This window comes from Labrys sp. WJW, from assembly GCF_001676615.1.
GTDB classification, from domain to species: Bacteria; Pseudomonadota; Alphaproteobacteria; order Rhizobiales; family Labraceae; genus Labrys; species Labrys sedimenti.
This window is the reverse complement of sequence record NZ_LYXZ01000031.1, coordinates 1-57,671: the sequence shown is the minus strand read 5'-3', so window position 1 is coordinate 57,671 and position 57,671 is coordinate 1. Positions and strand designations below refer to the sequence as shown.

Below are 57,671 nucleotides of genomic sequence, written 5' to 3'. Positions count from 1 at the left end.
CCTGTGCGATACCATGGGCGTTAGGGAACTCTACGTGCTGGCCACGGCGGCGGCGCGCGATGCCGAGGACGGCGAGGAATTCATCGCCCGTGCCACGGCGATCTGCCGGACCGAGATCGAGGTCCTGTCGGGCAAGCGCGAGGCGCGCCTTTCGGCCTATGGCGTGATCTCCGGTTTCCACATGCCGGACGGCGTGGTCGGCGACATGGGCGGTGGTTCGCTCGAACTCATCGAGGTGCACGGCCATCGCGCCGGTTCGGGCATGACGACGCCGCTCGGCGGCCTGGCGCTGCAGGACACCTCCGGCCAGTCGGTGCGCAAGGCGGCCAAGATCGCCCAGGACAAGCTTTCCAAGGCGGACCCGCTGAAACATTTGAAGGATCGCACCTTCTATGCGGTCGGTGGCACCTGGCGATCGCTCGCCAAGCTGCACATGATGCAGCTCGGCTATCCCCTGCACATCATGCATGGCTATAGCGTGCCGGCACGGGAGATGCTCGATTTCTGCAAGCTGATCATGCGGGTCGACAACACCACCTTGATCGGCAAGGACACCGTTTCGACAGGACGCCTTCCGCTGCTCGCCTATGGCGCGGCGGTGATGAGCGAGGTCATCAAGGCTGGCAAGCCGCGCGATGTGGTGATCTCGGCCCAGGGCGTGCGCGAAGGCCTGCTCTATTCGCTGCTCGACGAGGAGAGCCGCAAGCTCGATCCCCTGATCACGGCAGCGAGCGAGCTCAACATCCTGCGTTCGCGCTCGCCGCGGCATGGCGAGGAATTGGTGCGTTGGAGCGACCGCTTCACGGCATCGACGCACCTCGACGAAACTGCCGACGAAAAACGCCAGCGCCATGCGGCCTGCCTGGTGGCCGATATCGGCTGGCGTGCCCACCCCGATTATCGCGGCGAACAGAGTCTCAACATCATCGCCCACGCCGCCTTTGTCGGCGTCGATCATCGTGGGCGTGCCTATATGGCGGTGGCAAACTATTTCCGCCATGTCGGCCTGAACGAGGAGGAACTCTCTCCGCGTATCCGCGAGATTGCCACTGCGCGTATTCTCGACCGGGCGCGCATTCTCGGGGGGCTGATGCGGGTGGGCTACATCCTGTCCGCCTCGATGCCGGGCGTGCTGCCGCGCGCGCCGCTCTATGTCAGCCATGGCAAGTTGTTGCTCGATGTGCCCCGCGATCTGGAGGGACTGGTGGGCGAGCGGCTCAACGCCCGCATGAAGGCGCTCGGGCGCCTGATCGGCCGCGAGGCCCTGATCCGCATCCTCGATCCGCAGGAGACCGTGACGGTGGCGGCTGAATAGAGTGAGACGGGCTGGCAGCAGCCTTCAATCCCCGCTGCCTGCCGCCAGCGGGGTGTGGCCCTTGCGAGGATGAAGGACCGGAGCGTTCAGGCTCCGTAGCGGTTCAATCCGAGGTCCGAAACGTCGATCTCCGGCTTCTTGCCGCTGACGATATCGGCCATCACCCGGCCGGAGCCGCAGGCCATGGTCCAGCCCAGCGTGCCGTGGCCGGTGTTGAGCAGGAGGTTCTTGTAGCGGGTTCGTCCTATCACCGGCGTGCCGTCAGGCGTCATCGGGCGCAGGCCCGACCAGAAGCTCGCGGCCGCGAGATCGCCCGAACCGCCGAAGAGATCGCTGACCGACTGGGCCAGCGTGTCACGGCGAGCCGGCGGCAGGTCCTTGCTGAAGCCTGAAATCTCGGCCATGCCGCCGACGCGGATGCGATCACCGAGCCGGGTGATCGCGATCTTGTAGGTCTCGTCCATGATGGTGGAGACAGGCGCGCGGCTCTCGTCGACAATCGGAATGGTGAGTGAATAGCCTTTGACCGGGTAGACCGGCACCTTGAGGCCGAGCGGCGCGACGAAACCGGGCGTATAGCTGCCGAAAGCCGCGATATAGGCATCGGCCTTCTCCACGCCCGTGCTCGTCTCGACGCCCTCGATCCTGTCTCCGGCGAAGACAAGCTGCTTGACCTCGACACCGTAGCGGAAGCGCACGCCGAGCGTTTCGGCCAGGCTCGCCAGCGCGCCGGTGAATTTGTAGCAGTCGCCGGTCTCGTCATTCGGCAGGCGCAGGCCGCCGCGGATCAGGGAACGGACATGGGCAAGAGCCGGTTCGGCACCGATACAGCCATCCGCGTCGAGGACCTCGAAGGGAACGCCATCGCGCTTGAGCACCTCGACATCCTTGCCGATGCCGTCGAGCTGCTTCTGGGTGCGGAAGAGCTGCAGCGTACCCTGCATGCGTTCGTCATAGCGGATGCCGGTGGCGGCCCTGAGTTCGATCAGCTTGTCTCGGCTATATTCGGCCAGGCGAACCATGCGGCTCTTGTTGATGGCATAGCGCTCGGAGGTGCAGTTGAGGAGCATGCGCCAGACCCAGGCGACCATCGCCGGATCGGGGCGGGGGCGCAGGATCAGCGGGGCATGCTTCATCAACAGCCACTTGATCGCCTTTTGCGGGATGCCGGGGGCAGCCCAGGGCGAGGCATAGCCGGGCGAAACCTCGCCGGCATTGGCGAAGCTGGTCTCGAGAGCCGGGCCGGGCTGGCGGTCCAGCACGACGACTTCATGTCCGGCCTTCGCCAGATAATAGGCGGAGGTCACTCCGATCACGCCGCTGCCGAGAACCGCGACCTTCATTTTATGCTCATACTCCTGCCTACGATGCGCCAAAAGGGCCGGCGAATCGAACGATTCGCCCAGCCTTCACCCGGCTCATAGCGCAAGTCAATTACAGCCAGCTATCGGCTAATTGCCGCGACCTTGCCGCGTTCGATCGCCAGAGCCAGCTTGCCGTGCTTGAGGGCGAGCGCCTTCTCGCCGAACAGTTCCCGGCGCCAGCCATGCAGGGCAGGGACATCTGCGGTATCGCTGTCGGCGATCATGTCGAGATCGTCGGTAGTGGCGATCACCTTGGCGGCGACGCCCTGGCTTTCAGCCACCATCTTCAGCAATACCTTGAGCAGTTCCACCGTCGCGCCGGCGCCATTGCTGGCGATCCGCGGCGGCGCCTGGCGTGGCAGGCTCGCGGGGTCTCGAGCCAGACCGGCCTTCACCGCTTCGATCAGGTCGAGGCCAGGGCGGGAGCGTTCCCATCCCTTCGGAATCATGCGGATACCGGCCAGCTTCTCCGGCGTGTCCGGGGCCTGCAGAGCGACTTCGGTGATGGCGTCATCCTTGAGCACACGCGAACGCGGCACGTTCTTCGACTGAGCCTCGCGCTCGCGCCAGGCCGCTACCTCGACCAGCACGGCAAGATCGCGCGGCTTGCGCACGCGTCCGCTCACCCGCCGCCAGGCATCCTCCGGGGCCTGCCGATAGGTATCCGGCGAAGTCAGAACAGACATTTCGTCGCCGACCCAATGGCTCCTCTTTCTTTTCTCGAGCGACGCCGCAAGCTTGAGATAGACGTCGCGCAAATGGGTGACGTCCGAGACGGCGTAGTTGATCTGGGCCTGGGTGAGGGGGCGCTTCGACCAGTCCGTGAAACGGGACGACTTGTCGATATGAGCGTTGGTGATGCGCTGGACCAATTGGTCATAGGCAATGGAGTCGCCATAGCCCAGCACCATGGCGGCGACCTGCGTGTCGAACAGCGGCGCGGGAATGAAGCCGGCGAGGTGCCAGACGATCTCGATATCCTGCCGGGCGGCGTGGAAGACCTTCAGCACCTTCTCGTTGCGCAACAGCTCGAACAGGGGGGCTAGATCGAGGCCCTCGGCCAAGGCATCGATGACCACGGCTTCTTCGGGGCTGGCGACCTGCACCACGCAGAGCTTGGGCCAGAAGGTGGTTTCACGCAGGAACTCCGTGTCGACGGTTACGAAGGCATGAGCGGCGAGACGGGCGCAGGCGGCTTCGAGGTCCTGGGTTGTGGTGATGATGGCGACTGGGGAACTGGAGGATTGTGGCATGAATATGCTTATCGGGCACGCGGCGTCACATGGCAAGGTTTTCGGCCTTGAATGCATGTCTGGGCGCGTTCGACACCGAACAAGACAAGCTCAACCTTGACGACGGCGGTGGCGTTGGGGTCTATGACCTCAAACTCCAGAGCAAAGCGCGTTTTGGCGAAAACGCATTTATACTCTGGCACCATCATTTGACGCCGTCTTTGCGATTCTCGGTGATACCGTCCGATCGCAAAACGCTTTGTCCGGAAAGACACGCCTATGCACCGTTATCGCTCTCACACCTGCGCCGATCTTCGCCTCGACCATGTCGGGCAGGACGTGCGGCTTTCCGGCTGGTGCCACCGCATCCGCGACCATGGTGGCCTGCTGTTCATCGACCTGCGCGACCATTACGGCCTGACCCAGTGCGTGGTCGATCCGGATTCGCCGGCCTTCAAGGTGGCCGAGACCCTGCGCTCGGAATGGGTCGTGCGCGTGGACGGCAAGCTGCGCAAGCGCCCCGAGGGTACCGAGAACCACGAGATGCCGACGGGCCTGGTGGAAATCTACGTCACCGAGATCGAGGTGCTCGGCCAGGCTGCCGAACTGCCACTGCCCGTGTTCGGTGACCAGGACTATCCGGAAGAGACGCGCCTGAAATACCGCTTCCTCGATCTCAGGCGTGAGCGCATCCACAACAACATCATGCTGCGTGGCAAGGTGGTGGACGGCATGCGCACGCGCATGAAGGCCGCAGGCTTCAACGAATTCCAGACGCCGATCCTGACGGCCTCTTCGCCGGAAGGTGCGCGCGACTTCCTGGTGCCCTCGCGCATCCATCCCGGCAAGTTCTACGCTTTGCCGCAGGCGCCGCAGCAATATAAGCAGCTGTTGATGATGGCGGGTTTCGACCGCTACTTCCAGATCGCGCCCTGCTTCCGCGACGAGGATCCGCGCGCCGACCGCCTGCCGGGCGAGTTCTATCAGCTCGATCTCGAAATGAGCTTCGTCACCCAGGAAGACGTCTTCGCTGCCGTCGAGCCGGTGATCACCGGCATTTTCGAGGAGTTCGGCAAGGGCAAGAGCGTCACCAAGGGCTGGCCGCGCATTCCCTATGCGGAGGCGCTGCGCAAATATGGCTCGGACAAGCCGGACCTGCGCAACCCGCTGATCATGCAGGAGGTCTCCGAGCATTTCCGCGGCTCGAACTTCAAGGTCTTCGCGCGCATGCTCGAAGATCCCGCCAACCAGGTCTGGGCCATTCCCGGACCGGGTGGTGGCCAGCGCACTTTTGCCGACCGCATGAACTCCTGGGCGCAGAGCGAGGGACAGCCGGGCCTGGGCTACATCCTGTTCTTCGACAAGGCGACCGACGAGACGACGAAGCAGGCCGATCCCAATGCCGAAGGCATCGGCGCGCGCGGACCGATCGCCAACAATATCGGCCCGGAAAGGGCCGAGGCGATCCGGTTGCAGCTCGGCCTGAAGGCTGGCGATGCCGCCTTCTTCGTCGCAGGCGATCCGAACAAGTTCTACAAATTTGCCGGCGCGGCTCGTACCAAGGTCGGCACGGACCTCAAGCTGGTGGACGAGAGCCGTTTCGAGCTCGCCTGGATCGTCGACTTCCCGATGTTCGAGTGGAACGAGGACGAGAAGAAGGTCGATTTCTCGCACAACCCCTTCTCCATGCCGCAGGGCGGCCTCGATGCGCTCAACAGCCAGGATCCGCTGACGCTGAAGGCCTATCAGTACGATATTGCCTGCAACGGTTTCGAGATCGCCTCCGGTGGCATCCGCAACCACAAGCCGGAAGCGATGGTGAAGGCCTTCGAGATTGCCGGTTATGGCGAGGAGACGGTGATCGAGCGTTTCGGCGGCATGTATCGGGCTTTCCAGTATGGTGCTCCGCCGCATGGCGGCATGGCGGCCGGCGTCGATCGCATCGTCATGCTGCTGGCGGGTGAACAGAACCTGCGCGAAATCTCGCTATTCCCCATGAACCAGCGCGCCGAAGACATCCTGATGGGTGCCCCCTCGGAGGCGACGCCCAAGCAGCTGCGCGAACTTCATATTCGTCTGAACGTCCAGGAAAAATAACAGTCTCGGGGCTGGCGGCCGTAATGGCATGCGCTAAAACGAAGAAAGCCGGGGCCGCGCAAGGCCTCGGACTAGAGCGTTTTACGATTTGAGGGGACTACCGAGAATCGCAATGACGCATTGAAACAAAGCGTTAGAGCAAAGCGGCCTTCGACGATTGCGCTTTGCCCTAGCCAACAGGACGGGAAACGCAATGTCAGATGTCCAGGCCGGCTCGGCAGCCCCCACGAATTCCTCGACCATGTCCGAGGATCTGCGGACCGGGGCACTGATCTACCACCGCTATCCCAAGCCGGGAAAACTGGAGATCCAGGCGACCAAGCCGCTCGGCAACCAGCGTGACCTCGCCCTGGCCTATTCGCCCGGCGTGGCGGCGGCCTGCGAGGCAATCCATGCCGATCCGCTCGAGGCGGCCAATCTGACGGCCCGCTCCAATCTCGTCGCCGTCGTCTCCAACGGCACCGCGGTGCTCGGCCTCGGTGATATCGGCCCGCTCGCCTCCAAGCCGGTAATGGAAGGCAAGGCCGTCCTGTTCAAGAAGTTCGCCGGCATCGACGTCTTCGACATCGAGATCGCCTCCAGGTCGATCGAGGAGATCGTCACCGTGGTCGCGGCGCTTGAGCCGACTTTCGGCGGCATCAACCTGGAAGACATCAAGGCGCCCGAGTGCTTCGAGGTCGAGCGCCTCCTGCGCGAGCGCATGGAGATCCCGGTCTTCCACGACGATCAGCATGGCACGGCCATCATCGTCGGCGCCGCCGTCCGCAACGGCCTGGAACTCGCGGGCAAGGCGATCAGCGAGGTCAAGATCGTGGCTTCGGGCGCCGGCGCGGCGGCGCTCGCCTGCCTCAACCTTCTGGTCTCGCTTGGCGCCAAGCGCGAGAACATCTTCATCTCCGACATCAAGGGCGTGGTCTATAAGGGCCGCACCGAGCTGATGGATCCCTGGAAAGATGTCTATGCGCAGGAGACCGAAGCGCGTACCCTCAACGACATCATCGAGGGGGCCGATATCTTCCTTGGCCTCTCCGCCGGCGGCGTGCTCAAGCCCGAGATGATCGCGCGCATGGCGCATAATCCGCTGATCATGGCGCTTGCCAATCCATTCCCGGAGATCATGCCGGAACTCGCCAAGGCGACCCGTCCGGATGCCATGATCTGCACCGGCCGTTCGGACTTCCCGAACCAGGTCAACAACGTCCTGTGCTTTCCCTACATCTTCCGCGGCGCGCTGGATTGCGGTGCCACCACCATCAATGAGGAGATGAAGCACGCGGCCGTCGAGGCGATCGCGGCTCTCGCCCGCGAGACGCCCTCGGATGTGGTCGCCCGTGCCTATGGTGGCGAAAGCCGTCGCTTCGGCGCCGATTCTCTCATCCCGTCGCCCTTCGATCCGCGCCTGATCCTGCGCATCGCTCCTGCCGTGGCGCGGGCCGCCCAGGAAACCGGTGTCGCGACCCGCCCGATCACCGACCTGGAAGCCTATGCCGAAAGCCTGACGCGTTTTGTCTTCCGCTCCGGCTTCGTGATGAAGCCGCTCTTCGCCGCCGCCAAGGCCGATCCTAAGCGCGTGGTCTATGCCGAAGGCGAGGACGAGCGCGTCCTGCGCGCCGCCCAGGTGGTGCTGGAAGAAGGGCTGGCCCGCCCGATCCTGATCGGGCGTCCCTCCGTGATCGAGACCCGCATCCAGCGCTTCGGCCTGACGATCAAGCCAGGGCATGATTTCGAGGTGATCGATCCGGCCGACGATCCCCGCTACAAGGACTATTGGTCGCTCTATCATCACCTGGCCGGGCGCGGCGGCGTCACCCAGGACACGGCACGCACCATCGTGCGTTCGAATACCTCGGTGATCGCCGCCCTGGCCCTGCATCGCGGCGATGCCGATGCGATGATCTGCGGCCTGGAAGGGGCCTATATGCGCCATCTGCGCTATGTCCGGCAGATCATCGGCCTGGCGCCGGGGGTGCGCGATTATTCGGCTCTGTCCCTGGTCCTGACCGCGAAGGGCGCCTTCTTCATCTGCGATACCCAGGTCAAGCCCGACCCTTGCGCGGAAGAGATCGCCGAAATGGCGATCCTGGCGGCCGAGCATGTCCGTCGCTTCGGTATCGACCCGAAGATCGCCCTGCTGTCGCATTCCGATTTCGGTTCCTACGACACCGATGCGGCTCGCAAGATGCGCAGGGCCCTGGAACTCCTGGTCGAGCAGCGTCCCGATCTGGAGGCTGATGGTGAGATGCAGGCGGATACCGCCCTGTCCGAAAGCCTGCGCGACCTCAAGCTGAGTTCCTCGCGGCTGCGGGGCGAGGCGAATGTGCTGGTGATGCCGAACCTCGATGCGGCCAACATCGCCTTCCAGCTCACGCGCATGCTGGCAGATGCCTTGCCCGTCGGCCCGATCCTGATCGGTGCCGCCAAGCCGGCCCACATCCTCAACCGGGCCGTGACCGTGCGCGGCGTGGTCAACATGACGGCGGTGGCCGTGGCTGAGGCGCAAGCAGCACAGGGTTGAGAAAACCGGAGAGCCGGGAGCGTGATGGCTCCCGGCGTCCCGCGTCAGGCCAGCATCTGGCCGAGGCCGCGTATGGTGTTCCAGTTACGCGCGGTGCCGACGCCGAGCCGCCTGGTGGAAAGGGCGCCGACAAGGCGGCTTTCGCTCGGGCGCCCAGCGAAGGCAATCCACAGATCCCCGCCGACCAGGGCAAGGCGCTCACCCCTATCGCAATAACGCTCCAGCTTGAGCAGGGTGTCGTCGCTGAGCGGGACCCGCATCAGGCGGGCGATGACGAGGCCGCCGTCACGTTCGGCCTCGGCCGGGAACGGATTGCGGGCGACTGTGCTGCGCCAGTCCTCCGCGCTCCGCACGATGATGTCGACATGTTTGCCGTAATGGTTCAGGAAGCCGGCTTCCAGCCGGGTTTCGAGCGCGGCGATGTCCTGTTCGGGCGTCTCGAAGACGAGGTTGCCGGTCGAGGCCAGAGTGCGGGGACGGTCACAGCCGCATGCGGTTGCGATCGCGCGCAGTTCGTCCATCACGACCCGCCGCTGCGGCGTCAGCACGATGCTGTAGAGGAGGGCGACATAGCCGGCCATGGCGAAGGGCTCGTCGGGGTAGTCCGATGCGGGCCACGACGGGCCCGCCGGCTCATAGGGCTCTAGGAAGCGGCGACGGGCTGGAACCGCGTTTCGATGGATTCCACATCCGCCCGGGTCGGCAGCTTGGCTTCGTTGCCGAGGAACTGGATCGCGTGGGTGGAGGCGCCGCGCGCGAAGCGGAAATGCTCCTCCCAGCGTGACAGCGGGCGGCTGAGATAGGAGTACATGTAGGCGCCGTGGAAGATGTCGCCGGCGCCGTTGGTATCGACCACTGCAGCCTTGGGCACGTTGAGGGCCGGCAGGCGCTGGACCTTGCCGCTCTCGTCATACCACAGCATGCCGCGCTCGCCGGCGGTCACGCCGGCGATCTTGCAGCCCTTGCCCTTGAGATAATCAAGCATCTCGGTCTCGGTCAGGTTCATCTGCTCGCACAGGCGCTCCGCCACCACCGCGACATCGACATAATTGAGCAATTCGTCGGTGTTGGAGCGCAGGCCGCCGCCGTCGAGCGAAACCAGGCGCCCGAGCTTGCGGAATTCCTTGGCATAATAGAGCGCGGCATCGGCCAGATGCCCGTCGAGGTGCAAAGCGCGGCAATTGCCGAGGTTGAGATGCGGATAGGGATGCAGATAGTCGTCGTCACGGGCGCGAACGATGGCGCGCTTGCCGTCCTTGGGCATGATGAAGGAGAGCGAGGAGCGCTTGACCTTGCGGGGGTGGACGGAGATGCCGTATTTCGCCGCCATGTCCATGAACATGCGGCCGAGCCAGTCGTTCGAATTGGTGGTGATCAGGTCGGGGATCACGCCTAGCTTGGCGCAGCAGAAAGCGGCCGTCGTGGCGTTGCCGCCGAACGCGACGGCATAGTCCTTGGCAACCGACTTTTCATCGCCGCGCGGCATGTCATCCGCAACGAAGGTCACGTCGATATAGGCATGGCCGATGAAGAGCGCTTCCATCGCTTGTCGCTCCAAACTATCTAGATTTCCGGACATTCCCGCTTAATCGTCATGAAGCGCTGGTGCAAGCGGCCTTTTCGCAGCTGCGAGAGAAGTGTCGTTCGAGGGGGCTTTCCGGCCCCTCGAAAGGCACCGGTACACGAAGGGGAACTTGTCTTCGCCGTAGAAGTTAGTATGTCGGTGACATGCGTCATTTCGGTTGAGTCGGTAGTGATATTCTCCGGCTCTGGCAGAAAGCGATGGCATCTGAAGCACGAGCTATCCTTACCTAGTCATTCATCTCCGGTTCATGGTGTGCATGATGTAAGAATCGGGCTTTGCTCTCGGTTGTATCTGTATATGATCGATACGGATCGGCATCCACGGAGGATCTCCCATGAAGAAGATTTTGATCGTAGCAGCTGCAGGGCTTTTGCTCGCAGGCTGCTCGGAATATTCGCGCGGTGACCGCGCGCTCGGTGGCGCTGCCATCGGTGCTGGCGGCGGCGCGCTGATCGGCGGCCTTGCCACGCGTTCGGCCGGCGGCGCCATCGTCGGCGGCGTGCTCGGCGGCGCAGCCGGTGCCATCGTGGGTGCCGAAACCACGCCGCGCGCCTGCACCCGCCGTTACTACGATTACTACGGCAACGTGCGGTACCGCCGCGTGCAGTGCCCGTAAGGGGTGAGATCCCTTAGAGGAAGCGCGTTTTTACGAAGACGTACTTTGCTCTAGTTCCTCGTTTGGACGCGTCTTTGCGATGCTTGACGATTTCGTCAGATCGAAGAACGCTTTGAGGATCGCCATCTGACGCAAGTCACACCCACGCAGCCCGCTGCGTGGGTTTTTTCATGGAAAGGCCCGCCTTGTCGTTGTCCGATCTGACCTTGCCGGGTTTGAGCGTGTTGGCGTGGGCCTATTTCTATTCCGAATGGGCGGTTCGCCTCGTCATGATCGTGGTGGTGCCCTTCCGGCGCAATTCGGATGCGGCGCGAAGCTGGCTGCTGCTCGTGATGTTCCTGCCATGGCCGGCCCTGGTGCTTTACCTTCTGATCGGGCGGGCCACCTATCCGCGCTGGCGGCGCAAGCGTTTCGAACGCCTTCCCGACATTCTGAGCTTGTCCGCCGACAAGGTCCGCGAGTTGACCGAGGTCACGCGCGAACGGCTGCCCCGGCGCTTCACGCGTGCTGCGGTGCTGATCGAAAGAGTGGGCAAGCTGCCGGTCGTCGATGGGGCGAGGGTGGACTTCCTCGGCGACTATTCGCGGATGATCGATCGCCTGGTTTCCGATATCGATGCCGCCCGGCATCATGTCCATCTGCTGTTCTACATCTTCTCCGACGACGAAGTGGGGCAGAAGGTGATGCAAGCCCTCTGCCGGGCGCAGACGCGCGGCGTAAAATGCCGGGTGCTCATCGATGCGATCGGCTCTCGGCAATGGGCACGCAGCGTGCTGACGACGCTGGCCGACTATGGCGTCGAGGCCCATCCCATCCTTCCGGTCACCTTCTTCCGGCGCAAGTCGGCGCGGGCGGACCTGCGCAATCACCGCAAGATTGCGGTGATGGACGGGCAGGTGGGTTATGCCGGCTCTCAGAACATCATAGCGGCCCGCACGGTGCTCGACATCTCGAACCAGGAACTGATGCTGCGCCTGGAAGGGCCGGTGGTGCTGGAATTGCAGGCCGTCTTCATCGCCGACTGGTTCCTGGAGACGGAGGAAGCGCTGCCGCTCGACAGCGTGATGTCGCCGACGCCGGCCTGTGGCACCCTGGCGATGCAGGTCCTGCCGAGCGGGCCGGATTATCGGGTCGGGGGGATCGAGAGCTTGATCGTCACGGCCATCCATTCGGCCTTGCAGCGCGTGGTGATCGTCACGCCCTATTTCATTCCCAGCGAGGCCGTTCACAAGGCGATGCAGATTGCCGTGCTGCGCGGCGTCGCCGTGCATCTGGTCGTCCCCAAGGTTTCGGACCACCGCCTCGTACGTTTCGCCCAGCAGTCCTATTATGGCGGATTGCTGGCTGCCGGGGTGAGCATCCACCTCTTCCGCGACAAGTTCCTGCACGCCAAGAACGTCTCGGTAGATACCGACGTCGCCTTGATCGGCTCGAGCAACATGGATATGCGCTCCTTCGTGCTGAACTCGGAGGTCACGGTCGTCATCTATGACCGCGAGGTCACGCTGCAATTGCGACGCATGCAGGATGACTACATCGCCAACAGCGATCGGATGGACCTGGACAGATGGCGCCGGCGCCCCTGGATCCGCAAGGTCGCCGAGAATCTGGCGCGGCTGGTCAGCCCGCTTCTATAGCCGGGCTCCCGGAGTTGCCGCGGGGAGCGCAGACGGGCGCCAGCAGTGCTATGATCACGGTGAACACCGCCGCCACGTAGAAGATGCCGGCGAGCGACGACACATGGGCGACGGTTCCGAGCAGAGGCGGGGCCGCCAGCAAGCCAGCATAGCCCATGGTCGATATCGTTGCGATCTGCACTTCCGGGCGCGGCATGGCCCCGGCGGTGCTGAACAGGACCGGCACCACATTGGCAAAGCCGATGCCGGTCAAGCCATAGCCGAGGATGGCGACATAGACATTGCCCGAAAGCGGTCCCATCAGGAGCCCGATCAAGGCGAGCAGGCAGCCGCCTCGAACCAGATGAACGCCATCGACGTGACGTCGGATAGGGTCACCCAGGAAACGCACGCTTGCCATCGCCCCGGCGAAGGCGGCATAGCCGACATTGGCCAATTCCTGGCCGGCTCCCAATTGTTCGCGCAGGAAGACGGCGGCCCAATCCAGCACGACGCCCTCTCCGCTGAAGGCGAGCGCGGCCATCAGGCCGACCACGACGGCGAGAAAGGCCGGGCGCAGGGAGGGCGATTTGCCGGCGCCGGCGTCGGCCGTTGCCGCAATCTTGCCGGGAGCGAGGCCTCTCTGCCCCCAGGCAAAGATAACGGCCAGCACCACCGTCACGATGAGCGCCTGGGTAGCGCCGTCGGTCCAGCGGAGCATCAGGGTGGCGATACCAGCCCCAGTCAATCCGCCCAGGCTCCACATGCCGTGGAACGAAGACATATAGGGCCGCCCGACCTGCTTCTCGATCCTGGCGGCATCGGCATTCATCGCCACATCCATGCAGCCGCCGCTGGCGCCGAACAGGAAGACGACGGCGGAGAGCAGCCAGACGTCCGGCATAAGGGGAATGGCGGGCAGCAGCGCCAGGAAAACCACGCCGCTCAGCCGAATGAGAGCCGCGGTGCCGAGACGCTGGATGATCCAGCCGCTGCCGGCCATGGCGAGCACGGCCCCGGCGCCGAGCATCAGCAGGACGACGCTCAGTACGATGGGATCGAGGCCCAGCCGCTCCTTGGCAAGAGGGATCTGCGTGGCCCAGACACCGTAGAGAGCGCCATTGACGTAGAAGGTCAATGCCGTTGGATGCCAGACCCGCCAGCCGGGCCGATAAAGAGACGTTTTAGACAAGATGGATCTCCACGCCACTTTCGCTGTAGCGCTGCAGGATGGGGTTCGAGCTCGCATTCTCGGTGACCATGCGATCGAGGCGAGCGAAGGGCATGACCTGATAGGCCGAGCATGTGTCGAGCTTCTCGGCGGTGACCAAGGCCATCGTCGAACGGGAGGCCGCGACCATGGCGCGCTTGAGATGGGCATCGTCATGGTCGACCACTGTCACGCCCTCGATCGGGTCGACGGCGCAGGCGCCCAGGAAGCACAGGTCCGGCTTGAGATAGGCGATCTGCTCCAGCGCTCCGGCACCGCTGGCGCTGCGCGACTGGGGATCGACCTGCCCGCCGATCAGCACCAGCTTGCCGATGCCGCGATCGAGCGCGGCGACGGCAATGTCGGGCGAGGGGGTGATCACGGTGAGGCCGGCCTCGACCGGAAGCTGGCGTGCCAGCATCAGATTGCTGGTGCTCTGGTCGAGCAGGACGACCATTCCCGCCTCGACGAAACGCAGGGCATAGGCCGCCAATTGCTTCTTCTGCGCCTCGTTGCTGATCAGGCGTCGATCAAATCGGTGTGAAGCGCGGGACTTGCGCAGGGCGCCGCCATGCACGCGCTCGATCAGGCCAGCGTCGGCGAGCTCCTTGAGGTCGCGGCGGATGGTGTCCTCCGACACGGCAAAATCCAGCGCCGCCTGGACAGACGCGATGCGGCCATCCTGTTCGATGCGCTGCAGAAGCAGGCGCTGCCGCTCGGCAGGGATGAGGCCAGCATCGAGAAGAGTTGAGGTTTCCATGGCACGCAGGATCCGATGAACGGGCTGCTTATGTCGCTTAAGTGGAGGCAATGCAAGTATGAAAATGCAAAAAGGCGCATGAACGCGCGAATTCACGCATAAGATGGATTGTCGTACGCGTTACTCGCTTACCCTTGAGGATGACTCTGCCAGATGACCGGCTATAGTCGAGGCGGAGAGTGATTCATGGTTGCACAATCCGGCGGGAAGCCTGCCGAAGCGCCGAGCAACGAGGCGGACAAGCCTGGGCAGTCCGAGCAGTCGATGGGCGGGCTGCTGCTGCAGCTCAACATGATGGCCCGCGCCTTCGTTTCCTCGCCTCATCGCAACCAGTTGTTCATGCTGGGGGTTGGCGTCTTCACCGTGCTCGTCACTTCGGCCTATTTCCAGCGGCTGTTGATCGCTTGGAACCAGCCCTTTTACGACGCGCTAACGCGTAAGGACATCGCTCAGTTCGTCCAGCAGATCTTGGTCTTCATTGCCATTGCCGGTGGCCTTTTGGTTCTCAATGTCAGCCAGACTTGGCTCGGCATGATGATCAAGCTGAAATTGAGACAGGGATTGGTCGAAGATCTCATCGGTCAATGGATGCTGCCGCGCAGGGCGTTCCGTTTGTCCAACTCTAGTAAGATCGGCGTCAACCCAGACCAGCGTCTGCATGAGGATGCACGCCACCTTACGGAATTGTCGACCGATCTGGCTATTGGCCTGTTCTCGGCATTGATCTATCTGGCAATCTTCATTCCGGCCCTATGGATCGTATCCGATGGTTTTAACTTCCAATTCCAAGGCTATACCTTCTCCATACCGGGTTACTTGGTCTGGGCGGCAATCTTGTTCTCGGCGACAGGGTCGCTGATGTCGTGGCACGTCGGCGCTTCCTTGGTAGGGCTCAACGCCGACCGTTATGCCCGCGAAGCCGAGTTCCGCTTTTCGTTGGTTCGGGTAAGCGAACATGTTGATGCCATCTCTCTCAACAACGGTGAGAAAGACGAAGAACGCCAGCTCAATCTCGATTTACGTGCGGTCTTGCTGGCGATGCGCCGCCTGGTCACCACCACCACGAGGCTGACCTGGGTGACTGCCGGATACGGCTGGTTCACCAATCTGGCACCGATCCTGGTGGCCGCACCGATCTATCTCGCCGGCAATCTGACCTTTGGTGGGCTGATGGCCGCGGTGGCCGCCTTCAATCTCGTGCAGGCCCAGTTGCGTTGGCCGGTCGACAACTTCAACAACATCGCCGATTGGCGGGCGACGCTGCTGCGTGTCGCCAATTTCCGCTCCGCCGTTACCACTATCGACGCGCAACAGACGGAAGCCAGCCATATCAAGTTCACTGAGACCGAAAACGACGGCATCCGTCTCGATGATCTGGTGATCGAAGCATCGAGCGGGCACAGCCGGCTCAACGAAGATCATGTCCAGATCCAACCCGGCGAGCGGGTTTTGATCGTCAGCGAGGCCGGAGCGAACAAGACTCTGCTCTTTCGCACTCTGGCCGGGCTCTGGCCTTTTGGCTCAGGTCAGGTCAGCATTCCCAAGGGCGGGCAGGTCACTTTCATGCCGCGTCGTCCCTATCTGCCCCAGGGCACCTTGCGACAGATCCTGTCCTATCCGCAGCCGGTGGCGAGGTTTGAACAGGCCGATTTCGAGCATGCTCTGTCCGCGGTGGGGCTTAGGCATCTGGCCGATGACCTCGACCGCAATGTACGCTGGGACAAGGACCTCGCCGACGAAGAGCAGCAGACGGTGGCTTTTGCCCGTCTCGCTCTGCAGAAGCCGGCCTGGATCGTCATCGACGAAGCCCTCGAAGGCCTGGACGAGGGGACGCGCGACAAGGTTTTCGGCCTTTTCGAAAAGGATCTTGGCAAGTCTACCATCGTCCATATCGGCCGGCCCGGTTCCAAGGCCAGCTTCTTTCCGCGTACTCTTCGGCTTCTCAACGACCGGACACAAGCGGACCGTGCGGCGGAGAAGTCGGATCGGGATGATACAGACCAATCCAAGGGCGGCGAATAAAAAGAATATATTTTTCAAAAGAGTGTTCGCTTCTGTTGAAGCGTCTGTCTAAAAATCGATCAGGCAGCCCTCATGGCTTGCCACGGGTGAAAGTCGGGACGATGGCAAAGGACAAGGCCGGCAAGAAGAAGTTCTCCAAGGGCGACAAGAAGATCGCGGCGGAGAAGGGGGGCAAGGGCATGACCAGGACCGAGCCGGCTGGCCGGCTCTACGAGGCGGCCGATCTCGTCGATCTGCCCGACGATGAACTGCTGGAAGCCGTGCAACGCCAGACCTTCCGTTTCTTCTGGGAGGGCGCGGAGCCGGCCAGCGGCATGGCCCGCGACCGCACCACCCGCACGGTGGACACGCCCAACGACCTGGTGGCGATCGGCGGGACGGGTTTCGGCATCATGGCCATGATCGTGGCGATGGAACGGGGCTGGATCAGCCGCGCCGAGGGACTGGAGCGGCTGACCAGGATCATCGACGTCATCGAGCCGACCACCTGTTTCCATGGCGCCTATTCGCATTTCATGCATGGCGAAACCGGCAGGGTCTGGCCCTTCAGCCGCAAGGACGACGGAGGCGACCTGGTCGAGACCGCCTTCCTGTTCCAGGGACTGCTTTGCGCCCGCGAATATTTCGACGCCGAGACCCCCGCCGAGACGAGGCTGCGCCAGCGCATCACCGGGCTGTGGGGCGAGATCGAATGGAACTGGTATACGCAGGGACGCCACGCGCTCTATTGGCATTGGAGCCCCAATAACGGCTTCGTGCTCGACCATGACATCCATGGCTGGAACGAGTGCCTGATCGCCTATGTGATGGCCGTATCGGCGCCGCGCTATCCGATCGATCCCGCCGCCTATCATCGCGGCTTCGCGGCCAGCAAGGATTTCGGGGCGCCGCGCAGCTATTACGACATCGAATTGCCGCTCGGCCCCGACAGGGGCGGGCCGCTGTTCTGGGCGCACTATTCCTTCCTCGGCCTCGATCCCAGGGGGCTGAAGGACCGCTACGCCGACTATTGGCGGCAGAATGTCGCCCATACGATGATCAATCATCGCCACTGCGTGCTCAATCCGCATGGCCACAAGGGCTATGGCCCCGATTGCTGGGGCCTGACGGCGAGTGACGATCCGGACGGCTACGCCGCCCATCAGCCGAGCGAGGACAATGGGGTGATCAGCCCGACGGCCGCCCTGTCGAGCTTTCCCTATGCGCCCAAAGAGGCCATGGCGGCCCTACGCCACTTCCTCGTCAAGCATGGCGACAAGGTCTGGGGCCGCTTCGGCTTCGTCGATGCCTTCAGTGAGGAGCGAGGCTGGTTCGCCGACACCTTCCTGTCGATCGACCAGGGCCCCATCATCGTGATGATCGAGAACTATCGCACCGGCCTGATCTGGAACCTGTTCATGCGCATTCCGGAGATCCAGGCTGGGTTGCGCAAGCTCGGCTTCGAAAGCCCCCATCTCGAAGCGGAGGCAGGGGCCTGAGTGAGGGCGTACCTGTCATCCCGCGTCCAGAACGCACTTCATCCCGATCCCGGATCTGCACCGCATCACGGCGTGCTGCAGCGCGTCCGGGATGACACTTACCGTCATTACTCCCGCCCGCGCCCGACATTGCGCACCAGCACGGCCGCCAGGATGATCAGGCCGGTCAGGATGTCCTGCATGTAGTTGGGCACACCGAGAATGGTGAGGCCGTTCGCCACCACGGCGATGATCACCGCGCCGAGCAGGGTGCCGAGGGCGTTGGCGTCGCCGCCACGAAACGCCGTCATGCCGAGAAAGGCGGCGGCATAGGCCTGCAGCAGGAAGCCGTTGCCGCCGGTCGGATGGGCGCTGCCCAGCCGCGCCACCAGCAGGAGGCCGACAAGTCCGGCGAACAGCGTGCAGATCGCAAAGCCGAGCACTGTGCTGCGCACGATCGGAACACCGGTGAGGCGGGCCGCCTCGCGGTTGCCGCCGATGGCCGCCATGCGTCGGCCGGACTCGGTGAAGTCCAGCAGAAGGGCGCAGATCGCCGTCATCGCGATGGCCCACAGCGTCAGCACCGGTACACCGCCCAGCGTGCCGCGGCCGAGATCGCGGAAGGCTGGCGGAATATTGCCGAACAGCGTGGCGCCGTCGCTGATCCAGAAAGTGAAGCCGCCGACCACCGTGCCGATGGCCAGCGTGGCGATGAAGCTCGGCACCCTCAGGCTCGAGACGAGATAGCCGCTGACGCAGCCGACGATCGCCGAGGATACCAGCGTGGCGAGAACGGTGGCCGGAATGCCCCAGCCTCGTGCGAACAGGCTGACGGCCAGGATACCAGCCCAGGATACCACCGCGCCGACCGAGAGGTCGAATTCCGACAGCACCATCACGCAGGTCGCGCCGAGGGCTACGATGGCCAGCAGCGAGGATTGCTGGGTGATGTTGATCAGATTGGAGGCCTGGGCGAAGGAACCTGGCGAAAGGGCCGAGAAAACCCCGACGATGACGAAAAGGCCGAGAAGCGTGCCGTAGCGGGCGGTGAAGTTCAAGCTGTCCTCCGGGAGTCCCGATGCGGTCTTGCTGTGCGAAAGGTTGCTGCGAGCACCTGCTGGCGGGTCAGGCCGGCGGTCGGTGCGTCCAGCACGATCGCGCCCTTGGCCATCACCACGATGCGCCCGGCCAGGGCGAACAGTTCCTCGATATCGCTGGTGGCAAACAGGATCAGCGTGCCGTCGCCTGCGAGCTCGCGGCAAAGGGCGTGGATCTCGGCCTTGGAGCGGACGTCGACGCCCCGCGTCGGCTCGTCCAGCAGGAAGAGGCGCAGGCCCGGCCTGAACCAGCGCCCGATCAGCACTTTTTGCTGGTTGCCGCCGGACAGGGTGGCAATGCGGTCGGTGAGGCGGCCATAACGCACGGCAAGCCGCTCGAGCATCGCGCCGGCATTACGCCGCAAGGCAGGCCAGGACAGGAAGGGCAGGCCTGCCACGGCACGACCGTCGGAAAGGCGGGGGAGGGCGGCATTGTCCAGGATGGAGTGGTTGATCACCAGGCCGCTGCCGCGGCGGTCCTCCGGCGCAAATGCGACTCTCGCCCGAATCCGGGAGGGGATGCCGGCCGGCGGCAAAGGCCGCCCTGCCAGAGACAACCTGCCGCTCGCCCGCGGCATCGCGCCCCAGAGCGCTTTCAGCAGGCTGGAGCGCCCGCTGCCGACGATGCCGTACAGGCCGATGATTTCGCCGCCATGGGCGCTCAATTGCAGGGAGCCGTGCCGGGGCGAGGGGGAAAAGCCGTCGAGCTCGAACAGCTTTTCGGCGCGCCTGGCCAGAGGCGGAAGGGCATCGCGGAGCTGGGCGTCGCCGGCCATCATCGCCACGACGGCGTCGGGCGTGGTCTCGGCGATCAGGCCCTGGCCGACGGTGAGGCCATTGCGCAGGACCGTATAGTCCTGGGCGAGCTCGAACACCTCCTCCATGCGATGGGAGACGAAGATCACGGCGCATCCCGCCTGCGCGAGAGTGACGACCACCTTTCGCAGGATGTCGGCCTCGCTTTCGCTCAGGGAGGCTGTTGGTTCGTCCAGCACCAGGACCCGAGCCTCGTCCATCAAGGCCCGCAAGATCTCGACCAGCTGGCATTGGCCAACCGAGAGATGGCGCACCGGCACGTCCAGCGGCAGGGCGATGCCGAGGCGGTCGCGGATGGCTGCCAGACGGCGATGCATGGCTTGCCGGTCGATCAGGCCGAAACGGCGCGGATAGCGCCGGCCGACAAAGGCGTTTTCGGCCGCGGTGAAACCCGGCACCAGGTTGAGTTCCTGATGCACGAAGCGCAGGCCCGCCGCCTCGGCCGCCCGGGGATCGCCAGGAGAATACGAGACCCCGTCGAGCTGCATTGCACCGCCATCGGGCTGATATACGCCCGACAGGCATTTGAGCAGGCTCGATTTGCCGGCTCCGTTCTCGCCCAGCAAGGCATGGATCCGCCCTGGCGTGACCTTGAGGTCGACGCCATCGAGCGCATGCACGCCGCCGAAATGTTTCTTCAGGCCGGTGATCTCGAGCCGCGGAACAACGCGGCCGGAGGGTTGGCTCATTGCGGACACGTCACGCCCAGGCTCGCCCGGTCGACGATCTTGGCCTCGACCTGGATTTCCTGTTTGCTGACGGGCTTGCCCTCCAGCACGTTGGCGATTTCGGTTACGGCGCTATGCGCGATCCCCGGAAAGTCCTGGCGCACGGTGGCGATCAGGTCGGTACACTGCTTGATCAGGTCCACCGCCTGCGGATTGCCGTCGATGCCGGCGATCACCATCCTGGAATCGGGCGCATCGCTCTGCTGGGCGAGGAGGGCACCGATCGCCGGCTCGTCCCAGGCAGCCCAGACCCCGTCGATCTTGGTGCCGTGCTGGCGGATGAAGGTTTCCATGGCGAGACGGGAATCGTCGATCGGGCCGGGAACCTTCACATAATGCTCGGCGATCACCTTGATGCCGGGATTGGCGGCGAGTGCCTTGTCGAGGGCGAGCTCGCGCTGATGCACGCCCGGATGGGCCGAATAGTAGAATTTGACGATGTTGCCCTTGCCGCCCAGCTGCTTGAACAGCTTGTCCGACAGGATGGTGCCGAGGGCGAAATTGTCGGTGGCGATGCTGGCCGTCACGCCGGGGGCCAGGGCACCGTCGAGGGCGAAGACGGGAATCTTCTTGGCGGCCGCGGCGGCGACCTGGTCGGCGATCTGCTTGGGATCGACGCTGACCAGGACGACGGCTTTCACACCGGCATTGGTGACGTCCTCGACCCGGCTTGCCAGCTGCTGAAGGTCGCCGCGGGTATCGACGACATTGACGTTCCAGCCCTTGCCGGCGGCGTCCTTCTTGAAGGTTTCGACGATCTCGTTGGTGGCGACCGAGCTGATATAGGGAGTCAGCACGGCGATATCCTCGGCCTGGGCCGCGTTCGCGACGACGCTGGCCAAGGTCATGGCCAAGATTGAAACACCGATCTTCACGTGGATCCCCCGATACACTTCAACCCGAGGCCGATCGCCCGGGCAGGTTCTTTGCGTTGCTATGGCATAGTCCGCGGCAGTTCGCGCGCGAAATCCGATGCGGCGCGATAGCTGCGATAGCGCCGATCCGCTATTTCTGCGCGAGAAGGATCCGGCTCGATCGTGATGCTGCCCGCCGATTGCTGCACCGGCTCGAATCCAAGCCGGGGGGCGAGCATGCGATAAATGCCGAGAGCCGGCATCTCCTGGCTGGCAGCCGGCGCGACGACCGGCCGGTTCAGGACCTCGGCCAGGAAGCGCAGCTGCAATGGGCTGCGGGCGCCGCCGCCGATCACCGTCAGCGGCTGACGCGGCAGGCCGGCGGCTTCCAGATTATGGCGGATGGCGAAGGCGACCCCTTCCAGCACGGAGCGGCAGAGTGCGCCCGGCCCATGACCACGATCGAGGCCGAGGAAGGCGCCGCGAACCGAGCGATCCTCGAAAGGGGAACGCTCGCCGAAGAGATAGGGGAGGAACAGCGGGTGAGCGGCGTGGTCATCGGCCGTGGCATGGTCAAGCAGCGCCTCCACCGGCAATGATGTGAGCTCGCTCAGCCAGTCGAGTGCCGCGCCGGCGCACAGGAAGGGCGTGATGACGATCGCGCGGCTGCCCTCGACGGGGTCGGCCAGCGTATAGCTGTCGCGTGGTGGGCGGGCATCGGCAATGTCCATGGTGCCGGCGACCCATCCGGTCGTGCCGATATAGGCATAGGCCGTGTTGGGCGTATCGGCGAAGGCGCCCCAGGTTGCGGCCGCGCCATCGCCAGCGCCATTGTGGACGGGGATGCCGAGCGGCAGGCCGAGGGCGGCGGCGGCGTCGCCAGCCAGGGTGCCTGCGACCGAGTCTGCAGCCAGGATCTTCGGCATCTGTGCAGTCGTGATGCCCGCCGCTGCCAGCAGTGTCTCGTCCCAGGCGCCACTGGCGATGTTGTAGAGCCCGGTGGTGGTTGCCGTCGTGGGATCGATGACGCTGCGCCCCGTGAGGCGCTGGATCACGGCATCCTTGGCTCCGAAGAGAAAGCCGGCGACGGTGTCGAGCGACGAGCCCGGAAGGAAGCGCTCGAGCCGCATCAGCTTGAGGATGGGATGGGCCGGATCGAGATGATTGCCGGTGCGCTGGCCGTAATCCCCGGGAAGCCGGTCGCGCAGCGTCGCCACTTCATGCTGGTCGAGCCGGCGATCGGAATAGAGTATCGCCGGGCCGATGGGTTCGCCAGCCGAGGAGAGGGCGATGAGGTTCTGCATCGAACCGGCCAGGCCGATTGCGCAGATATCGGCCCGGAACGGCAGCCCGCTCACCGCTGCCTGCGTAGCGGTCCACCATTGCCGTGCATCCTGCTCGACGGAGCCGTCCGAGCGGGTCTGCGTGGTCAGGGGTCTTGCCGCCGAGGCCACGGCCGCGCCGGTACGGTCATACAGCACCGCCTTGAGCGCGGTGGAGCCCACATCGAGAATGAGAAGCTTGTCGCCCACGTCTTGCTTCCAAGGGCTCCGGTGGGCACCGCCAGTGGCGGTGCGTTCCGCAATGCCGGCTTTCGGGAAATGCCTCAGGATTCGTCGATCTGGAGGAAGGCAACGCAGGTCGGCGTGCCGACCTGAACCTCGGTGCCGGTCGGGGTCAGTTCGCCACTCTCCTTGTTGATGGAGAAGACGACGAGCTTGTCGCTGTTCTGACTGGCCGCCACCAGGAAGTTGCCCGAAGGATCGATGGCGAAATGGCGGGGAAACTGCCCGCCGCAGGGCGCGTTGTGCTCCAGCACCATGCCGCCTTCGCTGTCGAGGGCGATGACACCGATGGTGTCGTGACCGCGATTGCCGACATAGAGATAGGCACCATCGGCGGAAATCGCGATTTCCGAGCAGAAACTGCCCGATCCGGCCGATTCAGGCAGCGCCGAAATGGTGCTGACCAGGGTGAGCTTGGCCTGGTCAGCCTCGAAGGCGAAGGAGGATACGGTGGAGTCGAGCTCGTTGGCGACATAGAGCAGGTTGCCGCGTGGATGGAAGACGAAATGGCGCGGGCCGGCCCCGGCCGGGACGGAGGCGGCGCCGGCTCGGGTGATCGCACCGGTCTGGGCATCGAAGCGATAGACCACGAGCAGGTCGAGCCCGAGATCGGCAACCACGATGTAGCGGTTGTCCGGCGTGACGCGAACGCAATGCGGGTGAGGGCGCTCCTGGCGCTCCGGATCCGGTCCCGTGCCGGCATGGGTGGCATCGCTGACGGCCGCTTTCAGCCCGCCATCCTCGCGGATCGGCAACACCGCGATGGCCTTGTTGGGCAGTTCGCCTTCCGAGGTCAGGCTGTAATTGGCGACGAGCAGGAAATTGGCGTTGCGATCGTGGCTGTTGAAGGCCGTGATGCTGCCCAGGGTCGGCTGCTTGTTGATGTAGCTCAGCGTGCCGTCCGCAGGGTCGATGGCATAGGCCGAGACCGTACCCTCGTTCCAGCCGAAGATTTCGCTGTTGACATGCAGGACCTTGTGCTTGGCATCGACACCGATCCAGGTCGGGTTGTCGATACCCTCGATCAGTCCGACGGGTGCGATCGCTCCGGTTGCCTGGTCGAACGAGAAAGCGGAAATGCCCTTGGCGTTATGGGTTGGATAGTATGGCGTTGGGCGCGTGGGGCCGCCGACATAAAGAAAAGTGCGCTGTCCGGACATAATCCCGCCTTGTCAGACTCAGAAACTCGATGCGCCGCCGACCATATGGGACAGGGATGGCCCGGGCAACCGCGCCCGGTCAGATTATACTCCCAAGGCGATGCCCGCCGATTTGCGACGATCGCGATTTGAATAATTCATACAAATGCAGCTATCAATCGGGAAGGGAACGCCGGCATGTTTCAAGCTGGCGCCGCCCCACGCAACACTGAGCATATGCATAAGAGCCGGCCTGCCCGGTGATCGACGACGGAGAGAGAAAAATGTCCCTATCCCTGCAGGGCAAGACAGCCCTTGTCACCGCGGCCGCCCAGGGAATCGGCCGCGCCTCGGCGATCGCGCTGGCTCGTGCCGGCGCCCAGGTGGTCGCCACCGATATCGCCGAGGACAAGCTGGCGGATCTTGCCGGGGTTGAAGGCATCTCCGTCGAACGGTTGGACGTGCTTTCGCCGGAAGCGATCAGCGCCTTTGCGGAGCGGCACGGCCCAAAGGCCGACATTCTCTTCAACTGCGCCGGCGTCGTCCATGCCGGGACCATTCTCGATTGTACGGAAAAGGACTGGAATTTCGCCTTCGATCTCAACGTCACGGCGATGTTCCGCATGATCAGGGCCTTCCTGCCGCATATGCTGGCGCGTGGCGACGGCAGCATCATCAACATGTCTTCGGTGGCCTCTTCGGTGAAGGGCATCCCCAATCGCTTTGCCTATCAGGCCTCGAAGTCCGCCGTGGTCGGTATCACCAAATCGGTGGCGGCGGACTATGTAAGCAAGGGCATACGCTGCAACGCCATTGCACCCGGGACCGTCGAGAGTCCCTCCCTGCGTGAACGCCTGGAAGCGACCGGTGATTATGAAGCGGCTCGCGCCGCTTTCGTCTCGCGCCAGCCGATCGGACGGATCGGCCAGCCGGAAGAGATCGCCGATCTCGTCGTCTATCTCGCGGGGGCCACCTATACGACCGGCCAGATCCACATCATCGATGGCGGTTGGACGGGTTGAGGCGCCGGGCCTGGGGCCTGCAGCATGCGAATGGCAAGCCATCCGCATCGCGGGCCCTGCCCATTCACGCCGCTGGCGTGGGAAATGATTTGAACTACATCTGTCCACGGTGATGCACGTTTTAGGGCTCGCCGGGTGGTAGTATGTGACAATTCGATCTGCCATAGCTCCGTTTCGTCATCAAATCGTCATCAAAACGGCCGCGTCGGTCCGGTGACGACATTGCTCGGAGTAAAGACGTGGAAACAGGCAGTAGACCCGCACCGGCAGTGCCCGCACCGACATTGCCGGCCCCTGCTGCCAATCGAGAAATCGAGCTCAAGCTCTTGGCTCCCGCCGGCAGCTTCGATTCTCTCGCCGCGGTTCCGGTCATTGCCCAGCATGCGCGCAATCGCGGCGTCTTTCGCAATTTCGAGAATGCTTATTACGATACGCCAGACCGCAAGCTCTATCGCAACAAGATCGCCCTCAGGGTGCGCAAGAGCGGCAAGAGCTTCATCCAGACGCTGAAGCGTCCGGCCGACGGCACCAATCCCCTGGCCCGCCATGAGTGGGAGGTGCCTGTGCCGAGCCTGGAGCCGGATCTGGCCCTGCTGCCGCCCGAGGCACTGGAAATCGGAATGGACGGCGTCGGCAATGGCGTGCTCGAGCCTGTCTTCGTCACCAAGTTTCGCAGGCGCATCCAGGCGCTCGACCTGCCTTCCGCCAATCTGGAACTGGCCTTCGACCAGGGCGAGATTCGGGCCGGCGAGCGCCGCGAGGGCATCAGCGAGCTCGAACTGGAACTCAAGGGCGGAGACGCGGGGGCTCTCTATGACGTCGCCCTGGCCTTGCTCGATGTTGCACCTCTCCGCGTAGGCACGCTGGCCAAGGCCGATCGGGGCTACAAGCTCGCCTATGATCCGCCGGCAGAGGGCGTGCGCGCCGCCAAGGGCAGCATCGGCGCGGCCGACAATGTCGACGAGATCGTCGCCAAGCTGCTCGGCGACTGCCAGCGTCACATGGTGGCCAATCAGGCGGTGGTGGAAGAGGGGAGGACGCCGGAAGGCGTGCACCAGATGCGGGTGGCATTGCGGCGCATGCGCACCGCTATTTCGATTCTCCAGCGCCAGATCGGCTCACCGACGCTCGCGTTGCTGGCGGTCGAGGCCAAATGGTTGGCATCCACGCTCGGGCCCGTGCGCAATTGGGACGTGCTCGTGGTGGATACCATTCCCGGGATCGAGACACATTGCCCCGACGAGAGAGCCTTTGCGGCAATGCGCGCTCATGTCGAGCCGCGACGGCTGCATGGCTATCAGCATCTGCGAGAACTGTTCGCCGGTGCCCGCTACAACCGTTTCCTGCTGACACTCGGGCGCACCGTCGAAAGGCGCGCCTGGCGCAATGATATCGCCAGCGGGTCGCTCGGCATCCTGGCGGAGACCGCCGAGCAATTCGCTCGCCAGGCGCTGGAACGGCTGCATCGCCGCGCCCTGAAAGGGGGAAAGCATTTCAGGCGGCTGGAGCCGGTGGCCCAGCATGAATTGCGGCTCGTGCTCAAGAAACTGCGTTATGGTGCCGAGTTCTTCCGTGGCGTCTTCGCTGCCAAGGACGAGGCGCAGCGTTATCTTGCCCGGCTTGCCGATCTCCAGGAAGGGCTCGGTCTGGCCAATGACGCCGCGACGACGGGCGGTTTGCTGGCGGTGCTCACCGATGAAACGCAGGATGCCGCCCTGCATCGTGGCGCTGGCCTGATAACCGGCTGGCAGGCTCGCGACAAGGAAGTCGCTGCCGGATCGCTGCACAGGCTCTGGAAGCGGTTTGCCCAGGGTGCGCCCTTCTGGCTGGCGTGACGGCCGATCGCGGGTTGTCACTGGCCTCAATCTGCGGCACACCGTCTGGGTTGCCAAATCTTGGCCGAGTCTCGGCGGCAGCCCTTGCCGCCCAGTCCCGGCCGAAGCTTACCCGAGGCCATCATGAGCCGCATCGCCTATGTGAACGGGGTCTATGTGCCGCTGCGCGACGCCTGCGTGCATATCGAGGATCGCGGTTTCCAGTTTGCCGACGGGGTCTACGAGGTCTGCGAGGTTTTCGGTGGCCGGCTCATCGATGAGACCCGGCATCTTGCCCGGCTCAAGCGCTCGCTCTCGGAGCTGGGCATCGGCATGCCGGTCGGGGAGGGGGCGCTCAAGGTTATCCTGCGCGAGACGGTCCGGCGCAACCGGGTCCGCAACGGCCTGGTCTATCTCCAGGTCACGCGCGGAGCGGCCAGGCGCGATTTCGTGTTCCCGGCGGCGGATACGCCGCCCACCTTGGTGGTGACAGCTCGCTCCGTCGACCGCAGCAAGGCGGAGGCAGGCGCCGCCAACGGCATTTCGGTGATCAGCCTGCCGGATAATCGCTGGGAACGGGTCGACATCAAATCCACCGGCCTTTTGCCCAATGCGCTGGCGCGGCAACGGGCCAAGGAGCGTGGCGCCAAGGAGGCCTGGTTCGTCGACAAGGATGGCTATGTCACCGAGGGAGCGGCCAGCAATGCCTGGATCATCACCCGCGAAAACACCCTGCTGACCCGCCCGGCCGAGAGCGGCATTCTGCGGGGCGTGACCCGAACCACGCTGCTGGACCTCGCCCGGCGCGACAATCTACTGGTCAGCGAACGGCCCTTCACGCTGGCGGAAGCCAAGGCAGCCAAGGAAGCCTTCGTGACGGCGGCGACGGCGCTGGTCATGCCGGTCGTGCGTATCGACGACACGGTGATCGGCGACGGCAAGCCAGGGGCGCTGACCGCTCGATTGCGCGCGCGTTTTCATGAGGTGGCCGAGCGTTCACTTTAGCGCCTGGTATACCATTGTTGCTTGACAGATGATGGCTTGACCTCCATCTGCGATCATTCCGACAGATTGGGCGGAATGACGCGTGGCGATTGCAAACTTTTGCTTGCGCGACGCAGCATCCCCGTCGACTATGTAGGATGATTGCATGAAAGGCAGGCGCGTCGGCGTTGGCTGATTTTGCTTGTGAATGTCCGCGGACCAACCGCGGTCAAGGAGTTTCGGGGGTATTATGGCGGCGGAGCGCACCCAAAATCTACAGGACACGTTTCTCAACAATGTCCGCAAGAACAAGATCCCGCTCACGATCTTCCTGGTGAATGGTGTGAAGTTGCAAGGCGTTGTGACCTGGTTTGACAATTTTTGCGTGCTTTTGCGCCGCGACGGTCATTCCCAGCTGGTCTACAAGCATGCGATTTCGACGATCATGCCGGGCCATCCCGTCCAACTCTTCGAAGGCGGTGAGATCGAGGGCGCGGACAAGCTTTGATTCTTGCCGTATCGGCGGTGGCGGGGGCACCCCCGCCCGAAAGTTGACGTTTGACAGCAAATACTCTCAAGGATCCGGCGCATCGCATCGATGCGCATGAGCTGGAAGTTGCTTCCGGCACAAGAACTTATGTCGTCGCCCCGGTGCTTTCGCGCCGGAGCGAGAGCGATCTCGTGCGTTCACCCGACGCCAAGCTCGAGGAGGCGGTCGGTCTTGCCGGCGCCATCGATCTCAATGTGGTCGGTGCCGTCGTGGTTACGCTCGGCGAAATCCGCCCTTCGACCTATATCGGCAAGGGCAAGGTCGAGGAGATCAAGGCGGTCGTCGAAGCCGAAGAGATTACCCTCGTGCTGATGGATTGCGCCCTGTCGCCCGTGCAACAGCGCAATCTCGAAAAGGCCTGGGGCGCCAAGGTGATCGACCGCACCGGCCTGATTCTCGAAATCTTCGGTCGGCGCGCCCGTACCAAGGAAGGCACGCTGCAGGTCGAGCTCGCCCATCTCAACTATCAGAAAGGGCGTCTCGTCCGATCCTGGACCCATCTCGAACGCCAGCGCGGCGGCGGCGGCTTCCTGGGCGGTCCAGGCGAAACCCAGATCGAATCGGACCGGCGTCTCCTGCAGGATCGCATCGTCAAGCTCGAGCGTGAACTGGAGCAGGTGAAGCGTACCCGTTCCCTGCATCGCGCCAGCCGGCGCAAGGTGCCTTATCCGATCGTGGCGCTGGTCGGCTATACCAATGCCGGCAAGTCGACGCTGTTCAACCGGCTGACCCGGGCCGAGGTACTGGCGGAGGACATGCTGTTCGCCACACTGGATCCGACGCTGCGCGCCCTCAAGCTGCCGCATGGCACCAAGGCGATCCTGTCCGATACGGTGGGGTTCATTTCCGAACTGCCGACCATGCTGGTGGCGGCCTTCCGCGCCACCCTGGAAGAGGTGTTGGAGGCGGATGTCATCCTGCATGTGCGCGACATCTCCCATGGCGACACCGAGGCCCAGGCGGGCGATGTGCGCTCCATCCTGCACAGCCTCGGCATCGAGGAGGGGGCCAAGCAGACGGTGATCGAAGTCTGGAACAAGGTCGATCTCATCGAAGAGCCAGCGCGCGAGGCGCTGTTGACGGCTTCCCGGCGCGAGGGCGGAAATCGGCCCGTGGTGGTCTCGGCCGTAACCGGGGAAGGGTTGCCTGCACTGCTCGACCGGGTCGAGACGGTGGTGGCGGCCGGGCGGCTGACGCTGGCCATCGACATCCCGCCGGCGGACGGAGCGGGCCTTGCCTGGCTGCATGCCAATACGGATGTACTGGCCCGCGAGACCGATGAGGCTGGCGTCACCCATGTCTCCGTGCGCGTGGCCCCGGAACGCGCCGACCAGGTCAGGCGACGGTTCGGGATCGCTGCGGTTGAATGAGCTGAGCGCGCATTATACCGATCCGCGCCTGGCGTCTCTCTACGACATCCAGAACCCATGGGGACCGGACAGCGACTTCTACCTCGCCTTGGCAGGCAGATCGGCGCTGGCCATCCTCGATATCGGATGTGGAACCGGGATGATGGCGACAGCCTTTGCCCGACAGGGGCATGCGGTCACCGCCGTCGACCCTGCCGCAGCCATGCTGGACGTCGCCCGGTCTCGTCCGCACGGGCATCTGGTGCGTTGGGTTCACGGGCTGGTCGGCGATGTCCAGGGAAGTTTCGACCTGGTTGTGATGACCGGGCATGCGTTCCAGGTGCTGCTCGACGACGAGACCATGCTGGCTTTCCTGCAGGCCGTGAAACAAAGGCTTGCGCCAGGCGGGCGTTTCGCGTTCGAGACGCGCAATCCCGAAGCGCGGATCTGGGAACAATGGGGGAAGCCAGTGGTGGGCCGTTCCTCGGCAGGTGCCCCCGAAACCATGCATGTCGATATCGAGAAGAAGGGCGAGCTGGTATCTTTTCGTTCCATCTATCGCTTTGGGGACGGAACGGAAGTCTCCAGCCGCAGCACCTTGCGCTTCGCGTCCCAGGCGACGATTTCGGCTCTTGCCGAGAAAGCCGGGTTTTCCCACCAGGCCTGGTTCGGCGACTGGGATCGCCGGCCCGTCGAGCCGGGTAGCCGGGAACTCATCCTGGTTGCGGGCTTCGACTAGAGCATCGCGCCGAAAAGTGGGTACCGGTTTTCGGCAAAAAAGATGCGGCAACAAGGAATTACAGCATCGAGCCTGCTTCAGCACGGGCCAGGCCGTAATGTCTGCGGGCCGGTGATGGTGCAATGGCAATCGGATCCGTCCCAATGCACGCTGTGCGACACCCATGAGGGACGCCGCCCACAGGCATCGACCGGCGGCGAGCAGGAAGGGCAGACGAAAGCCCCCGAATTGTTCATGCTGATTTCGCCCGCCCCGTCTGCAGGCGTGGCGGTGATGCCGAAATCCCCAGTGCGGTAGAGAAAGACCTTCATCTGTCCCCGGCCATCGTGTCCCCTCCAGCCATAGATGGCTCGGGGTGTTTCCGGATCGGTTTCGACAGCAAGAAGCTTGCCACCGGCGCCGGCCGCCCTTTGCAGGCTGGCGAAGTCGCGGGTTTCCCGTAAGGCGGTGACCCAGGCCTTCGTAATGGCGATGCTTGCTTCGGGCTGTCCGGGATCACGAGGGGGCCAAGGCGTCAACTCCGACGAGAGCGCCGGTAGAACCAGGCAGATCGTCAGAATGACGGCTCCCGCCGGACCCATGATCAGTCTCGACATCGAAGGCACTCCACGCATGCCATGCAACGACAGCAGGACTATGGCGCTCGGCAGGCTCCAGCGTCAAATGCCGACGGACCAGTGCCGGTCCGCGTTGCGCCCGGCTGTTCGTCCGGGGCAACGGGCCTGCTTCCTTGGGGCGTGGAGCGCCGGCCTTAGAACCAGCTGGTTCGCGCCGGTTCGGGTGTCGTGACGAGGCCGACGACGGCGCCTGTGGTTGCTCCGATGGCACCGCCGACCAGCGCACCGGTGGTCGGCTGGCGAGCGACCAGGCTACCGACGATGGCGCCGCTGGTGCCGCCGATCAGAGCACCGTTGAAAGCTCGCCCGGCCGGGCTGGAGCTGCAGGAGGCCGTGCTGACGGCAAGGCCGGTGACCAGGATCAGACCCGGGAGTTTCTTCATGGTTGAGCATCCTTACGCTACGCTACGATGAATGGCTCATTTACTGAAAATTAACTTTTGGTCTTGAATCGGACAGAAGCAAGGCTCTGACAGACAAGATTTGGCCCAATATGTTAATTGCGGCTCGCCCCGATGGTGATCGAGGCCATTTTACTGGTTGGAATGGGACAAATTGGGAGAAAAACGGGCGTTTTTTCTGATTTCCAGGGAGAGTGCCAAGCACCTGTCATTCTTGCAGCATGGTTAATCTCGACACCTGTTTAAGGTTGCTGCATGGCACAGGCGATCGCTACGGTGCCGGAGCGCTGGGTGCGGGCAATCCCAGCTTCTGGCGTAGTGCCTTCAGCACCCCGTCGCCCATGGCCGCCTGACCGAGTGCGTTGGGATGGAAGGAGCCGCTGAGGGTGGCCGCCAGGACCGGTTGAGCGCGGCCGTTCATGTGAGGATCGCCGCCGCTGCCTGCCAGCGTTCGCATGGTATTGGCGGCGAGAAAGGCATCGTTCGGTGTGACAAACCAGCGTTGCCGCGGGCGATAGGCCTGCCAGACCGGCGGCGAAAACGGTGTCCAGCGTTGCCCGGTGGGATTGCTGACCGGAAAGCGAAGCCCATCCGGAGCGTTGCTGCCGTCCGCCATGCCGGGCTGGCACAAGGCGTGGCCCTTGAAGGCTGCAGCGAAGTCGCTGACCACCTGCCAGCCCGTGCCGGTGCCGAGAGCGTGTATCTTGGCGTTGAGACCGTCGACGAAGGCAACCGAGTCCGGGCCCGTGGTCGGCTTGCTGATCCGGAAGATTTCGTGGAGATCCATTCCAGCCGTGCCCGCTTCGCCGCTGGGGGCATGCGGGCAGGTGCCGCTGCCGGTGTGCAGCATCTGCGGATACCCGCTCTGGATGATCTGGGAGCCATTCAGGCCCAGGAGCCGTTCGAAGGCCTGGGCCAGGACGCGATAGCGTTCTGCCAGCGAACTCTCGGCAGCCGTAGCATCCTGAAAGGTGATAGGATCGGCCCCCTTGATCCAAAGTCTTTCGGCGGTTCGCCGAAGCGACAGGAAGTTGCTGCTGGCGGCCAGGGCTTCGCCGGCAATGACCCGGGAAAAGCCGATATCGTTCCCGCCGATGCTGAGCAGGAGGATGTCGGGTTTGCGCTTGAAGGCGGCGCAGCGCTTGAGATCGGTGTTCCAGGAGAAGTGCGCCGGCGGCGAGAAGCGATTATAGCCCGTAAGGGGCAGCGGACAGAGGTCACGCAAGGCCCGCATCACCTGCGGCGAGGCATCGTATTGCCCGGATTTGCCCGGCCTGTCCTTGGGGACGTCGTCGCGGGCAACCCAGTAGCCGAGCAGGCCCTCGAAGACTTCGGCGCCGGTGCAGCCATAGCCCAGATAGGTCACGCTCGCATGAGGGGCTTCCAAGGCGATCGCCAGGGCGGCCTTGAGCTGGTGCGAATAAAGCGAGCGATGGCACTGCTGGTTGATCCACAGCGCACCGATCCCGAACCTCCTGTCGAAATTGTGCTTGTAGCGGAGGGGGTAAAGCCGCAGCCGGCCGCGCCATCCCGATTCACCCGGCAGGTGCGACGATTCCTGGAAATTGTTGACGTCGGTGCCGAGCACCGCGGCCTTGTCGGGATTGCCCTCGCCGGAGGCGAAGGAATCACCCATGCCGAGAATGGTGATCGGTCGGACGGTCTGGTCAGGCGCTTCGGCCAGGGCCTGGCCGTCGGCCTTGACGGCCAGGGTGAAGGCGGTGGCGATGGGGATGCCGGCAAGGCGTATCTGCGCGGTGTCGCAGGCTGCCGTTGCGGCCACCGTGCCATTGACCAGCCATTGGCACTGGCGACCCGCAGGGGCTTCGGTGACGCTCGCCAGGATGTCGGTCTTGCGCGCGCCGACAAAGTCCTCGCCATTGGCCAGCTTGCAGCCCCAATGCCCGCGATTGGTTGCGCTGAAGCAGGTGCTGCGGGCAAGGGCCGAGGCCCAGCCGAAACGCCAGATCGTCGCGGGATCGCCGAAAGCCTTGCCGAGTTGCCTGGCATCGGCGCGCTTTTCCAACTCGACCTCCAGCGCCATCACCGGCTGGTTCTGGCGATCGGCCAAGGGGAGGCCAGCATAGATAGCGGCGAGGGCACGAAAATGGTCCTCGTTGCGGAACAGGGGGAAGCGATTGGCGACTTCCCACTGGATGGCCGGGGCGGCTTCGGCCGCTCCAGCGGCCATTGCAAAGCCGAAGACGACGACGCAGAGGCGTGATCGGCGGCCGACATGCCGCGCGCCCGGTCGCCCCGTCCTGACAACGCCCATACGTGACATGGCAGCCCCCCGCATGCGATCGGTTCGCCACAGTAGGGGGAGGAGCGTGATGGCGCCGTTATCGCGATGGCGGCGCCGACGTCAGCGAGGTTCGATAAACCGCAGCAGCGCGTCAACGGTCGCTTGCACCGGTTGGCGGGTGTCGATCTCGAAATCGGCCGACTGGCGCAGCAGCGGTTCGATCGCCGTGATCAATGCGGCAACCTTGCGCCGTTCTTCCTCGGCATGGCCATAGCCGGATCCCGCTCGGGCCGCGAGCCGCGCCATGATGGTGGGAAGGGGAGCCGAAAGTAGGACAATGGCATCGAACAGGGGAAACAGCCCGGCCATGTTCTCGGCGCAGCCGCTGACGGAGAGCGGACCGGGTGTCGATCGCGACAGCAAGGCCTCGACCTTGTCGAGTTGCCAGACCCAGTCCTCACCCTGGGCGGGTGTCAGATCATCTCCCGGGGCGGCCGGCACCCAATGCGACCATTCCGGCGTGTCGAGGTCATAGGCCTGGTGACCGCGAGCCATCAATTCACGGATCACCGAAGTCTTGCCGGTTCCGGACACGCCGGTGATCAGGATGCGCTTCATCGCCATTTGCTCCGAAAACAACCTGACAGGCCCCCACGATTGTCCGCGAAGCTGCCACGACAGGCCTGATCCGGCAATGTCGGCAATAAAAATGGCCGGACGAGCCGGCCATTTTTCAAAGACGAGACGCCTTGGCCTCTTGCGGTATGCCCGTCACATCATGCCCGTCGCCTTGGCGAGCATGAGGGCGACGATACCGCCGATCACCGGGCCGACGACCGGCACCCAGGAATAGCCCCAGTCCGAACCGCCCTTGCCGGCGATCGGCAGCACGGCGTGGGCAATGCGCGGGCCGAGGTCGCGGGCCGGATTGATGGCGTAGCCGGTGGGACCGCCCAGCGAGACGCCGATGCCCCAGACCAGCATGCCGACGATGAAGGGGGCGAGATAGCCCGGTGTCGCCACGCCCTTGGAGCCGATGGCGGCGACGACGAAGAGCAGGGCGAAGCCGCCGATGATTTCCGTCACCAGATTGGCGCCATAGTTGCGGATGGCGGGGCCGGTGCAGAAGACGGCCAGCTTGAGGCCCTGATCCTCGGTCTCGCGCCAATGCAGCAGATGGGCAAGCCAAACCAGGATCGCCCCGATGAAGGCGCCGATGAACTGAGCCGCGATGAACGGAACCACATTGCTCCAATCACCGGTCGCGGTGGCGAATGCCAGGGTCACCGCCGGATTGAGATGGCCCGGAGCACCCGCCGCAACGGCGACCAGCACGCCGCAGAGCACCGCGAAGGCCCAGCCGGCCGTGATGACGATCCAGCCCGAATTCTGGCCCTTGTTCTTGGCCAGCAACACGTTGGCCACGACACCGTCCCCGAACAGGATGAGCGTGGCCGTGCCCATCAGCTCACCAACAAACCCAACTGCCATGTTCTTCTTCCCTGTGTTGTGGGGCCGTCACCCCCCGGTGCGGCCCTGCTTGGTTCGTGATGGTCAGACTGCCCAGTCGAGCGAACGGGTGACGGCCTTGTTCCAGGCACTGAAGAGCTTGCTGCGCTGCTCTTCCTTCATCATCGGATGCCAGCGCTTGTCGACGCCCCAGTTTTCCGAGATGTCCTTGGTGGAGTTCCAGTACCCCGTCGCCAGGCCGGCCGCGTAGGCCGAGCCCAGGGCGGTGGTCTCGATGACCTTGGGGCGCACCACGGGAACGTTGAGGATGTCGGACTGGAACTGCATCAGCAGCTCGTTGACGACCATGCCGCCGTCGGTCCGCAATTCCTTGATCTGCACGCCCGAATCCTTGGTCATGGCATCGAGCACTTCGCGGGTCTGATAGGCGGTCGCCTCCAGGGCGGCACGCGCGATATGGCCCTTGTTGGCGAAGCGCGTCAGGCCGGCGATCACCCCGCGGGCGCTTTCCTTCCAGTGCGGCGCGTAGAGGCCGGAGAAGGCCGGAACGAAATAGACGTCGCCATTGTCCTTCACGGTATTGGCGAGGGCCTCGATCTCCGGCGCGGTCTTCACCAAATTGAGGTTGTCGCGCAGCCATTGCACCAGCGCGCCGGCGATGGCGATCGAGCCTTCCAGAGCGTAGATGGGCTTGTTGTCGCCGAGCTTGTAGCCGAGCGTGGTGAGCAGGCCGGCCGTGGAGTGGAAGGGCTTGTCGCCGGTGTTCATCAGCATGAAGCAGCCGGTGCCATAGGTGTTCTTGGCTTCGCCCGGCTGCAGGCAGGCCTGGCCGAACAGGGCCGCCTGCTGATCGCCGAGAATGCCGGCGACCGGGATGTCCGCCAGCACGCCTGTGCACGTGCCATAGACTTCGCTGGAAGAACGGATCTGCGGCAGGCAGGCCCGAGGAATGTCGAACAGGCTGAGAATCTCGGCATCCCAGTCCAGTGTCTCCAGGTCCATCATCTGGGTGCGCGAGGCATTGGTGACGTCGGTCAGGTGCAAGCCGCCCTTGGTGCCGCCGGTCAGGTTCCACACCAGCCAGGTGTCGAGATTGCCGAAGAGAAGGTCACCGGCCTCGGCAGCCTTCTGGGCGCCGGGAACGTTGTCGAGCAGCCAGCGCAGCTTCAGGCCGGAGAAATAGGTTGCGAGAGGCAGGCCGGTCTTGGCGCGCAGGCGATCCTGGCCGCCCTCCTTGGCGAATTTGGCCACGAGCTTGTCGGTACGGGTGTCCATCCAGACCAGAGCGTTGTGCACGGCCGCGCCGGTCTTGCGATTCCACAGGACTGCCGTCTCGCGCTGGTTGGTGATGCCCACGGAGACCAGGTTGGCCGTGGTCAGTCCCTTCTTCTTCAGGGCACCGGCGATCACGCTCTGGGTGTTGCGCCAGATCTCGGCGGGATCATGCTCGACCCAGCCGGGCTTGGGATAGATCTGCTCGTGTTCCTTCTGGTCGACGGAGATGATCTCGCCGCGACGGTCGAAGATGATGAAGCGGGTGCTGGTCGTGCCTTGGTCGATGGACCCGACATATTTGGTCATGCTTTCCTCCTCGATATGTTCTTGCAGTCCCGTTGGGTCTGGGAACGAGTTCAGTGGGGAACGGGCGCCTTCTGCCTGGCGGCGAGATAGGCGGAGATGTCACCGGCCGCCTCGGGCGGCAGATGCAGGCCGAGCTTGGAGCGGCGCCAGAGGATGTCCTCGGCGGTCACGGCCCATTCCTGGTCGACGAGATAGTCGACCTCGGCAGCAGTGAGGCCCATGCCGAAATCCCGGCCGAGATCGGCCATGCCGTTGGCGCCTTCCAGGAAGAGCAGGGCGCGGGTGCCGTATGCTTTGGCGAGGCGCCGGGCGAGGGCTGGAGACAGGAAGGGCTTGCGTGCCATCAGCGAGCGAATGAAGGCATCGAGATCGGCGTTGGGCATGTCGCCGCCCGGCAGGGGGGCATCGGCGGTCCAGGGCTTACCCTTGGCGCCCAGGGTCTTCTCGATATGCTCGAGGATCGATTCCGACAGGCGGCGGTAGGTGGTGATCTTGCCGCCAAAGATGTTGATCAGCGGCGCTCCGTCGATCAGCTCTTCCTTGATGACATAGTCACGGGTGGCTGCCTGGGCGGCGGTGGCGTGATCGTCATAGAGGGGCCGCACGCCCGAATAGGTCCAGACGATGTCGGAAGGCTTGATTTCCCTGGCGAAATACTCGCTCGCCGCCTTGCACAGATACTCCGTCTCGCCGGGCGTGATCGCGACCTTGGCCGGGTCATCCTTGTAGTCCTGGTCGGTCGTGCCGATCAGGGTGAACTCATCTTCATAGGGAATGGCGAAGATGATGCGCCCGTCCGGGTTCTGGAAGATGTAGCAGCGGTCGTGGTCGAAGAGCTTGGGCACGATGATGTGACTGCCCTGGACCAGGCGCACCTGGTTCGGCTCCTTGTGCGCGACCACGTCCGCCAGCACGGTGTCGACCCAGGGGCCGGCCGCGTTGACGAGGAGGCGGGCCGTGACCTCGTTCTCCGTGCCACTGATCTGGTCCCGCAGCCGGATGTGCCACAGGCCGGCGTCGCGGCGAGCCGAGACGACCTTGCAGCGTGTACGGACAATGGCGCCGCGGTCAGCGGCATCGCGGGCGTTGAGGGCCACGAAGCGGGCATCATTCACCCAGCAATCGGAATACTCGAAAGCTTTCGAGAAGATCGGCTTCAGCGACTTGCCGGCCTCATCGCGCCGCAGATCGAGCGTCCGGGTGGGCGGCAGCTTCTTGCGGCCGCCGATATAGTCGTAGAGGAACAGGCCGATACGCAGCATCCAGGCCGGTCGCAGGCCCTTGAAATAGGGCAGCACGAAACGCAGCGGGTGGACGAGATGTGGTGCGTTGCGCCAGACGATCTCGCGTTCGGTGAGGGCTTCCCGCACAAGGCGGAACTCGTAATATTCGAGATAGCGCAGGCCGCCATGGATCAGTTTGGTGGCTTTGGACGACGTACCGCTGGCCAGATCGTTCATCTCGGCCAGATAGACCGAATAACCACGACCAACGGCGTCCCTGGCAATGCCGCACCCATTGACGCCTCCGCCGATCACGAAGACGTCGAAAATAGCATTTGCGGAAGCCTGCTGATTCATGGGGTGTCACTCCGCGACAGGGCCGTGGCGGGGGTGGCGGTCGAGCATGGCGGGGTGGCGTGGACCATGGCGTTCCGTCTCCCTGTTTTTGATCCTTCGTTGATGAAGGCGTTTGTTTCGGCGGCAATGTTGTCGTGCTTTTTTGTTTTCGCAATAGAAAATTTTATCTTTCGTTTTGGTAAAAACGAACATTTCTCATTGGAGTTGAATTATTCAGAAACGACATTGAGGAGGCCTGGATTGCGCCGCAACATGGCTGAGTGCACGGCCGGGTTGTAGAAAACGCCACATGTTTTTGGCGATTTCGTTCATCGAGGTATGATGGTAGCGTGTCGTGGCCGGCGATCGAGCGGATGGAGCTGCGATCAAATGTCGAATGTCGTTTGCGCTCTAGTGAGGCATTTTCGAAATGCGGAGATTCGAAAATGACGTGATGGCAATTTTGGGTGACAAACAGTGTCACAATTCTCGCCGGGGCGGTGTTGCGCAATCAGAGGTTGGCGATGTGAAGCTCGGTGCCGCTGCTTGCCAGCAATTCGGTGAGTGCCCGGGGAGGCGCCATGTCGACGAAGACGGCGCTCACTTCGGTGATCGACGCCATGCGCAGCAGGGGTCTGCGCTGGAACTTGGTGTGGTCGGTGACGAGATAGGTCTTGCGGGCGTTGCGCAGGATGGTCTGGGCGGCACGAATCTCGTCATAATCGAAATCGAGCAGCGTGCCGTCGCTGTCGATGCCGCTGATGCCGATGATGCCGATATCGACGCGGAACTGACTGATCATGTCCACGCAGGCCGGGCCGAGCACACCGCCGTCCCGGTTGCGCACGGAGCCGCCGGTAATGGTGATCTCGAAATCGGTGTGCCGCGAGAGAATCGTCGCCACATTGAGATTGTTGGTGATCACCCTGAGATCCTGATGGTGGATCAGCGCTGCGGCCACCGCCTCGGTGGTGGTGCCGATATTCATGAAGATGGAGACGTGATCGGGAACGTGACGCGCCACCAGCTTGGCGATCTGCTCCTTTTCCACCTGGTTCATGATCTGGCGGGCACTGTAGTCGATATTGGCGACGCTCGACGGCAGACCACCGCCGCCGCGATAGCGGGCCAGTCGCCCTTCGCCGCTCAGATCGTTGAGATCGCGCCGGATGGTCTGGACGGTGACTCCGAATCGGCTCGCCAGCATTTCGACCCCGACGAAGCCGTGCTGACGCACCAGATTGACGATGGCTTCGCGCCGTTCCTCCACGCTGAAGGCGGCGGATGCATCGGCGGAGGGCGGGCTGGACAACATGGTGGATCACGCGGGACGAGGAATGCGGGTGCGCCCGGATTTGTCGCACGGAATGCCGTGCACGGCCAGCGAGGCCGTGCGAGCCGCCGGAGATGCCCATCGATCTCGCTGGGAAGGCGGGCTCTCGGCTGAAGGGGAGGGGACTACAGGCCGGTGCGCTTGGCCTCGTTCCACAATTCGTCCATCTCCTCCAGGTTCGACTGGGCCGGGGTCGCGCCCTTCTCGCGCAGGCGCGCCTCGATGAAGTGAAAGCGCTTCTCGAACTTCGCATTGGCACCGCGCAGGGCGCCTTCTGCGTCGACATGGGCATGGCGGGCGATGTTGGCGACGGCGAACAGCAGATCGCCGATTTCAGCCGCCAGCGCATTCTTGTCGGCGCCCTCGTCCAGGGCAGCTTCGATCTCGTCCGCCTCTTCGCGCACCTTGGCGAGCACCATGCGGATGTCGTTCCAGTCGAAGCCTACCTTGCCTGCCTTCTCCTGCAGCTTGACGGCCCGCGTCAGCGCCGGCATGGCGGCAGGCACGCCTTCGAGGGCGCTTTCCGGGCCGGCGGGGGGATGACGGCGGGCGCGTTCGGCCTTTTCCTGTGCCTTGATCTCCGCCCAGAGTTTCTTCACTTCGGCCGGCGGCAGGTTCCTGGCTTCGCCGAAGACATGGGGGTGGCGGCGGATCAGCTTGGTGGTGATCGCCTCGACGACACTGCCGAAATCGAACAGGCCTTCCTCGCGTGCCATCTGGGCATGAAAGACCACCTGCAGCAGGAGGTCGCCGAGCTCGTCGGTGAGATCGGCCATGTCGCCGCGCTGGATGGCGTCGACCACCTCATAGGCCTCTTCGATCGTATAGGGGGCGATGCTGGCGAAATCCTGCTCGAGGTCCCAGGGGCAGCCGGTGCCGGGAGTCCTCAGGGCGGCCATGATCTCGAGCAGGCGCTCGATATCTCGGCCTGGCGCGATCGCGGAGCTGGGAATGGCGGTTTGGGACGTGGCAGTGCTGTTCATGCGGTCTCTCCTCGACGCTTCCTAGAACAAACTGCGTGCCAGTGGAAATGGTGGCTCGTCCCGGGCTTCATCGACGCGATTTGAATCCGCCTATCGCAAGATCGCCTCCGCATCCACGCTCTGCTGTGCGGGACGCCAGGCCGTGTCCATGACGGTGTCCGTCATAAAGCTTGGGGGGTGTTGCGATTTTACCTTGATTGCCAGACCGGGATTGTCTATCCGGGTGGCAATGGAGACGTGGCCGAGAGGCTGAAGGCACTCGTTTGCTAAATGAGCATACCCCACAAGGGTATCCAGGGTTCGAATCCCTGCGTCTCCGCCACTTCCCTTCCGATCAGAAGATTCAGGTACAAGTTTGTGCCGACGATGTTCGCGTCGACCTTTTGCCGAAAAGGTCGACGAGGGGGTAGGTCCGGCCCTTTCTCTGCTCCATCCGCCCAGACAAGCCGAATCCGATTTCGATCCCGCGCGTTGCGCATCGCGGGCGTTCTTGGAGTGGCCCGGTCGAGGGTGAATGGCGCCCGACCGGGCCAGAGCCAGCGACCGGCGGTGAATTGGCACGCTGGCTTGACCGGATTAGATCGATAGGGGGAGGTAAAATAGGAGGCCCGGCTTAGGGCTGGGGGGCTGTCTGATTAAAGACCCGGGCCTCCAGCTTCCATTTCCAAAGAAGCCTCTGGATCGTAAAGACCGGCTCTCTTCCCAACAATCCATACCTTGGTATGGGGCCGCCAGGCGATCGCGCGCTGCCAGTCCTTTGTTGTCTTTCCACAATCCCTGTACTGCCCGTTCCCACAGGTTGCGGCTTCTCGCCGGCTCGTCCGATAATTCAGTGCGGCGGTCGGCAGTCCCCCTTCCGACCAACGTACTCATTGTCATGTAACTGAATACCCGGCCGTTAATGCGCGCCGGGTTTTTTCTTTGAGAATTCGTGAACGACCACACTCCCGCCCCGGAAGGGCTCATGGTGTTGCACCACCCCATGTCTTGCTCAGAAAAGGCATCGCCGCTGACGGGCTTCTCCGCCTGCGCGAAGAAGAATATGCCGGAATGGTACCTGTCCCAAAAGAAAACCCCACCGGATCGGCAGGGTGTTCGTGCAGGCTCGAAACCTGATGGAAGCCGCTCGGGCCTTGCAGCGTCGGGCAAATAGCACCTTGGCCGCTCGTATGATCGGCAAAGCACCTATTGGCAGCGCGAAGGGCTCAGCGCGGGAACGGCGTATCCGGGCCGACGACGTAAGCCGGACGGCGGTCTGCCTGACCATAGTCGCTGGCGCAGGCTGCCAAGCCGGCCAGGACGAAAACGGCGGTGAGGATCTTCAGGATTGTCATTGTCGCTTCCATTTTTTCGGACGGCAGCGATGTAGGTCTAACACCGAACCATTACCGAGGGCACTTTTGTTTTCATGGCATAATGCTGCGAAACCGTAAACGTTTCATGCTGGCAATCGCGGTTTTCGCCGTTTTTTTGACCTCTTGTCATGTATCGATTGGGCGGAGGTGCTAGGATGCTACCTTGGGTGGTGGCGATTGCCGGCCACTATCGTGGTGCCCGCGCCCGAAGTCTGTATCGAGAAAGGTTTGTGACGTGCGGAACTGTCCGCTGCCTCATCCATGCTCCATAACAGCCTCAGGATGATCAGCCCGCAGCGTGATAAACGCTCCCGTCACGGAGACTATCGAATGTGTCATGTGCGTTTCGGCACCTCGTTTCCGATCCTGACGGGGCCTAGTGCTGCTGTACCGGTTCAAAGCCGGTTCTGAACGTCCACCGCTCTTTCATCGACCCAGGCGTGCGCACCTCATGATTATGCGTTAAGAGTGCGCCGCGAAACGGCTTACCACCCACTGAAGGAAACTCCATGCAACTTCTTCGCATGAAACGCCGCAGTCCCGCCGCCAGGCTGGCTTTTCGAAGCACGCTGCTGGCCGCGACGCTGCTGAGCGCTCCCGCCTTTGCGCAGGGCGTATCGGCGGATGGCGCCAAGCAACTGCAGGACAGCCTCGCCAAGACGCTCGGCAGCGGCCTTTTCGAGAAGGGCATCCTGTCGATCACCCCGCAGGGCAGCGCCTATGCCGTGAAGCTCGACCTCAGCTCCACCCTGGCCCAGCTCAAGGGAGCTGGCGTCACTGCGAGCTTCGATCCCATCACCTATCTGGCCACGCCCAATTCGGACGGCACCTATGCGGTGACCAGCGATTCGCCGATCAACTACAATTTCAGCGGTACCCAGGGTGACAAGCCCTTCGCCATGAAGGTTGCGGCGCCTTGCAAGTCGTCGGGCGTGTTCGATCCCAAGATCGCGACCTTCTCGACCTATGAAGCAACCTGCGCCTCGATGTCGATGGACATGGACGATGCCGAGAGCACTGTGACCGCGAGCATGGGCGCGATCACCTCCAAGCTGACCGGAGCCGCCGGCAGCGGTGGGGGCGTCGACGTCAGCACCACCGGTTCGGCCACCGATTTCGTCGAGAACATCGTCGGCAAGACCAAGCCCCTGACCATCAAGGTCGCGGCCAAGTCGCTGACTACCGATGGCAAGATCGACAATTTCCAGCTTTCCACGGTGCTGGAATTCGTCGGCATGGCCGCCAATTCCAAGGATCCCAAGGAACTGATCGCCAAGCAGGCCGAGATCAAGCAGAAGCTGACGGCTGCCCTGCCGCTTTGGAACAACCTGTCCGGTACCACCAAGCTGAATGAAGTCACCATCGACACGCCTGTCGGTCCGGTCAAGCTTGGCAGTCTCAGCTACGGCGTCGGCATGACCGGTGCGGTCAAGGATGCCTCCTACGGCATCGACATCAAATATGATGGGCTGGCGCTGCCGCAGTCTCCGGTCATCCCGGGCTGGGTGGCTCCGCTGGTCCCCGGCCAGGGCAATATCGATGTGAAGTTCGAGGGCGTCGACCTCGAGGCCATCACCAAGCTGGCGATCGAGAATTTCGATGCGAGCAAGGATCCGCCGATCCCCAACGAGCTGACGCCGCAATTCCTGGCTCTCTTCATGGCCGGACAGCCGCATGTGACCCTGGCGCCCAGCACCTTCACCGCCCCGGCCGGCGCGGTGAGCGCGGAAGGCAAGATGAGCGTCATGCCGAGCCAGAAGGGCAAGGTGACGATTTCGGCCACCAATCTCGACCAGATCATCGCGGCTGTGAACGCCGCCCAGGTTCCCAACAAGGAATCGGCCCTGATGGGCATCGCCCTGATCAAGGGACTGGCCAAGACCGGTGCTGACGGCAAGGCCGTCTGGGATGTCGATTTCGACGCGGCGACCAAGGCCGTGAGCGTCAATGGCCAGGTGCTCAGCGCCGGCAGCGGCGGCGGTGCCGCTGGTGGCGACGAAGGTGGCAGCAGCGACGACGAAGGCGAGGGCGACAACGCGCAATAAGAGCGCTTGCCGGTCCGGATGCCGATGTGATGAAGGGGCAGGCGCGAGCCTGCCCCTTTCGTTTGGGCGAGGCATTGGGCCATGAGGCGAAATCGCCTTGGCGCGCAGGCTCGCCGAAATGCAGCACTCGCGCAGGCGAACCTTGCATGCCCGGACACGCCTTGCGCTCGGCGACACTCCAAGGGGAGATATGGAAGGCCAAAGAAAAACCCCCGCGGATCGCTCCGCGGGGGTGATGTTTTCGGCGTCGACGAAAGGCTTAGTCGGCCTTGGCTTCGCCAGCTGCTTCGGCCGCAGCCGGCTGCTGGGTCGGTTCGGCGGCGCGCGCATTGTGCAGCGGCCGGATCGTCTGGAAGGAGGCGCGCTCCTGGGCCGCCGGGCGGCCGGTCAGGCTGACGACGTCGCGGCGGATCGAGGCAATCAACTCGCGAATGGAACCGCTGTCACCGTCGGGACGATATTCCTCACCGAGCACGTCGAGTTTGGCGCAGAGCTCGACCGCATTCTTGGCGGGGGCGCGGGAGATTGAATTGGCGATGGAGCGCAGCTCGGCGACCAGTTCGTCGCGCAGGCCCTTCTGGTCATCGGCATCGATGATCGGGGAAGCGAGCATGCCGCGCAAAGCGGCGCGGCGCAAACCCAGAGCCGCTACCGTGTTGGCCCCGTCGTTCGCTTCGCGCTGTTGTCCTGGTCCTGCCATGTTGCTGCCCTCGTATGGAACTAAGAATTGAAGTGTGCGGCTCCCCTGCACGCCCAATGTGGCGAAAGAGCGATGACGGAAAGCGCGGCTCTGATTTTCGACCTGCTTGTTGGGCAAGTTACCAGGCAAAGGCAAGGTTTTCTTGGCCAGATGCCGCAGATTCCCACATGATTCGAGGCGGAATGGCGGAGTTCGACATGGCGGGATCTTTGCTGGGGCTTGGTAAGCGGATGGTTAAGGCAAGGTGCTTGCATTGTGCGAACAAATGTGGAACAAACTAATTGTGCATGAAGCCAATTCCCTTGCGGGTGTGGCGCCGGGAGCATGCTAGAGCAGGAATGATGGAGGCACCCCTCGGGGCGCCATGGGGCGTGCGGGCCGGTTCGGCAGGCAGGCTGTGAAGCGAAGGAAGGAAGCCTCGATGTCGGGCTCGGTGAACAAGGTCATTCTGGTCGGTAATCTCGGCCGCGATCCGGAAGTGCGGCGGCTCAATTCGGGCGAGCCGGTCGTCAACCTGCGTATCGCCACGACGGAGAGCTGGCGCGACAAGGCCACTGGCGAGCGCAAGGAGAAGACCGAGTGGCACAGCGTGGTCATCTTCAATGAAGGGCTGGCACGCATTGCCGAGCAATATCTGAAGAAGGGCTCCAAGGTTTATCTCGAGGGCCAGCTCCAGACCCGGAAATACAATGATGCCTCCGGCGTCGAGAAATATTCCACCGAGATCGTGCTGCAGCGCTATCGCGGCGAGATGACCCTCCTGGATTCGCGCGGCGGCGGGCAGGGCGATGGCGGCCGGGACTATCAGGGCAATGATTTCGGCTCGTCGAGCCCGATGGAACGCCGCCCGGCACCGGCTGGTTCGAGCAAGTTTTCCTCGGCCGACATGGATGACGACATCCCGTTCTGAAATCGGACGAAGTCTGTCGATAAGCCGCATGAAGCGCCGGTCACATCCTGTGGCCGGCGTTTTGCTTTGAGCGCGATCGAAGGCCGGATCATCACCTCCCGGATGGAGGGCAGGGGGCGAACGCGCTGCGGGCCCGCTATCCCGCCACGATCGCTCTGACCCCGTCGACGATGAACTGCACGGCCAGGGCCGACAGCACGATGCCGAGAAGCCGCGTCAGCACGACATTGCCGGTGATGCCCAGGAGCTTGTTGATCACCCCGGCGAGCCGGAACGAGACGTAGCAGCAGGCCGTGACGAAGGCGATGACGAGAAACAGGGAGGCGAATTTGGCGGGCTCGCCATGGGCCTGGGCCGAGAGCAGCATCACCGCGGTGATGGCGCCGGGGCCGGCGATCAAGGGAATCGCCAGCGGAAAGGCGGCGACATTGGAGATGAAATCCTTGGTAATGGCGGTCTCCGCGGTCTCGTTCTTGCGCACGTTGGAGCGGTCGAACACCATTTCATAGGCGATGGCGAAGAGCAGCAGGCCGCCCGCGATGCGGAAGGCCGGCGTGGTGATGCCGAGCAGCCTGAGGAAGGGCTCGCCGGCAATGGCGAAGAAGGCGAGCACGCCGAAGCCGATCACGCTGGCGCGCCAGCCGACCGAATGCTGCTGCTCCTTATTCATGCCGCGCGTGACGCCCAGGAAGATCGGGCCGAGGCCAGGGGGATCGACCACCACCAGCAAGGTGACGAGAGCGGCGGTCAGATAGTCCAGAAGCGGCGTCATCAAGCCCCTCGATCGATCATTTGCCCGCGCCAAAGATTCTCGCGCCAAGATTGACGCTGCGGCCCGGCCTGAATATGGCTGTGCCTTCCGCTTGCGGTCGAGAGAAATCAAACGGCCTCGCACGCCGTCTGGCTTCCCGTCCACAAGCAGCAGAAAAAATCGGATCGAACATGTCAAATCTCTATCCGGCCGAGCTCGTTGCGGCCGCCAATGTCTCCGCCGCCTGGCCATTCGAGGAGGCGAGGAAGCTCGTCGCCCGTTTGCAGAAGCGGTCCGGCGACAAGAAAGAGGTCTTGTTCGAGACCGGCTATGGTCCCTCGGGCCTGCCGCATATCGGCACCTTCGGCGAGGTCGCGCGTACCACCATGGTGCGCAATGCCTTTCGCCTGCTGACGGAAGATCGTATTCCGACCCGGCTGCTCTGCTTCTCCGACGATATGGATGGCATGCGCAAGATCCCGGAGAATGTGCCGGATCCCGAAGCGCTCAAGCCTTATCTGCAGATGCCGCTGACCCGTGTTCCCAACCCGTTTGGCGGCGACTACAAGAGCTTCGGCGATCACAACAACGCCATGCTGCGTCGCTTCCTCGATACGTTCGGGTTCGATTACGAATTCGCCAGCGCGACGGAATACTACGCATCCGGCAAGCTCGATGCCGTGCTGCTGAAGGCCGCCGAAAAGTACGACGAGATCATGGCCGTCATGCTGCCGACCCTCGGCGAGGAGCGGCAGGCGACCTATTCGCCGTTCCTGCCGATCTCTCCGAGCAGCGGGCGAGTGCTCTATGTGCCGCTCAAGGATGTGAATGCCAAGGCGGGGACCATCACCTTCACCGACGAGGACGGTATCGACAAGACTCTGCCGGTCACCGGCGGCAAGGTGAAGCTGCAATGGAAGCCGGATTTCGGCGCGCGCTGGGCGGCGCTCGATGTCGACTTCGAGATGTTCGGCAAGGACCACCAGACCAACGCGCCGGTCTATGATGCTATTTGCGAGATCCTCGGTGGCACGGCCCCGGAGCACTATGTCTACGAGCTCTTCCTCGACCAGCACGGCCAGAAGATCTCGAAGTCGAAGGGCAATGGTCTGACCATCGACGAATGGCTGACCTATGCCACGCCGGAGAGCCTGGCGTTGTATATGTACCAGTCGCCACGCTCGGCCAAGAAACTGCATTTCGACGTCATTCCGCGCGCCGTCGATGAGTATCTGCAGTTTCTGGGCGGATTCGGGCGGCAGGATGCCAAGAACCAGCTCGGCAACCCGGTCTGGCACATTCATGGCGGCAATCCGCCGGCCCCGGAGACGATCGGCCAGGAGGGTGCGCGGACTACGATCAATTTCGCGCTGCTGCTCAATCTGGTTGCCGTCGCCAACGCGGAGAACAAGGACGTGCTGTGGGGCTTCCTGCGTCGCCATGCGCCGGACGCATCGCCGCAAACCCATCCGCAACTCGACAGGCTGGTCGAATATGCGATCCGTTATTTCCGGGACTTCGTGAAGCCGGCCAAACAGTATTCGGTGCCCACCGACGCCGAGCGCGCCGCCCTCGAGGCGCTGTCGGACGCCCTCGGCGAGCTACCGGCCGATGCCGATGCGGCGATGATACAGGACAAGGTCTATGATGTCGGCCGCAGCTTGCCGCCCTATCAGGACTTCAAGGCCAAGGGAGCCACATCAGAGCGTCCCGGCGTCTCGCTGGAGTGGTTCAACACGCTCTATCGCATTCTCCTGGGCGAGCAGAGGGGCCCGCGCTTCGGTTCCTTCGCGGCGATCTACGGTATCCCGGAGACGCGGACCCTGATTGCCAAGGCGCTGTCGGGTGAACTCGTGAGCGAGCACGAGGCGTTTGTCGCCGCAAAGCAGCCCGCCTGAGCTTCAAGAACGGGGGGCTGGCGCAGCTCATGCCAGCTTCCCATATGACAGGGGTAGTCAGCGGGCCTCGCTTCGTGTAGGAACGCGCCCGAATTCTTTCCGGATCAGTCCATGCAAACCGTTCTCATCTCGATCCACCTGATGGTGGTCCTGGCCCTTGTTGTTGTGGTGCTGCTGCAGCGCTCCGAAGGCGGGGGGCTCGGCATCGGCGGCGGCTCGGGCGGTTTCATGACCGGACGCGGCCAGGCGAATCTCCTGACGCGGACGACGGCGGGCCTCGCGGCCGCCTTCTTCATCACCAGCCTGCTCTTGACGATTCTTGCCAATCAGCAGAGCCGCCCGGGTGGTTCGCTGCTCGACCAGTATCGTCCGGCCGCGCCGACGAGCCAGCCGGCCAATCAGCCTGCGACGCCGGCCCAACCTGCACCGGCAGCTCCGGCCCCGTCCAATGGCGGATCGGTGTTCGACCAGCTGCAGGGCGGTGGCGAACCGGCGGCACCGGCCAAGCCGTAATGAACAGCCCGGCAGCGTGATTGTCGGGCTCGGGACTGTAGCGTCCTGGAGCAAAGTGCGTTCAAGCTCGAACGCTTATTTGCTCTAACTCATTGTTCCGATGCGTCTTTGCGATTCTTGGTGATTCCACCAAATCGCAAAACGCTTTGCGTCACTTGAAAATAATCCTGCGGGCAGCGATTGCCCGCTCGTCGAATCATTGTGTTTTTGTCTAAGTGGGGGTCCATGACGCGGTACATTTTCATCACCGGCGGCGTGGTCTCCTCGCTTGGAAAAGGGTTGGCTTCAGCCGCCCTCGGCGCCCTTTTGCAGGCGCGCGGCTACAAAGTCCGCCTTCGCAAACTCGATCCCTATCTCAATGTCGATCCGGGCACGATGAGCCCGTATGAGCATGGCGAGGTCTTCGTCACCGATGACGGGGCCGAAACCGACCTCGACCTCGGCCATTACGAGCGCTTCACCGGACGTCCGGCCTCCAAGGACGACAACATCACCACGGGCCGGATCTATCTCGACATCATCACCAAGGAACGGCGCGGCGACTATCTCGGCGCCACCATCCAGGTCATTCCCCATGTCACCAATGCCATCAAGGACTTCGTCCTCAAGGGCAATGACGGCGTGGATTTCGTGCTGGTCGAGATCGGCGGCACCGTCGGCGACATCGAGGGCCTGCCTTTCTTCGAGGCGATCCGCCAGATCAAGTCCGATTTGCCGCGCGGCGCCTGCATCTACACCCATTTGACGCTGCTGCCCTTCATTCCCTCGGCCGGCGAGCTCAAGACGAAGCCGACGCAGCATTCGGTAGCCGAGCTGCGTTCGATCGGCATCCAGCCCGACATCCTGCTCTGCCGTTCCGATCGCGAGATCCCGAAGGAAGAACGGCGCAAGCTCGCTCTGTTCTGCAATGTGCGCGAGACCGCGGTGATCGAGGCGCGCGACGTCGCTTCGATCTATGACGTGCCCATCGCCTATCACGAGCAGGGGCTGGACACCGAGGTACTGGCCGCTTTCGGCATCGAGGATGCGCCCAAGCCCGATTTGTCGCGCTGGCGCAAGATCTCCCAGACCATCCACAATCCCGAGGGCGAGGTCACCATCGCCATCGTCGGCAAATATACCGGCCTCAAGGATGCCTATAAGTCGCTCACCGAGGCGCTGACCCATGGCGGCATCGCCAATGGCGTCAAGGTCAAGCTGGACTGGATCGAAAGCGAGATCTTCGAGCAGGACGATCCGGCTCCGCATCTGGAGCATGTCCACGGCATCCTGGTGCCCGGCGGCTTCGGTCAGCGCGGCGCCGAAGGCAAGATCAAGGCGGTGACTTTCGCCCGCGAGCGCAAGGTGCCCTATTTCGGCATCTGCTTCGGCATGCAGATGGCGGTGATCGAGGGCGCCCGCTCGCTCGCCGGCATCAAGAATGCCAATTCCACCGAGTTCGGCGCGACGAAAGAGCCTGTCGTCGGCCTGATGACCGAATGGATGAAGGGCAACGAGCTGGAGCAGCGCGCACAAGGCGGCGATCTCGGCGGTACCATGCGGCTCGGCGCCTATCAGGCGACGCTGAAGAGCGGGTCCAAGATTGCCGATATCTACGACTCGACTTCGATCTCCGAGCGCCATCGCCATCGCTATGAAGTGAACATGAGCTATCGCGAGCGCCTGGAAGACAAGGGCATGGTGTTCTGCGGCACCTCGCCGGACGGCCTCCTGCCTGAGACCATCGAATATGCCGATCACCCCTGGTTCATAGGCGTGCAGTACCATCCTGAACTGAAGTCGCGTCCCTTCGAGCCGCATCCCTTGTTCTCGAGCTTCATCGCGGCTGCCGTCGAACAGAGCCGGTTGGTGTAGTTGGTGTGCCGGTCTTCAGACCGGCATTTGCGATATGCCGGTCTCGTTCCATCCCTCGATGGAACTGAGAAGACCGGCACACCGGAGCAACATCATGCCTCGTGGTCTCGATCATCTCGTTCTGGCCGTTCGCGACCTCGAAGCCGCCGCAGCGCATTACCGGGCCATGGGATTCACGGTCGGCGCCCGCAATCGCCATCCCTGGGGTACCGAGAATCGCGTGATCCAGTTTCCCGGCACCTTCCTGGAACTGATCACGGTCGGCGCGGAGGGCATTACCGATGCCGCCTGGGCCGATCGCTCGCATTTTGCCACTTTCTCCCGTGACTACCTTGCCCGCTATGGCGATGGCTTTGCCATGCTCGTGGTCGAGGCGCAGGATGCCGCCGCCGACAAGCTTGCCTTCGACGAGGCCGGCATCGGCGGCTTGGAGCCCTTCTTCTTCGAACGCCAGGCGAGGCGACCGGATGGTTCGGAGGTCCGTGTCGCCTTCACGCTTGCCTTTGCCGTCGACGCCGCCATGCCGGCGTCAGGCTTTTTCGCTACGCAGCAGCACGAGCCGCAGAATTTCTGGAATCCCGACTTCCAGCGCCACGAGAACGGGGCCGTCAAGCTCGGCGGCATCGTCATGCTGGCGGCAGAACCCGCGGCAACCGTGCCGTTCTTCGAAGCCTTCACGGGCGCGAGGGCGGTCTGCGCCAGCGCCCGCAACATGGCGATCGTCACGCCTCGCGGGACCGTGGAGGCGATGTCTCCGGATTGCTACCGCGACGTGCTCGGCCTCGAGCCGGCGCTATCGCTGGCCGACGGCGCGCGCCTTGCTGCCTTCAAGGTGACGGCGCCGCTCGAAGCCATGGCTGCCCGCCTGGAACAGGGCGGCATCGCCTTCATCAGCCACCGCAAGCACCTGGCAGTAGCGGCCGCCGACAATTTCGGCACAGCCCTGATTTTCGAAGAGCCCAGGGCCTGAGCGGAGATGACGGGGTTGGGGTGCCGATCTCCAGATCGGCATCTTCCCTTGCCGGCAAATCCATCGTTTCCGGGAATGCCGATCTGGAGATCGGCACACCAACCCCGCACCTATCTCGGTAAGGTCAGTGCACGGAAGCGAGACGGTTGCGGTCCCGCGATATGCGCCGAACTTGCCTTCGCCCGCCGTCAGCCTTATCTCCGGCATGACCTCTCAGTTCCAGGATCGCCCATGACCGCCGCCAACTCCGTCGTCTCCCTTGGCAAGCTCCGCATCGGCAATGCGCTGCCGCTCACCGTGATCGCAGGCCCCTGCCAGATGGAGAGCCGGGACCACGCCATGGAAATGGCGACCGGCATCAAGGCGATCACCGACAGGCTCGGCCTGGGCCTGATCTATAAGAGCTCGTTCGACAAGGCCAACCGCACCTCGGCCAAGGGGGCTCGCGGCGTCGGCCTCGACAAGGCGTTGCCGATCTTTGCCGAGATCCGCGAGAAGTTCGGTGTGCCCGTCATCACCGACGTCCATGAAAACGATCAATGCGCCAAGGTCGCTGAGGTCGTCGACGTGCTGCAGATTCCGGCCTTTCTCTCGCGCCAGACCGATCTCCTGGTGGCGGCCGCCCGTACCGGCCGGGTCGTCAACGTCAAGAAGGGGCAGTTCCTGGCGCCGTGGGACATGAAGAACGTCGTCGCCAAGATCACCGAGGCCGGCAATCCCAACGTGCTGGTGACCGAGCGCGGCGCCTCCTTCGGCTACAATACGCTGGTGACCGACATGCGCGCGCTGCCGATCATGGCCGAGCAGATCGGTGCGCCGGTGGTGTTCGATGCCACCCATTCGGTCCAGCAGCCGGGCGGGCAGGGGACCTCGTCTGGTGGCCAGCGCGAATTCGTGCCGGTCCTGGCCCGCGCCGCCGTGGCGGTCGGCGTGGCTGCCGTCTTCATCGAGACCCATCAGGACCCCGATCACGCTCCGTCCGACGGCCCCAACATGGTGCCGCTCAACCAGCTCGAGGCGCTGCTCACGCGCCTGAAGCAGTTCGACGCGATCGCCAAGGGCTGAGCGCCCTGAAGGCAGTTACCCCACCATGAGCGCTGGCATCATGGTCGTGGCGTAACAGTGGAGGGTCGATCTCCAGATCGACCGTCTTGGAAACGTCGAGCGAAATAGAGGGCGAAGGTGGTCGATCTGGAGATCGACCCTCCATCTTCCCGCGCCGTACTCGCCAAGCCAGCGTCCATAGGCGTTCCCTTTCGCTCAGCCCCGGCCACGATAGGTCGGTACGCCCTGGTCCGGCAGCCAGAGCTCTTCGGGCGGCTTGCCGGTCTGCCAGAACACATCGATGGGAATGCCGCCGCGCGGATACCAATAGCCGCCGATGCGCAGCCAGCGCGGCTCCAGCAGTTCGACGAGGCGGCGACCGACGGCCACGGTGCAATCCTCGTGGAAGGCGCCGTGATTGCGGAAGCTGGTGAGATAGAGCTTGAGCGACTTGGACTCGACGAGCCAGTCCTTCGGCGCATAGTCGATGACGAGATGGGCAAAGTCGGGCTGCCCCGTCACCGGGCACAACGATGTGAATTCGGGACAGGTGAATCGAGCGAGATAGAGAGTATCGGCCTGCGGATTGGGAACCCGGTCGAGCCGGGCTTCCTCGGGTGATGCAGGGATCTTGCTTTCGCTGCCAAGCTGGAGCGTGGAAGGGTCGAAACTGGGCATGTCTGTCTCCCATGCACGGATAATCGGCTCGCCAATCGGCGATTTTCAGCATCCATGCAAGCTGTTTCCCAGGGTATTTTGCGATTTGCCGTCATCGATAAGGATCGCAATGGCAGGTTGAAACAGACTGTGAGCGCAAGCAGGTGTTCCTGCGTGAACATGCTTTACGCGGAGCAACGTCGGCTGTCGTGACAATGTGACTATTTCGTGGCAAGACCTCCATACTAACGCTGGGGAATACTATGCCGGTCATTGCTTTGATCCTGAGTGCCTTCATGGGCTGGTTCGTCTTTTGGTTGATCCGTTTTGACGGGCACGAAGTCATCGCCTCCTATTTCAGCGCGGCGGCGCGCCAGCGGCGCATGCAGCGGGCTCGGGACGCGGAGGCGAAAGCGGCGGTACGCTCCGTAACGGAAGCACGCGATGGCGCTCTCGCCCTGCTGATCAAGCTGGGCAGCGTCGATCACGCCGTGCTGCCGGCTGCCGAAAAGCTGATCGACGAAGCCGCCCGCACCGTGTTCGGCTATGGTGACAAGCTGGTCGAGCATCGGACCTTTGCCGAATATGTCGCCCGCAATACCCCGAGCTTCTCGGTGCTGTTCCGTGAATTGGCGCCGTTGTTCGACAAGCAGCTTGCGGCAGACGAGCGCAAGGACCTGATCGATCTCATGCATAAGGTGGCCGAGGCTGCCGGTGGCATGACACCGACGCGGCGGGAAATGCTCGACGAAGTGCAGGCCCGTTTGTTACCGTCCAAGGCCGCACGCGTCTGAGATGGCAGTTTGGTGACGTTGTTTTGCTCTTTCGCCATGGCCGTTCATCCGCTATGAGCGCGACGAACAATCCGTCATCGCAAACAGGAGCAGCCCCATGACCGCCATCAGCGACATCATCGCCCGCGAAATTCTGGACAGCCGTGGCAATCCGACGGTCGAGGTCGATGTCTTGCTGGAGGACGGTTCGACGGGGCGTGCGGCCGTGCCGTCCGGCGCTTCCACCGGCGCCCATGAGGCGGTCGAGTTGCGCGATGGCGGCAAGCGCTATGGCGGCAAGGGCGTCGAAAAGGCGGTCGAGGCCGTCAATGGCGAGATCTATGAGGCGCTCGGCGGTCTGGACGCCGAAGACCAGATCCAGGTCGACCAGGCCATGATCGATCTCGACGGCACGCCGAACAAGTCGCGCCTGGGTGCCAACGCCATTCTCGGCGTCTCCCTCGCCGTGGCCAAGGCCGCAGCCCAGTCGGCCGGCCTGCCGCTGTGGCGCTATGTCGGCGGTCCCGCCGCCCGCGTCCTGCCGGTGCCGATGATGAACATCGTCAATGGCGGCGTGCATGCCGACAACCCCATCGACTTCCAGGAATTCATGGTGATGCCGGTCGGTGCGCCGACCTTCGCCGAAGGCTTGCGCATGGGCGCCGAGATCTTCCACACCTTGAAGAAGGGCCTGAAGGACGCCGGCCACAACACCAATGTCGGCGACGAGGGCGGTTTCGCCCCGAACCTGCCGTCGGCCAAGGCTGCGCTCGACTTCGTGATGAGTGCCATCGAGAAGGCCGGCTACAAGCCGGGCGAGGACGTGATGCTCGCCCTCGACTGCGCCGCCACCGAGTTCTTCAAGGACGGCGTCTACGACTACAGCGGTGAGGGCGTGAAGCGCTCGATCGCAGAACAGGCCGACTATCTGGCCCAGCTGACGGCGGACTATCCGATCGTGTCGATCGAAGACGGGCTGTCCGAGGACGATTTCGAAGGCTGGAAACTGCTCACCGACAAGGTCGGCTCCAAGGTGCAACTCGTCGGCGACGACTTGTTCGTGACCAACACCGAGCGCCTGTCCATGGGCATCAAGAAGGGCCTGGGCAATGCGATCCTGGTCAAGGTCAACCAGATCGGCACCCTGACCGAGACGCTCGCCGCCGTGGAAATGGCCCACAAGGCCGGCTATCGCGCCGTGATGTCCCACCGCTCTGGCGAGACGGAGGATTCCACCATCGCCGACCTCGCCGTCGCCACCAATTGCGGGCAGATCAAGACGGGCTCGCTGGCCCGCTCGGATCGCACGGCCAAGTACAATCAGCTCCTGCGCATCGAGGAGGCCCTCGGTACCCAGGCGCTCTATGGTGGCCGGGCTGCTCTGAAGGCCCTCGCCTGAGGCCGATTCACAGGACGTAAAGACGAAAGCCGGGGAGCTTCTGCTCCCCGGCTTTTTATTTGGGCCGCATTTTTGCATGGCGGTCCTGCCCGGCCGGCATGCAGAAGGGGCAAAACGGCGTAGATTTTGCGCTGCAGCAAGCGGCGTCAACGGAATATCAACCATCCGGACTTAACCATGCCCTCATGGTCATACGCACACGCATCCGCGCCATCTTGAACCAGCTCGCTCTCCTGGCGGGAGCGGCCGCAGCCATCGCTTATTTCTCCTATCAGGCCTTCAATGGCGAGCATGGCATCCAGGCACAGCACCAATTCGACCAGCAGAAGCAGGATCTGGGCAACGAACTGGTTCTCTTGCAGAAGGAACATGCCGCTCTTGATCGGCGTGTGAACCTGCTCAGGTCGCAGGCGATCGATCCGGACATGCTGGACGAGAAGGCACGTGACGTGCTGGGCCTCGTTCACCCCAATGACGAAGTAGTCTTGCTGACCAAGTAGGGGCAGCTTTCCACTTGTTGCGGCTTCCTGTTCACCAAATGGATTTCTATTTCGCGGCGACTGTCAGGCGGCCTCGAAGTTTGACGAAAATGTGTCAAAGAATAACAGGAATTAAGTTCATTGGTGAATGAACTGAATTTAAGTTAATTCATAATTGTGTTGCATGTTCAATATGTTGCAGTGCAGCATTTGGGTGTGGCTCTCGCTTTTTGATATTGGATGCGCTAGCACTTCCTCAGCTTAGCCACCAATAATCGGAGGGTTCATGGCCGCTACAGCCGCAAAGGCCGCTGCTACCGCTAGCAAGGCTTCGAAGACTGCCGCCCGCTCGGGCAAGGCAGCGGGGGCAACCAAGACGGCATCGTCGTTCTCCCGCGAACAGGAGCTCAACGCTTATCGCGAGATGCTGCTGATCCGCCGCTTCGAGGAGAAGGCGGGGCAGATGTACGGCATGGGCCTGATCGGCGGTTTCTGCCATCTCTACATCGGGCAGGAAGCCGTCGTGGTCGGGCTGCAGATGGCTTCGCGCGAAGGCGACCAGGTCATCACCGGCTATCGTGACCATGGGCACATGATTGCGGCCGGCATGGCGCCCCGTGGCGTCATGGCCGAACTGACCGGACGCCAGGGCGGCTATTCGCACGGCAAGGGCGGCTCCATGCACATGTTCTCGGTAGAGAAGGCCTTCTATGGCGGCCATGGCATCGTGGGTGCGCAGGTGTCGCTCGGCACCGGCCTGGCTTTCGCCAATGCCTATCGCTCCGACGGCAAGGTGAGCCTGACCTATTTCGGCGACGGCGCCGCCAATCAGGGCCAGGTCTATGAAAGCTTCAACATGGCGGCGCTGTGGAAGCTGCCGGTCGTCTATGTGATCGAGAACAATAAATACGCCATGGGCACGTCGGTGAACCGCGCTTCGGCGCAGACCGATTTTTCCCGCCGCGGCCTCTCCTTCAACATTCCCGGCGAGCAGGTGGACGGCATGGATGTGCGCGCCATCTATGCGGCGGGCCAGAAGGCGATCGAGCATGCCCGCTCCGGCAAGGGCCCCTATATCCTGGAGATGCTGACCTATCGCTATCGCGGCCATTCGATGTCGGATCCGGCGAAGTACCGCTCGAAGGACGAAGTCCAGAAGATGCGGACCGAACACGATCCGATCGAGCAGAGCCGCGCGCGCCTGCTCGGCGAGCATGGCATCAGCGAAGAAGAGCTGAAGAAGATCGATTCCGAGATCCGCGACATCGTCAACGATGCCGCCGATTTCGCTACCAACGATCCCGAGCCCGATCCTTCGGAGCTGTGGACCGACATCCTGAAGTGATCGTCGGCCGTCCCGGCCTGCTCGCGTAAATCCCATTCTCCAGACTTCGAGGCACCCATGCCTGATATCCTGATGCCGGCCCTCTCTCCCACCATGGAGCAGGGCAAACTCTCCAAATGGCTCAAAAAGGAAGGCGATACCATCAAGTCCGGCGACGTGATCGCCGAGATCGAGACCGACAAGGCGACGATGGAAGTCGAAGCCGTCGACGAAGGCGTGCTCACGCAGATCCTGGTGCCCGAGGGCACGGACAATGTCGCCGTCAACACCAAGATCGCCTTCATCCAGGGTGAGGGCGAGGCCGCAGCGCCCGCCGCTGCCGCTCCGGCCCCGCAGCCTGCCG

General features: G+C 63.4%; 50 protein-coding genes and 1 tRNA gene (1 of these 51 running past the window's edge). 27 read left to right on the top strand and 24 right to left on the bottom strand.

Annotated features, from left to right (window positions below; all coding sequences use genetic code 11):
• On the top strand, positions 1–1,315 hold the 3' portion of the coding sequence (locus tag BA190_RS19275) for a Ppx/GppA family phosphatase (protein ID WP_068291002.1). The gene continues 203 nt to the left of window position 1, outside the view; the window shows 1,315 of its 1,518 coding nt (coding positions 204–1,518); its start codon lies beyond the left edge, outside the window; it ends in the stop codon at positions 1,313–1,315.
• An 86-nt stretch (positions 1,316–1,401) separates the two neighbouring features.
• Here BA190_RS19275 and BA190_RS19270 read toward each other — a convergent pair whose 3' ends face one another.
• Complete coding sequence (locus BA190_RS19270; RefSeq protein WP_068290894.1) at positions 1,402–2,658, bottom strand: D-amino acid dehydrogenase; 1,257 nt, start codon at positions 2,656–2,658, stop codon at positions 1,402–1,404.
• A 101-nt stretch (positions 2,659–2,759) separates the two neighbouring features.
• The gene (gene rnd, locus BA190_RS19265; RefSeq protein WP_068290892.1) at positions 2,760–3,932 is read right to left on the bottom strand and encodes a ribonuclease D; all 1,173 of its coding nucleotides are present in this window, start codon (positions 3,930–3,932) and stop codon (positions 2,760–2,762) included.
• 258 nt (positions 3,933–4,190) lie between these two features.
• Between rnd and aspS the strand changes: the two genes are divergently transcribed.
• A complete protein-coding gene (gene aspS, locus BA190_RS19255) occupies positions 4,191–6,008 on the top strand; it encodes an aspartate--tRNA ligase (RefSeq protein ID WP_068290888.1) in 1,818 nt (605 codons plus the stop codon).
• Between the two features lie 193 nt (positions 6,009–6,201).
• Positions 6,202–8,523, top strand: coding sequence for an NADP-dependent malic enzyme (locus tag BA190_RS19250; protein ID WP_305773778.1), 2,322 nt, complete (start codon positions 6,202–6,204; stop codon positions 8,521–8,523).
• A 44-nt stretch (positions 8,524–8,567) separates the two neighbouring features.
• Here the strand turns inward: BA190_RS19250 and BA190_RS19245 are convergent, their stop codons facing one another.
• A complete protein-coding gene (locus tag BA190_RS19245) occupies positions 8,568–9,104 on the bottom strand; it encodes a DUF1697 domain-containing protein (RefSeq protein WP_068290887.1) in 537 nt (178 codons plus the stop codon).
• 62 nt (positions 9,105–9,166) lie between these two features.
• On the bottom strand, positions 9,167–10,066 hold the full coding sequence (locus BA190_RS19240) for a sugar kinase (RefSeq protein ID WP_068290885.1): 900 nt from the start codon (positions 10,064–10,066) through the stop codon (positions 9,167–9,169).
• A gap of 376 nt (positions 10,067–10,442) precedes the next feature.
• On the opposite strand from BA190_RS19240, the gene BA190_RS19235 reads away from it, so the two are divergent.
• Positions 10,443–10,724 (top strand): membrane lipoprotein lipid attachment site-containing protein, encoded by a 282-nt coding sequence (locus BA190_RS19235; protein ID WP_068290883.1) that lies wholly within the window; start codon positions 10,443–10,445, stop codon positions 10,722–10,724.
• Between the two features lie 185 nt (positions 10,725–10,909).
• Entirely contained in the window at positions 10,910–12,361 is a 1,452-nt protein-coding gene (gene cls, locus BA190_RS19230) for a cardiolipin synthase (RefSeq protein ID WP_245314842.1), read from the top strand.
• Here the strand turns inward: cls and BA190_RS19225 are convergent.
• Both BA190_RS19225 and BA190_RS19220 read right to left on the bottom strand, forming a co-directional pair.
• Positions 12,345–13,532 (bottom strand): MFS transporter, encoded by a 1,188-nt coding sequence (locus BA190_RS19225; protein WP_162275149.1) that lies wholly within the window; start codon positions 13,530–13,532, stop codon positions 12,345–12,347. The two genes, cls and BA190_RS19225, sit on opposite strands and share 17 nt — an antisense overlap.
• Positions 13,525–14,310: a DeoR/GlpR family DNA-binding transcription regulator gene (locus BA190_RS19220; protein ID WP_068290881.1), complete on the bottom strand. Its 786-nt coding sequence runs from the start codon at positions 14,308–14,310 to the stop codon at positions 13,525–13,527. The genes BA190_RS19225 and BA190_RS19220 overlap by 8 nt, the downstream gene beginning before the upstream one ends.
• 264 nt (positions 14,311–14,574) lie before the next feature.
• Between BA190_RS19220 and BA190_RS19215 the strand changes: the two genes are divergently transcribed.
• Both BA190_RS19215 and BA190_RS19210 read left to right on the top strand, forming a co-directional pair.
• A complete protein-coding gene (locus BA190_RS19215; RefSeq protein ID WP_162275147.1) occupies positions 14,575–16,332 on the top strand; it encodes an ABC transporter ATP-binding protein/permease in 1,758 nt (585 codons plus the stop codon).
• A gap of 101 nt (positions 16,333–16,433) precedes the next feature.
• Positions 16,434–17,810: a glucoamylase family protein gene (locus BA190_RS19210; protein ID WP_245314840.1), complete on the top strand. Its 1,377-nt coding sequence runs from the start codon at positions 16,434–16,436 to the stop codon at positions 17,808–17,810.
• 107 nt (positions 17,811–17,917) lie between these two features.
• On the opposite strand, the gene BA190_RS19205 is transcribed toward BA190_RS19210, so the two are convergent.
• The 5 genes from BA190_RS19205 to BA190_RS19185 all read right to left on the bottom strand — a co-directional run bounded on the left by BA190_RS19205 (position 17,918) and on the right by BA190_RS19185 (position 24,009).
• Positions 17,918–18,847 (bottom strand): ABC transporter permease, encoded by a 930-nt coding sequence (locus BA190_RS19205; protein ID WP_068290876.1) that lies wholly within the window; start codon positions 18,845–18,847, stop codon positions 17,918–17,920.
• Positions 18,844–20,391, bottom strand: a complete 1,548-nt coding sequence (locus tag BA190_RS19200) for a sugar ABC transporter ATP-binding protein (RefSeq protein ID WP_068290873.1) — start codon at positions 20,389–20,391, stop codon at positions 18,844–18,846. The genes BA190_RS19205 and BA190_RS19200 overlap by 4 nt, the downstream gene beginning before the upstream one ends.
• Positions 20,388–21,278, bottom strand: a complete 891-nt coding sequence (locus BA190_RS19195) for a sugar ABC transporter substrate-binding protein (RefSeq protein WP_068290994.1) — start codon at positions 21,276–21,278, stop codon at positions 20,388–20,390. The genes BA190_RS19200 and BA190_RS19195 overlap by 4 nt, the downstream gene beginning before the upstream one ends.
• Before the next feature lie 86 nt (positions 21,279–21,364).
• Positions 21,365–22,816, bottom strand: a complete 1,452-nt coding sequence (locus tag BA190_RS19190; RefSeq protein ID WP_068290871.1) for an FGGY-family carbohydrate kinase — start codon at positions 22,814–22,816, stop codon at positions 21,365–21,367.
• A gap of 74 nt (positions 22,817–22,890) precedes the next feature.
• The gene (locus BA190_RS19185; protein ID WP_068290869.1) at positions 22,891–24,009 is read right to left on the bottom strand and encodes a lactonase family protein; all 1,119 of its coding nucleotides are present in this window, start codon (positions 24,007–24,009) and stop codon (positions 22,891–22,893) included.
• Between the two features lie 263 nt (positions 24,010–24,272).
• Between BA190_RS19185 and BA190_RS19180 the strand changes: the two genes are divergently transcribed.
• From BA190_RS19180 to BA190_RS19155, 6 genes are all read left to right on the top strand, one after another.
• Complete coding sequence (locus tag BA190_RS19180; protein ID WP_068290867.1) at positions 24,273–25,010, top strand: SDR family oxidoreductase; 738 nt, start codon at positions 24,273–24,275, stop codon at positions 25,008–25,010.
• Between the two features lie 239 nt (positions 25,011–25,249).
• Positions 25,250–26,845, top strand: coding sequence for a CYTH and CHAD domain-containing protein (locus BA190_RS19175; RefSeq protein WP_068290864.1), 1,596 nt, complete (start codon positions 25,250–25,252; stop codon positions 26,843–26,845).
• Between the two features lie 123 nt (positions 26,846–26,968).
• Entirely contained in the window at positions 26,969–27,829 is an 861-nt protein-coding gene (locus BA190_RS19170) for a D-amino-acid transaminase (protein ID WP_068290861.1), read from the top strand.
• 229 nt (positions 27,830–28,058) lie between these two features.
• Positions 28,059–28,316, top strand: coding sequence for an RNA chaperone Hfq (gene hfq, locus BA190_RS19165; protein WP_068290859.1), 258 nt, complete (start codon positions 28,059–28,061; stop codon positions 28,314–28,316).
• A gap of 50 nt (positions 28,317–28,366) precedes the next feature.
• Positions 28,367–29,728 carry a GTPase HflX gene (gene hflX / locus BA190_RS19160; RefSeq protein WP_068290857.1) on the top strand — a complete coding sequence of 454 codons (1,362 nt, stop codon included), beginning with the start codon at positions 28,367–28,369 and terminating at the stop codon, positions 29,726–29,728.
• Positions 29,721–30,446, top strand: a complete 726-nt coding sequence (locus BA190_RS19155) for a bifunctional 2-polyprenyl-6-hydroxyphenol methylase/3-demethylubiquinol 3-O-methyltransferase UbiG (RefSeq protein WP_162275146.1) — start codon at positions 29,721–29,723, stop codon at positions 30,444–30,446. Before hflX ends, BA190_RS19155 begins: the two co-directional genes overlap by 8 nt.
• Before the next feature lie 77 nt (positions 30,447–30,523).
• On the opposite strand, the gene BA190_RS19150 is transcribed toward BA190_RS19155, so the two are convergent.
• From BA190_RS19150 to glpD, 7 genes are all read right to left on the bottom strand, one after another.
• Positions 30,524–31,042 (bottom strand): hypothetical protein, encoded by a 519-nt coding sequence (locus BA190_RS19150; RefSeq protein WP_068290854.1) that lies wholly within the window; start codon positions 31,040–31,042, stop codon positions 30,524–30,526.
• Positions 31,043–31,197: 155 nt separating this feature from the next.
• Positions 31,198–31,446 (bottom strand): YMGG-like glycine zipper-containing protein, encoded by a 249-nt coding sequence (locus BA190_RS19145; protein WP_068290852.1) that lies wholly within the window; start codon positions 31,444–31,446, stop codon positions 31,198–31,200.
• A gap of 289 nt (positions 31,447–31,735) precedes the next feature.
• Positions 31,736–33,748 (bottom strand): hypothetical protein, encoded by a 2,013-nt coding sequence (locus tag BA190_RS19140; protein WP_156771592.1) that lies wholly within the window; start codon positions 33,746–33,748, stop codon positions 31,736–31,738.
• 81 nt (positions 33,749–33,829) lie between these two features.
• Positions 33,830–34,327: an AAA family ATPase gene (locus tag BA190_RS19135; RefSeq protein WP_068290848.1), complete on the bottom strand. Its 498-nt coding sequence runs from the start codon at positions 34,325–34,327 to the stop codon at positions 33,830–33,832.
• Between the two features lie 153 nt (positions 34,328–34,480).
• Complete coding sequence (locus tag BA190_RS19130) at positions 34,481–35,200, bottom strand: MIP/aquaporin family protein (RefSeq protein WP_068290845.1); 720 nt, start codon at positions 35,198–35,200, stop codon at positions 34,481–34,483.
• A 63-nt stretch (positions 35,201–35,263) separates the two neighbouring features.
• Positions 35,264–36,760 (bottom strand): glycerol kinase GlpK, encoded by a 1,497-nt coding sequence (gene glpK, locus BA190_RS19125; RefSeq protein WP_068290843.1) that lies wholly within the window; start codon positions 36,758–36,760, stop codon positions 35,264–35,266.
• Between the two features lie 50 nt (positions 36,761–36,810).
• Complete coding sequence (gene glpD, locus BA190_RS19120; RefSeq protein ID WP_068290841.1) at positions 36,811–38,340, bottom strand: glycerol-3-phosphate dehydrogenase; 1,530 nt, start codon at positions 38,338–38,340, stop codon at positions 36,811–36,813.
• A 3-nt stretch (positions 38,341–38,343) separates the two neighbouring features.
• Here glpD and BA190_RS19115 point away from each other — a divergent pair, with 3 nt between their 5' ends.
• Positions 38,344–38,619 (top strand): hypothetical protein, encoded by a 276-nt coding sequence (locus tag BA190_RS19115; RefSeq protein ID WP_068290839.1) that lies wholly within the window; start codon positions 38,344–38,346, stop codon positions 38,617–38,619.
• 211 nt (positions 38,620–38,830) lie between these two features.
• On the opposite strand, the gene BA190_RS19110 is transcribed toward BA190_RS19115, so the two are convergent.
• Together BA190_RS19110 and mazG are read right to left on the bottom strand one after the other, a co-directional pair.
• A complete protein-coding gene (locus BA190_RS19110) occupies positions 38,831–39,634 on the bottom strand; it encodes a DeoR/GlpR family DNA-binding transcription regulator (RefSeq protein WP_068290837.1) in 804 nt (267 codons plus the stop codon).
• Positions 39,635–39,777: 143 nt separating this feature from the next.
• The gene (gene mazG, locus BA190_RS19105; protein ID WP_068290990.1) at positions 39,778–40,590 is read right to left on the bottom strand and encodes a nucleoside triphosphate pyrophosphohydrolase; all 813 of its coding nucleotides are present in this window, start codon (positions 40,588–40,590) and stop codon (positions 39,778–39,780) included.
• Between the two features lie 276 nt (positions 40,591–40,866).
• Between mazG and BA190_RS19100 the strand changes: the two genes are divergently transcribed.
• Positions 40,867–40,957, top strand: a tRNA-Ser gene (locus tag BA190_RS19100).
• An 883-nt stretch (positions 40,958–41,840) separates the two neighbouring features.
• Here the strand turns inward: BA190_RS19100 and BA190_RS36890 are convergent.
• Positions 41,841–41,969, bottom strand: coding sequence for a YgdI/YgdR family lipoprotein (locus BA190_RS36890; RefSeq protein WP_245197435.1), 129 nt, complete (start codon positions 41,967–41,969; stop codon positions 41,841–41,843).
• A 530-nt stretch (positions 41,970–42,499) separates the two neighbouring features.
• Here BA190_RS36890 and BA190_RS19095 point away from each other — a divergent pair.
• Positions 42,500–44,035, top strand: a complete 1,536-nt coding sequence (locus BA190_RS19095; protein WP_068290835.1) for a hypothetical protein — start codon at positions 42,500–42,502, stop codon at positions 44,033–44,035.
• Positions 44,036–44,294: 259 nt separating this feature from the next.
• Here the strand turns inward: BA190_RS19095 and BA190_RS19090 are convergent, their stop codons facing one another.
• Positions 44,295–44,735, bottom strand: coding sequence for a hypothetical protein (locus BA190_RS19090; RefSeq protein WP_068290833.1), 441 nt, complete (start codon positions 44,733–44,735; stop codon positions 44,295–44,297).
• Positions 44,736–45,156: 421 nt separating this feature from the next.
• Between BA190_RS19090 and ssb the strand changes: the two genes are divergently transcribed.
• Complete coding sequence (gene ssb, locus BA190_RS19085) at positions 45,157–45,645, top strand: single-stranded DNA-binding protein (protein WP_068290831.1); 489 nt, start codon at positions 45,157–45,159, stop codon at positions 45,643–45,645.
• Positions 45,646–45,781: 136 nt separating this feature from the next.
• Here ssb and BA190_RS19080 read toward each other — a convergent pair whose 3' ends face one another.
• The gene (locus tag BA190_RS19080; protein WP_068290829.1) at positions 45,782–46,417 is read right to left on the bottom strand and encodes a MarC family protein; all 636 of its coding nucleotides are present in this window, start codon (positions 46,415–46,417) and stop codon (positions 45,782–45,784) included.
• Between the two features lie 170 nt (positions 46,418–46,587).
• Here BA190_RS19080 and BA190_RS19075 point away from each other — a divergent pair, with 170 nt between their 5' ends.
• The 5 genes from BA190_RS19075 to kdsA all read left to right on the top strand — a co-directional run bounded on the left by BA190_RS19075 (position 46,588) and on the right by kdsA (position 52,696).
• Positions 46,588–48,294, top strand: coding sequence for a lysine--tRNA ligase (locus tag BA190_RS19075; protein WP_068290827.1), 1,707 nt, complete (start codon positions 46,588–46,590; stop codon positions 48,292–48,294).
• 111 nt (positions 48,295–48,405) lie between these two features.
• Positions 48,406–48,807, top strand: coding sequence for a preprotein translocase subunit SecG (gene secG / locus BA190_RS19070; protein WP_068290825.1), 402 nt, complete (start codon positions 48,406–48,408; stop codon positions 48,805–48,807).
• A gap of 225 nt (positions 48,808–49,032) precedes the next feature.
• Entirely contained in the window at positions 49,033–50,661 is a 1,629-nt protein-coding gene (locus BA190_RS19065) for a CTP synthase (protein WP_068290823.1), read from the top strand.
• Positions 50,662–50,755: 94 nt separating this feature from the next.
• The gene (locus BA190_RS19060) at positions 50,756–51,631 is read left to right on the top strand and encodes a VOC family protein (RefSeq protein WP_162275144.1); all 876 of its coding nucleotides are present in this window, start codon (positions 50,756–50,758) and stop codon (positions 51,629–51,631) included.
• 231 nt (positions 51,632–51,862) lie between these two features.
• Positions 51,863–52,696, top strand: coding sequence for a 3-deoxy-8-phosphooctulonate synthase (gene kdsA / locus BA190_RS19055; RefSeq protein ID WP_068290821.1), 834 nt, complete (start codon positions 51,863–51,865; stop codon positions 52,694–52,696).
• 195 nt (positions 52,697–52,891) lie between these two features.
• Here kdsA and queF read toward each other — a convergent pair whose 3' ends face one another.
• On the bottom strand, positions 52,892–53,353 hold the full coding sequence (gene queF, locus BA190_RS19050) for a preQ(1) synthase (RefSeq protein WP_068290819.1): 462 nt from the start codon (positions 53,351–53,353) through the stop codon (positions 52,892–52,894).
• Between the two features lie 242 nt (positions 53,354–53,595).
• Between queF and BA190_RS19045 the strand changes: the two genes are divergently transcribed.
• The 5 genes from BA190_RS19045 to BA190_RS19025 all read left to right on the top strand — a co-directional run.
• On the top strand, positions 53,596–54,126 hold the full coding sequence (locus tag BA190_RS19045) for a hypothetical protein (RefSeq protein WP_068290816.1): 531 nt from the start codon (positions 53,596–53,598) through the stop codon (positions 54,124–54,126).
• 97 nt (positions 54,127–54,223) lie between these two features.
• On the top strand, positions 54,224–55,504 hold the full coding sequence (gene eno, locus BA190_RS19040; protein WP_068290814.1) for a phosphopyruvate hydratase: 1,281 nt from the start codon (positions 54,224–54,226) through the stop codon (positions 55,502–55,504).
• Positions 55,505–55,689: 185 nt separating this feature from the next.
• Complete coding sequence (locus BA190_RS19035) at positions 55,690–56,004, top strand: septum formation initiator family protein (RefSeq protein ID WP_068290812.1); 315 nt, start codon at positions 55,690–55,692, stop codon at positions 56,002–56,004.
• A gap of 265 nt (positions 56,005–56,269) precedes the next feature.
• On the top strand, positions 56,270–57,328 hold the full coding sequence (gene pdhA, locus BA190_RS19030) for a pyruvate dehydrogenase (acetyl-transferring) E1 component subunit alpha (protein WP_082979867.1): 1,059 nt from the start codon (positions 56,270–56,272) through the stop codon (positions 57,326–57,328).
• Between the two features lie 57 nt (positions 57,329–57,385).
• Positions 57,386–57,671 (top strand): biotin/lipoyl-containing protein (locus BA190_RS19025; protein WP_156771591.1); only part of this gene is annotated, 286 nt, incomplete at its 3' end.

What these genes read in the sequence shown, in the direction of transcription:
- BA190_RS36890 (WP_245197435.1), bottom strand. Translation starts at nt 41,969, where the DNA reads ATGACAATCCTGAAGATCCTCACCGCCGTTTTCGTCCTGGCCGGCTTG.
- secG (WP_068290825.1), top strand. Translation starts at nt 48,406, where the DNA reads ATGCAAACCGTTCTCATCTCGATCCACCTGATGGTGGTCCTGGCCCTT.
- BA190_RS19130 (WP_068290845.1), bottom strand. Translation starts at nt 35,200, where the DNA reads ATGGCAGTTGGGTTTGTTGGTGAGCTGATGGGCACGGCCACGCTCATC.
- BA190_RS19060 (WP_162275144.1), top strand. Translation starts at nt 50,756, where the DNA reads ATGCCTCGTGGTCTCGATCATCTCGTTCTGGCCGTTCGCGACCTCGAA.
- BA190_RS19135 (WP_068290848.1), bottom strand. Translation starts at nt 34,327, where the DNA reads ATGAAGCGCATCCTGATCACCGGCGTGTCCGGAACCGGCAAGACTTCG.
- kdsA (WP_068290821.1), top strand. Translation starts at nt 51,863, where the DNA reads ATGACCGCCGCCAACTCCGTCGTCTCCCTTGGCAAGCTCCGCATCGGC.
- hfq (WP_068290859.1), top strand. Translation starts at nt 28,059, where the DNA reads ATGGCGGCGGAGCGCACCCAAAATCTACAGGACACGTTTCTCAACAAT.
- BA190_RS19140 (WP_156771592.1), bottom strand. Translation starts at nt 33,748, where the DNA reads ATGTCACGTATGGGCGTTGTCAGGACGGGGCGACCGGGCGCGCGGCAT.
- eno (WP_068290814.1), top strand. Translation starts at nt 54,224, where the DNA reads ATGACCGCCATCAGCGACATCATCGCCCGCGAAATTCTGGACAGCCGT.
- BA190_RS19270 (WP_068290894.1), bottom strand. Translation starts at nt 2,658, where the DNA reads ATGAAGGTCGCGGTTCTCGGCAGCGGCGTGATCGGAGTGACCTCCGCC.
- BA190_RS19150 (WP_068290854.1), bottom strand. Translation starts at nt 31,042, where the DNA reads ATGTCGAGACTGATCATGGGTCCGGCGGGAGCCGTCATTCTGACGATC.
- BA190_RS19075 (WP_068290827.1), top strand. Translation starts at nt 46,588, where the DNA reads ATGTCAAATCTCTATCCGGCCGAGCTCGTTGCGGCCGCCAATGTCTCC.
- BA190_RS19080 (WP_068290829.1), bottom strand. Translation starts at nt 46,417, where the DNA reads ATGACGCCGCTTCTGGACTATCTGACCGCCGCTCTCGTCACCTTGCTG.
- BA190_RS19170 (WP_068290861.1), top strand. Translation starts at nt 26,969, where the DNA reads ATGAGCCGCATCGCCTATGTGAACGGGGTCTATGTGCCGCTGCGCGAC.
- BA190_RS19110 (WP_068290837.1), bottom strand. Translation starts at nt 39,634, where the DNA reads ATGTTGTCCAGCCCGCCCTCCGCCGATGCATCCGCCGCCTTCAGCGTG.
- BA190_RS19240 (WP_068290885.1), bottom strand. Translation starts at nt 10,066, where the DNA reads ATGGAAGCGCTCTTCATCGGCCATGCCTATATCGACGTGACCTTCGTT.
- BA190_RS19195 (WP_068290994.1), bottom strand. Translation starts at nt 21,278, where the DNA reads ATGACCTTGGCCAGCGTCGTCGCGAACGCGGCCCAGGCCGAGGATATC.
- BA190_RS19185 (WP_068290869.1), bottom strand. Translation starts at nt 24,009, where the DNA reads ATGTCCGGACAGCGCACTTTTCTTTATGTCGGCGGCCCCACGCGCCCA.
- BA190_RS19095 (WP_068290835.1), top strand. Translation starts at nt 42,500, where the DNA reads ATGCAACTTCTTCGCATGAAACGCCGCAGTCCCGCCGCCAGGCTGGCT.
- BA190_RS19090 (WP_068290833.1), bottom strand. Translation starts at nt 44,735, where the DNA reads ATGGCAGGACCAGGACAACAGCGCGAAGCGAACGACGGGGCCAACACG.
- BA190_RS19215 (WP_162275147.1), top strand. Translation starts at nt 14,575, where the DNA reads ATGGGCGGGCTGCTGCTGCAGCTCAACATGATGGCCCGCGCCTTCGTT.
- pdhA (WP_082979867.1), top strand. Translation starts at nt 56,270, where the DNA reads ATGGCCGCTACAGCCGCAAAGGCCGCTGCTACCGCTAGCAAGGCTTCG.
- BA190_RS19065 (WP_068290823.1), top strand. Translation starts at nt 49,033, where the DNA reads ATGACGCGGTACATTTTCATCACCGGCGGCGTGGTCTCCTCGCTTGGA.
- BA190_RS19250 (WP_305773778.1), top strand. Translation starts at nt 6,202, where the DNA reads ATGTCAGATGTCCAGGCCGGCTCGGCAGCCCCCACGAATTCCTCGACC.
- BA190_RS19180 (WP_068290867.1), top strand. Translation starts at nt 24,273, where the DNA reads ATGTCCCTATCCCTGCAGGGCAAGACAGCCCTTGTCACCGCGGCCGCC.
- BA190_RS19235 (WP_068290883.1), top strand. Translation starts at nt 10,443, where the DNA reads ATGAAGAAGATTTTGATCGTAGCAGCTGCAGGGCTTTTGCTCGCAGGC.
- BA190_RS19045 (WP_068290816.1), top strand. Translation starts at nt 53,596, where the DNA reads ATGCCGGTCATTGCTTTGATCCTGAGTGCCTTCATGGGCTGGTTCGTC.
- ssb (WP_068290831.1), top strand. Translation starts at nt 45,157, where the DNA reads ATGTCGGGCTCGGTGAACAAGGTCATTCTGGTCGGTAATCTCGGCCGC.
- BA190_RS19145 (WP_068290852.1), bottom strand. Translation starts at nt 31,446, where the DNA reads ATGAAGAAACTCCCGGGTCTGATCCTGGTCACCGGCCTTGCCGTCAGC.
- glpK (WP_068290843.1), bottom strand. Translation starts at nt 36,760, where the DNA reads ATGACCAAATATGTCGGGTCCATCGACCAAGGCACGACCAGCACCCGC.
- BA190_RS19200 (WP_068290873.1), bottom strand. Translation starts at nt 20,391, where the DNA reads ATGAGCCAACCCTCCGGCCGCGTTGTTCCGCGGCTCGAGATCACCGGC.
- rnd (WP_068290892.1), bottom strand. Translation starts at nt 3,932, where the DNA reads ATGCCACAATCCTCCAGTTCCCCAGTCGCCATCATCACCACAACCCAG.
- BA190_RS19035 (WP_068290812.1), top strand. Translation starts at nt 55,690, where the DNA reads ATGGTCATACGCACACGCATCCGCGCCATCTTGAACCAGCTCGCTCTC.
- aspS (WP_068290888.1), top strand. Translation starts at nt 4,191, where the DNA reads ATGCACCGTTATCGCTCTCACACCTGCGCCGATCTTCGCCTCGACCAT.
- BA190_RS19245 (WP_068290887.1), bottom strand. Translation starts at nt 9,104, where the DNA reads ATGGCCGGCTATGTCGCCCTCCTCTACAGCATCGTGCTGACGCCGCAG.
- glpD (WP_068290841.1), bottom strand. Translation starts at nt 38,340, where the DNA reads ATGAATCAGCAGGCTTCCGCAAATGCTATTTTCGACGTCTTCGTGATC.
- BA190_RS19210 (WP_245314840.1), top strand. Translation starts at nt 16,434, where the DNA reads ATGGCAAAGGACAAGGCCGGCAAGAAGAAGTTCTCCAAGGGCGACAAG.
- BA190_RS19220 (WP_068290881.1), bottom strand. Translation starts at nt 14,310, where the DNA reads ATGGAAACCTCAACTCTTCTCGATGCTGGCCTCATCCCTGCCGAGCGG.
- queF (WP_068290819.1), bottom strand. Translation starts at nt 53,353, where the DNA reads ATGCCCAGTTTCGACCCTTCCACGCTCCAGCTTGGCAGCGAAAGCAAG.